This is a genomic window from Aeromonas veronii bv. veronii, from assembly GCF_000820225.1.
Classification (GTDB): domain Bacteria; phylum Pseudomonadota; class Gammaproteobacteria; order Enterobacterales; family Aeromonadaceae; genus Aeromonas; species Aeromonas veronii.
Genome location: NZ_CDDK01000004.1, coordinates 33,824 through 91,339 on the forward strand (window position 1 = coordinate 33,824; position 57,516 = coordinate 91,339).

Sequence of the window (57,516 nt, forward strand, 5' to 3'; positions counted from 1 at the left end):
TTGGTTGGTTGGTTGGTTGGGACGTTAGGGGCTGTACTACCGCAATCGGCTGGAGAGAGGATCGCTGTGATAAGTGGCAGATAAAAAAAGCCCGCGCAGTGCGCGGGCTTGTTATCTCAGGACTGGTTATCAGGCCTTGGATTTCTTCTTGCCTTCAACCTTGGCTTCAACCGGGGCAGCAGTTACCGGAGCGGCTTCGGTGAACGGACGACCGTAGTAGGAGTCCAGCAGAACCTGCTTCAGCTCGCTGATCAGCGGGTAGCGTGGGTTGGCGCCGGTGCACTGGTCATCGAAAGCTTCGATAGCCAGCTGGTCAACCTTGGCCAGGAAGTCAGCTTCAGTCACGCCAGCTTCGCGGATAGAGGCCGGGATACCCAGGGTAGCCTTCAGCTCGTCCAGCCAGGTCAGCAGCTTCTCGATCTTGGCTGCGGTGCGGTCACCGGCAGCAGTCAGACCCAGGTGGTCAGCAACTTCGGCGTAACGACGACGAGCCTGCGGGCGGTCGTACTGGGAGAACGCAGTCTGCTTGGTCGGGTTGTCGTTCGCGTTGTAGCGGATGACGTTGCTGATCAGCAGGGCGTTAGCCAGACCGTGCGGAATGTGGAACTCGGCACCCAGTTTGTGAGCCATGGAGTGGCACACACCCAGGAAGGCGTTGGCGAACGCGATACCGGCGATGGTGGCAGCATTGTGCACCTTCTCACGAGCGATCGGGTCGTTGGCACCGTTCTGGTAGCTGGATGGCAGGTACTCTTTCAGCATTTTCAGGGCTTGCAGCGCCTGGCCGTCGGAGTACTCGTTAGCCAGTACGGAAACATAGGCTTCCATGGCGTGAGTCACGGCATCGATACCACCGAAGGCACACAGGGACTTCGGCATGCCCATGACCAGGTTGGCATCAACGATGGCCATGTTCGGGGTCAGCTCGTAGTCAGCCAGCGGATACTTCTGACCAGACACTTCATCGGTTACTACCGCAAACGGAGTGACTTCAGAGCCGGTACCGGAAGTGGTGGTGATACAGACCAGTTCGGCCTTCACGCCCATTTTCGGGAACTTGTAGATACGCTTGCGGATGTCCATGAAGCGCATGGCCAGATCTTCGAACGCAGTGTTCGGGTGCTCGTACATCACCCACATGATCTTGGCCGCATCCATCGGTGAACCACCGCCCAGCGCCAGGATAACGTCCGGTTTGAAGGAGTTGGCCATCTCGGCACCCTTGCGAACCACAGCCAGGGTCGGGTCAGCTTCTACTTCGTAGAACACTTCCACTTCCATATTCTGTGCTTTCAGCAGGCTGACCAGTTCATCGGCGTAGCCGTTGTTGAACAGGAAGCGGTCAGTTACGACCATGGCACGCTTTTTACCTTCCAGGTCGCTCAGAGCGATCGGCAGGGAACCACGACGGAAGTAGATGGATTTCGGAAGTTTGTGCCACAGCATGTTTTCTGCCCGTTTTGCGACTGTCTTCTTGTTGATCAGGTGCTTCGGACCCACGTTTTCGGAGATGGAGTTACCGCTCCAGGAGCCGCAACCCAGGGTCAGGGACGGTGCCATTGCGAAGTTGTACAGGTCACCGATACCGCCTTGGGTAGACGGAGTGTTGATCAGGATACGCGCGGTCTTCATCTTGTCGCCGAAGTACTTGATGCGGTCAGCGTTGCGGTCCTGGTCGGTGTACAGACCGGAGGTGTGGCCGATACCACCGATGTTGACCATGTCACAGGCCATATCAACGGCGTTTTCGAAGCTGCTAGCACGGAACATACCGAGCAGCGGGGACAATTTTTCGTGAGCAAACTCATCTTCTGCACACAGCTTGACGCCTTCACCGATCAGGATCTTGGTATCAGCCGGTACAGTCACGCCTGCCATCTCGGCAATCTTGGTGGCTGGCTGACCAACGATGTTGGCGTTCAGGGCACCGTTGATCAGGATGACTTTACGTACCTTGTCAGCATCTTCTTTGGAGAGCACGTGGCCCTTGTGGGATGCAAAGCGCTCTTTAACCTGGTCGTAGATGGCATCAACAACGATGACTGCCTGCTCGGAAGCACAGACCACGCCGTTATCGAAAGTTTTGGACATCAGGATGGAGGCAACGGCACGCTTCACGTCGGCGGTTTCGTCGATAACGATAGGTACGTTACCGGCACCCACACCGATAGCAGGCTTACCGGAGGAGTAGGCTGCTTTCACCATGCCCGGGCCACCGGTGGCCAGGATCAGGTTGATGTCTTCGTGCTTCATCAGGGCGTTGGAGAGCTCAACAGACGGTTGGTCGATCCAGCCGATGATGTCTTTCGGCGCACCAGCGGCAACAGCTGCATCCAGTACCAGCTTGGCTGCGGTATTGGTGGAGTTCTTGGCACGGGGGTGCGGGGAGAAGATGATGGCGTTGCGGGTCTTGAGCGCGATCATGGATTTGAAGATCGCAGTAGAAGTCGGGTTGGTGGTCGGAACGATACCACAGATGATACCTACCGGCTCGGCGATGGTGATGGTGCCCATCTGAGTGTCTTCACTCAGAATGCCGCAGGTCTTCTCTTCTTTGTACTTGTTGTAGATGTATTCGGAGGCGAAGTGGTTCTTAATAACCTTGTCTTCGATGATACCCATACCGGATTCTTCCACGGCCATCTGGGCCAGGGGGATACGGGCGTTGTTGGCGGCCAGGGCGGCGGCACGGAAGATCTTGTCTACCTGCTCTTGAGAGAAGCTGGCGAATTCACGCTGGGCTTCCTTAACGCGGGCGACCAGTGCATCCAGTTCAGCCAAATTGGTTACTGCCATGTTTATCTCCTGATTATTTGAAAACTGTTTAGTAAGACGTTGGCAATGCCCGGCAATTATAGTCGCCCTGTCAAGGCGGTATCGTTGCAACAGCTTTTTCACATGCCTTACTAAATCGCTTTCTGAGTCGATTATAGAGCGGGGCTGACTCAGAAAAACTTGATCTGGATCATGTGTAACAAAAGAACAAAAGAAATTTTATTTCACAATCCTTGTTTGACTGATGTTATCGGAATGTGCATCAAAGGGAAAGGCGAGAGAGTTGTTAATGCGGAGTAATAAACCACATTTATCAAGTGGTTAATTGCAATCTAACATAGAATTGCAGAGCTATTTTGGCGGCATAGGTTAGCAAATATGAGTGAATCGGTTTCAAAACCACCGACAAACGCGCTTTATTCCAGCGTTTGTTGCGAAAATGATTGTTGTTTTAATCCATGACTAATCCGCTTTATTCCCCGAGGGGGCCATTTCTGCCCGCTTTCTCGGTTTTTGCATTGTGGCTCTATTACCGAGTCAATGAAGTGATGTCTGGTCTGAAATAGTGGGAAGGCAAAGCTTGAATCCTCTCGAGTCGCTTGGTCATTCGGTCAGTCATCGTCGGGCTCTCTGGTCATGATTAAGCAGGCTTGCGTTCACTTTTCTGGCGCGTGTCGGGCGGTCGAAAGGGCTTTTGGCATCGGTTTATGCCAGTTAGCGCGGATGCATTAGATGAACTAACTAAAAAACCCTCGAAATGGTGAGATTATTTGATTGGTGCCCGCTCTGGCTATGATGTAAATTTACGCACGAAATTAATGGACTGGCCCGCTGGGCCCGAAACTCTATTGGAAGGCGCCTATGGCAGCAATTGACGTCTCGTTGTATCTGAAGTTTTTTGTCGGTTTGTTCGCAATTATCAACCCGCTTGGTTTGTTGCCGGTGTTTGTCAGTCTGACCAGCCACCATACCCAGGCCGAGCGGATGAAAACCAATACCACCGCCAATATCGCGGTGATGGTGATCCTGCTGGTCTCCATGTATATGGGGCAGCTGATCCTGGATGGGTTTGGCATCTCGCTGGCGTCGTTCCGGATCGCCGGTGGGTCGCTGATTACCCTGATTGCCTGGTCGATGCTGCAGGGCAAGCTGGGCGAGGTGAAGCACAACAAACAGGAGAAGGGCGAACTGGCGGTGCGTGAGTCTATCGCCGTGGTGCCGCTGGCGCTGCCGCTGATGGCGGGTCCCGGTGCCATCTCCTCGGTGATTGTCTATGCCAGCCAGAGCCACTGGCAGCAGCTGCTCGGCATGTCAGTGGTTGTCGTGGTCTTCTCCTTCTGCTCCTGGCTCATCTTCCGCGCCGCGCCGCTGCTGTTCAAGATCATGGGCAACACCGGCATCAACGTGGTGACCCGTATCATGGGTCTTATCATGATGTCGCTGGGTATCGAGATCATGGTGGCCGGCATCAAGGGGGTTTTCCCCAGCCTGATGTGAGCCAGCTCCGCTTTATGAAAGCCGGTCCTCGTGACCGGCTTTTTATTGGTTGCTTTTTGCCCGGTCTTTTCTAGAATCGGTCGTTTGTGTGAAAAATGAGCGCTTTGCTGGTGTTTTAATACTGAAAAAGCGCATGATGGCTGATTTTTTGACCAGAAAATGACGATTACCCTGACAATATCTGTTGCATTATCGGAATTGGCAGGGAATTATGCTGGGAGCGGGTTTTAACCCCGTCACTTTAAAAAATGCATGGAATGTTCTTGTTGGAGTAGGGAAATGACTCATAAAAAAACAATGATTAACACATTGCTGGTGGCTGCACTGTTTGGTGGCGTCAATGTGGCTCAGGCTGCCGATGTTCCGGCGGGAACCAAGCTGGCTGAAGTCCAGCAACTGGTAAAAGGCAACGGCTCCGAGCCTGCGACCCTTGACCCGCACAAGACCGAAGGAACGGTCGAATCCAATATCCTGCGCGACCTGTTCGAGGGTCTCGTTGCTTCCGGCCCGAAAGGGGAAATTCTCCCGGCTGTGGCTGAATCCTGGGAAACCAAGGATAACAAGCACTACGTCTTCCACCTGCGCAAAGATGCCAAGTGGTCCAACGGTGACCCGGTCACTGCCCACGATTTCGTTTTTGCTTTCCAGCGTGCCGTTGATCCGAAAACCGCCTCTCCTTACTCCTGGTATCTGGAGATGCCGACTATCGCCAACGCCACCGATATTATCGCTGGCAAGAAACCCGCTGATACGCTGGGTGTGAAGGCTGCTGATGACTACACCTTCGAAGTGCAGCTTGAGAAAGCGATCCCTTACTTCGTCAGCATGCTCTCCCACACCACCACCTATCCGGTACCGAAAAAGGTAGTCGAGCAGTTTGGTGACAAGTGGACCCAGCCGGAGAACATGGTATCCAATGGTGCCTATGTGCTGAAGAAATGGGTGGTCAACGAGCGGATAGAGCTTGAGCGCAACAAGAATTACTGGGACGACGGCAAGACAGTGATCAATACAGTGGTCTATTTGCCGATCCAGTCTACCAACGCCGATCTGAGCCGCTATCTGGCGGGTGAGGTGGATCTGACTTACACCACTCCTATCGAACGTTTCAAGCAGCTCAAGAAGGATTACCCGAATGAGCTGAAGGTGACCGGCTTGGTGTCCACTTACTATTACCAATTCAACTTCAAGCACAAACCGTTTGACGATGTGCGTGTCCGTACTGCGCTCTCCTACGCCATCGATCGTGATGTGATCGCCGACAAGGTAATGGGTCAGGGCCAGACTCCGGCTTACGGTCTGACCCCAGACTATGTGGATGGTTTCAAGCCAGTGGTCGCCGATTGGTCGAAGATGACCCAGGCCGAGCGTGATACCAAAGCGAAAGCCATGTTGAAAGAAGCCGGTTTCGATGCCAGCAAGCCGCTCAAGCTCGAACTGCTCTACAACACCGACGACAACCACAAGAAAGTGGCCGTGGCCGTGGCCTCCATGTGGAAGAAGCTGGGTGTGCAGGTGAGCCTGGTCAACCAGGAGTGGAAAACTTACCTGGAAACCAAGAAACAGGGGCAGTTTGAAGTAGCTCGTGCCGGCTGGAACGCTGACTACAACGAAGCCTCCTCCATGCTGGATCTGATGCAGACCACCCACGGCACCAACGACGGCAAGTACTCTAATCTGGAGTATGACAAGCTGATGGATGAGTCTCGCGATCAGGTTGACGATGTGGCCCGCAACAAGATCTATGCCCAGGCTGAGGCCATCCTTGCCAAGGACATGCCGATCGCCCCTATCTATCAATACGTTACTCCGCGCATGGTGAAATCCTATGTGGGTGGCTACCCAGCCAACCCGCTGGATAACCTCTACAGCAAAGATATGTACATCATTGCTCACTGATTTAAAGCAACAAGTCGCATAACAAGCAGGGCCCGCCGGACGGCGGGCCTTTATTACAACCGCGACCATTTGGAAGCAGTACAGGACAGGAAATGTCTATGTTGAAATTCATTTTTAAACGGCTATTGGAAGCGATCCCGACTCTGCTGGTCTTGATCACCGTCTCTTTCTTCATGATGCGTTTCGCCCCGGGTAACCCCTTTACCAGCGAGCGTTCACTGCCCCCCGAAGTCATCGCCAATATTGAGGCCAAATACGGGCTCGACAAACCCATTGGCATGCAATATCTCACTTACCTGGGCAACCTGGTGCAGGGTGATTTGGGCCCCTCTTTTAAATACAAGGATTTCACCGTCAATGATCTGGTGAGCCAGGCGCTGCCTGTTTCCGCCAAGATCGGGACCACGGCCTTCTTCTTCGCCGTGTTGCTGGGGGTCACCTTCGGCACCATAGCGGCACTGAAACAGAACACCATCATCGATTATCTGCTGATGTCGTCGGCCATGGCCGGGGTGGTGATCCCGGGCTTTGTGCTGGCGCCCTTGCTGGTGCTGTTCTTCAGTATTCATCTTGGCTGGTTCCCTGCCGGTGGATGGCAGGGCGGTGGCATCCAGTTTATGGTGCTGCCGGTGTTCGGCATGATGATGTACTACATCTCTGCCATCTCGCGGATCATGCGGGGCAGCATGATCGAGACCATGAACTCCAACTTCATCCGTACCGCCCGTGCCAAGGGCTTGCCGCTGCGCCACATCATCCTGAAACACGCGCTGCGTCCGGCCATGCTGCCGGTGGTCTCCTATCTGGGCCCGGCCTTTGTCGGCATCATCACAGGTTCCGTGGTGATCGAGACCATCTTCGGCCTGCCGGGGATCGGTCAGCTGTTCGTCAACGGTGCCCTTAACCGTGATTACTCCATGGTGCTCGGTCTGACCATTCTGGTCGGCGCCCTCACCATCACCTTTAACGCTGTGGTCGATATTCTCTACGCCTTTATCGATCCCAAGATCCGTTACTAATTCGGGAGTTCATCATGGTTGTTTCAACTGAAAAACGCGATGCCGTCGAGGCGTTCGCGCAAAAAGTGGAAGTGGTGGAGGGACGCTCCCTGTGGAAGGATGCCCGTCGCCGTTTCCTGCGCAACAAGGCGGCCCTGACCAGCCTGATCATTCTGACCATCATCGGTCTGGCGGTCATCTTTGGCCCCCATTTGTCCCAATACACCTTTGACGATCCGGACTGGGGCGCCATGCAGTCGCCGCCGGATATGGAAGCGGGTCACTACTTCGGAACCGACAGTCTGGGGCGCGATCTGTTCGTGCGCACCCTGCTGGGCGGTCGCATCTCCCTGATGGTCGGCATCATGGGCGCTATGGTGGCGGTCATCATCGGTACTTTGTATGGCGCTGCCTCCGGTTTTATTGGCGGGCGGGTCGACAGCCTGATGATGCGGGTACTGGAGATCCTCAACGCCTTCCCCTTCATGTTCTTCGTCATCATGCTGGTCACCTTCTTTGGCCGCAATCTGGCGCTCATCTTTATCGCCATCGGGGCGGTGAGCTGGCTCGACATGGCGCGGATCGTGCGCGGCCAGACTCTCAGCCTCAAGAGCAAGGAGTTTATCGAGGCGGCCCACGTCTGTGGCGTCTCCAAGTGGAAGATCATCACCCGTCACATCGTACCGAACGTACTCGGTATCGTGGCCGTCTACGCCACCTTGCTGGTGCCGGGCATGATCATGTTTGAATCCTTCCTGAGTTTCCTGGGCCTTGGTGTTCAGGAACCGATGACCAGCTGGGGTGCCCTGCTGGATGAAGGCTCCAAGTCGATGGAAGTGGCCATCTGGCAACTGCTGTTCCCCGCCTGCTTTATGGTGGTGACCCTGTTTTGCTTCAACTTCCTCGGGGATGGTCTGCGTGACGCCCTCGATCCGAAAGATCGTTAATCGAGCATCGGATCGACAGGAAAGCATCACGAAAGATCGATAAGGAGTTTTTATATGAAGTTACTGGATGTGAAAGATCTGCGGGTCGAGTTCAAGACCCCGGACGGCAATGTGGTGGCGGTCAACGACCTCAACTTTTCTCTCTCTGCGGGTGAAACCCTGGGGATCGTCGGCGAGTCCGGCTCTGGCAAATCCCAGACGGCCTTTGCCATCATGGGGCTGCTGGCCAAAAACGGCATAATTACCGGTTCCGCCAAGTTTCAGGGTGAGGAGATCCTCAACCTGCCGGAGTCCAAGCTCAACAAGATCCGCTCCGAGAAGATCGCCATGATCTTCCAGGACCCCATGACCTCGCTCAACCCCTACATGAAGGTGCAGGATCAGCTGATGGAAGTGCTGATGTTGCATAAGGGCGTCAGCAAGGCGGAAGCGTTCGAAGAGTCGGTACGGATGCTCGATGCGGTCAAAATTCCCGAAGCACGCAAGCGGATGGGGATGTATCCCCACGAGTTTTCCGGCGGCATGCGCCAGCGGGTGATGATCGCCATGGCACTGCTCTGCCGGCCGCAACTGCTGATCGCTGACGAACCGACTACCGCACTCGACGTGACCGTACAGGCCCAGATCATGACTCTGATGAACGAGCTCAAGCGCGAGTTCAACACTGCCATCATCATGATCACCCATGACCTTGGCGTGGTAGCCGGTATCTGCAACAAGGTGCTGGTGATGTATGCCGGTCGTACCATGGAGTACGGCAAGGTAGACGATATCTTCTATCGCCCGAGCCACCCCTACACCGAAGGCCTGCTGCGCGCCATTCCTCGTCTCGATACCGAAGGGGAAGTGCTGCCCACCATCCCGGGCAATCCGCCCAACCTGCTGCGTCTGCCGACCGGCTGCCCCTTCCAGGAGCGTTGCCACCGGGTCAGCGAGATTTGCGGCCAGCAGTCACCGATCCTGACCCCGTTCAACGACGGTCGGGAGCGTGCTTGCCACTGGGTTTCGGATGCCATCAACAAGGGGGCCAACTAAATGGGTGCCGACAAAAAATTGCTGTTGGAAGTGTCTGACCTCAAGGTCCACTTCAGTATCAAGAGTGGCAAGGCGTGGCCCTGGGCCAAACCGTCCGACCTCAAGGCGGTCGATGGCGTGACCTTGCGTCTCTATGAGGGGGAAACCCTCGGTGTGGTGGGGGAGTCCGGCTGCGGCAAATCGACCTTTGCCCGCGCCATCATCGGTCTGGTACCGGCCACCGATGGCAAGGTGGTGTGGCTGGGTGACGATCTCACCAAGCTCGATCAGAATGCCCTGCGCGAGAAGCGCAAAGAGATCCAGATGATCTTCCAGGACCCGCTGGCTTCTCTGAACCCGCGCATGACCATCGGCGACATCATCGCCGAGCCGCTCATCACCTTCTATCCCAACCTGCCACGGGAAGAGGTGAAGGAGAAGGTGCGCGCCATGATGAGTAAGGTGGGGCTCTTGCCCAACCTGGTCAACCGCTATCCGCACGAGTTCTCTGGTGGCCAGTGCCAGCGGATCGGGATTGCCCGGGCGCTGATCCTCGAGCCCAAGATGATCATCTGTGACGAGCCGGTCTCGGCACTTGACGTCTCCATTCAGGCGCAGGTGGTCAACCTGCTCAAATCCCTGCAAAAGGAGATGGGGCTGTCGCTTATCTTCATCGCCCACGATCTGTCGGTGGTCAAGCACATCTCCGACCGGGTACTGGTGATGTATCTGGGCAACGCCGTCGAGCTGGGGACTCGCAAGGAGATCTTCGCCAACCCCTTGCACCCCTACACCAAGGCGCTGATGTCAGCGGTGCCGATCCCGGACCCTGAGCTGGAGCGCAACAAGGTGATCCAGATCCTGGAGGGGGACTTGCCCTCACCGATGAACCCGCCGTCCGGTTGCGTGTTCCGCACCCGCTGCCCGGTGGCTGGCCCCGAGTGCGCCAAGACCCGCCCTGTGCTGGAGGGGAACTTCGATCACGCGGTCTCCTGCCTCAAGGTCGACCCGCTCTGATGGGGATGTGTTGAACCTGCTTGCGGGGCTCCTTGATGGGGCCCCGATTTATTTTTGACGGCAGTGAAGATGCCTCTTGGCGTTATCTTTTACCGCTGCTACTATCCGCGCAACAAGGGGAGTAACTTCTCGCCGGTTTGTCGTCATTACGGTGCACCCATTTCCTGCAGTGCACCCGGCAGCCGGGCAGTCGATGCAAATCAGCTGTAAGTGAGACCTTGCCGAGAGGCAAGGTGTATCTGCTCCAAACGCAAACCCACGCCTCTCGGTCGTGGGTTTTGTCGTTTTTGGGAGAAGTGAACATGGGTGAATGGTGGATGTGGACCGGTTTCTTCAGCATAGTGCTGGTCCTGTTATGGATAGACATACGCTTTGTCGGTGGCGGCAAGTCACACAAGGTATCTCTCAAAGAGGCGGGCGTCTGGTCCCTCATCTGGATCAGTGTTGCCCTGCTCTTCAACCTGGCTATCTGGCTCTGGCTCGATCACAGCGCGGGCCGTGAAATCGCCAACCAGAAGGGGTTGGAGTTCCTCACCGGCTACCTCATCGAGAAAGCGCTGGCAGTGGACAACGTCTTCGTCTGGCTGATGCTGTTCGGCTACTTTGCCATTCCAGCCGAGCTGCAGCGCCGGGTGCTGCTGTACGGGGTACTGGGTGCCATCGTGATGCGGGCTGGTATGGTGTTCGCGGGCAGCTGGCTCATCGAGCAGTTCCACTGGATCCTCTATCTGTTTGGCGCTTTCCTGCTGCTGACCGGTGCCAAGATGCTGTGGGCGGCCGACAAGGAGCCTGATCTCGCCAACAACCCGCTGCTGGGCTGGATGCGCCGTCGCTTCAAGGTGACCGAGACCCTGGAAGGGGAGAAGTTCTTCGTCTGGCGTGACGGTGTGCGCTATGCCACCCCGCTGCTGCTCATTCTGGTGTTGGTGGAGGTGAGCGATCTCATCTTCGCGGTGGACAGTATCCCGGCCATCTTCGCGGTGACCACGGATCCCTTCATCGTGCTGACCTCCAACATCTTCGCCATCATGGGTCTGCGAGCCATGTACTTCCTGCTGGCGGGTGTGGCTGATCGCTTCGCCCTGCTCAAATACGGTCTGGCGCTGATCCTGATGTTTATCGGGGTCAAGATGCTGCTGCTGGATATCTTCAAGATCCCGACCGGCATTGCGCTTGGTGTAGTCGCGTTGATCCTGCTGGCATCCATGGGCCTGAGTCTGTTTGTGACCCGTAAAAAGGCCGCTTAAACGCAACATCATTTAATACCAAACAACAAGGGCTCCCGCGGGAGCCCTTTTTCATATCGCGTGATCAGCGTTTGATCTTTTTGGGGTTGGTGTAGCCCCAGATGGTGTACATGTCCGCCAGCAGGGCGCCGTTGTACTCCTCCAGATCCGCCTGTTTCACTTCGGCGTCACCCTGACGGCCAAACAGCACCACCTCGTCGCCGGGTTTCACCCCTTTCAGATCAGTCACATCCACCATGATGGTGTTCATGGAGGTCTTGCCGACCACCGGCACCTTCTGACCCTGGATCAGCACATAGGCCTTGTTGCTCAGGGAGCGGCGATAACCATCGGAGTAGCCCAGCGGCAGGTTGGCGAGCCAGGAGTCACGCTTGAGAGTAAAGGTGCGGTCATAACCGACGGTGTTACCCGCTGCATAGTGGTTGACCGAGGCGACCTGGGTCTTGAATGCCATCACCCGCTTGTATTCGGTGTGGGAGGGGATGGAGTCACCGTAGAGCAGGCCGCCCGGGCGCACCATGTCGAAGTAGGCGTCCGGCACGGCCAGGGTGGCGAAGGAGTTGGCGGCGTGGATGGTGATCTTGCTGCGATCCAGCTTGCCCGCTTCCAGCAGCCACTGGGAGTCCAGTTTGAACTGTGCCAGTCCCATCTTGACGTCCTCTTTCTCCTCCACCGGGAAGTGGGTCATGATGCCGACCGGGGTGATCCCCTTGAGCTTGAGCATGGCCAGCGCATCCTGTTTGGCATCGGCCAGACGCAGGTCGATGCCGTTGCGGCTCATGCCGGCGGAGTTGAGCGCGATATGCACCGGAATGGTGGTGTGGTGGCGCTGGGCGATATCGGCGATACCCTGGGCACTCACCAGACTGCCGATCAGCTCCTCCATCTTGTAGGGCAGGGCCTGCTCTACTTCATCCGGGGTGGCAGCACGCACCCGCATCAGACGGCCGGTAAAGCCCTTCTCGCGGGCGACGCGCGCCTCTTCGTTGCTGGCGATGCCGATGCAGGGGATATTGGCCTTGACCACGGAGGGGACCAGCAGGTCGATGCCATGACCATAAGCGTCGGCCTTCATGATGGCGCAGATCTGCGGGCCCTTGTCGCCGAGGCGATCCTTGAGGGTCTGGATATTGTGTTCAAAGGCGCCCAGATCCACTTCCAACCAGGCGTTGCTGGCGGTTTGCTCCTGGCCGCTGCGATGATCCGTCGCAAGGGGCAGATAGGGAGCCGCAACGGCTTGGCCCGCGAGCAGGCCGAAGATCAGGGTAGCCAGCAGAGTTTTCTTGTGCATGGTGATTCCTTTTTGTTGTTCGCGTTGGATAGTTTGGACGGGGTCGGCCACATTGGTGGTGGTTTAACCACAACTTGTTGTTATTATTATGATCTTTGTCACTCTCAACAGGCGCTGACTGGTTGGGAGTCTACCGCAACACGGGTTCGGCCGACACTCGTCAGGGGAAGAAAATGGTCAATCTTGAGTTACGTTTGCCACCACCGCTGATCTTCCTGCTCTGTGCCGGGGCCATGTGGTGGCTAAGAGGGGAGAGCCAGCCCGGTATCTGGGCAATGACGCTGATGGCTGTGCTGGTCGTGGCGGGGGCCATCATGGGCTTTGGTGCCCTGCAGCGGTTTCGTCACCACCAGACCACTGTCAGCCCCACCAAACCGCAGCACACCAGTCGTCTGGTGACCTGTGGCGTCTATCGTGTCAGTCGCAATCCCATGTATCTGGGGCTGCTCTGCTGGCTGGTCGCCTGGGGCTGCTATCTGGGGGGAAGTTGGGTCTGGGTTGGGCCAATCGTGCTGGTGGCCTTGCTGACCCGCTTTCAGATCATGCCGGAGGAGCGGCTGCTGCGCGCCCGTTTCGGCGACGAGTATGTGGCGTATTGCCAGCGCGTTCGCCGTTGGTGCTGACTGGCTGTGAGCTGCGTGAGCTGCGTGAGCTGCGGGAGCTGAGGGATAAGTCGGGTCAGCCGTGCGGGATAAAGAGAACCCCGGGCTGGCCCGGGGTTCTCGAGGGGCAGGTTAGAAAAAATCGCCCTTCTCGTCCTTGGTGGGTTCGAGGCTCCAGCCGGTGGCATCGCTGCTGCTGGCAATCTGCCCCTTCTCCTTCCACAGCTTGATCTTGAGGCGCAGGTTGTTGGCCGAGTCGGCGTTCTTCACCGCCTCTTCTTCCTCAATTACCCCTTCCACCACCAGATCAAACAGGGCACTGTCGAAGGTGACCATGCCGAGGGCTTTGGATTTCTCCATCACCTCCTTGAGGCCGCCAAATTCACCGCGCTTGATCATGTCGCGGATGGTGTGGGTGCCGAGCATGATCTCCACTGCGGCCCGGCGGCCACCATCGGTGGTTTTCACCAGCCGCTGGGAGACAAAAGCCTTGAGGTTGTTGCCCAGATCGTTGAGCAGCTGGGGGCGGCGCTCCTCGGGGAAGAAGTTGATGATGCGATCCAGCGCCTGGTTGGCGTTGTTGGCGTGCAGGGTGGAGATGGCAAGGTGGCCGGTTTCGGAGAAGGCCAGCGCATGTTCCATGGTCTCGCGATCGCGAATTTCGCCGATAAGAATGACATCCGGCGCCTGACGTAGGGTGTTTTTCAGGGCAGCGTGGAAGCTACGGGTATCCACGCCAACCTCCCGCTGGTTGATGATGCTCTTGCGGTGGCGATGAACGAACTCCACCGGATCCTCGATGGTGATGATGTGGCCACCGCTGTTGCGGTTGCGATGGTCGATAAGCGCTGCCAGCGAAGTGGATTTACCCGAGCCGGTACCGCCGACAAACAGCACCAGACCGCGTTTCTCCATGATGGTGTCGAGCAACACAGGCGGGAGTTTGAGATCTTCAAAGCGGGGGATTTCGGTCTTGATGTTGCGGGCCACCAGAGAGACTTCGTTGCGCTGCTTGAAGATGTTGACCCGAAAGCGGCCGATCTGGGGCAGGGAGATGGCGAGGTTCATCTCCAGATCCTTCTCGAACTGCTGCTTCTGCTCGCCATCCATGATCTCGGCGGCGATCCGCGCCACTTCACCCGGCTCCAGCGGCGTTTCGTTGAGGGGGCGCAGGCCGCCGTTAAATTTGGCGCAGGGGGGCGCGCCGGTCGACAGATAGAGGTCTGAGCCATCCTGCTTGGCCAGGATCTGTAACATGTCTCGCAATTCCATTTTTTTGCCTCGTCGATCAATGAGATGCCATGAGCGGGATGATATTGAGTGTACAGCCTCAGGCGCCGGTCAGTTTCTCGCGAAAGACAAAAAAGACCGCACCGAGAATGCAGAGCCCTGCCCAGAGATAGTCCCATTTCAGATCTTCCTTGAGATAGAAGATAGAGAAGGGGACGAATACGGTGAGTGTGATCACTTCTTGCAAGATTTTCAGCTGGCCCACGCTCATCACCGTATGGCCAATGCGGTTGGCGGGCACTTGCAGCAGGTATTCGAACAGGGCGATACCCCAGCTCACCAGGGCGGCAATGATCCAGGGTTTATGGTTCATGCTCTTGAGGTGAGCGTACCAGGCGAAGGTCATAAAGACGTTGCTGCAGAGCAGTAGACCGATACTGGCGAAAATCGGGTTCATAGGGTTCTCCTTGAAAATCCGGCGCATTTTATCCCTGAACCACGGGTTTTCATACGTGGTGCGGGAGGGTATTTTTAACCAACAGGATAAGCCGTGCGAGGTATGCGACGGGATGGGCAAGTTATGCGGGATAGTGTTGTTACTGTTATTTGCCATGCCGGTGCGAGCGACCCCGACGCTGACGGTGGCCACCGATCTGTGGCCGCCATTTCGCATCCTGCAAGCGGATGGCCGGTTGCAGGGGCTCGACATGGACATCCTGCGCCGGTTGCAACAGGCGAGCGGCATTGAGTTGCAGGTACGGCGGATGCCGTGGGGCAGGGCGCTCAAGCAGATGCAGACCGGCCAGGTCGATCTGATGATTGGCCTCGCCTATACCGCCGAGCGGGCGCAGTTCATCGACTATCTGCAGCCTGCCTACTATCAGTGCTGGCCCGCGTTTTATGGTCAGCCGGTCAATGTGGCCCGGATCCACCAATACCGCGATCTGCAGGGGGTGAAGGTCGGCTATGTGCTCAACTCCGCCTACTTTGAGCCCTTCAACAGTGACAGTCGCCTCGACAAGCACGGAGTACCCACCGAAGATCAGCTGCTGCGCATGGTGCAGCGCGGTCACCTGCCGCTGATGATTGGCACCGACTGTCAGGTGGACTATGCCTTGAGTCAGGGAAATGCCAGCCGGATAGGCAAGGCGGACTACCGCCCCGCCACGCCGGTGACCCTCTATCTGGGGATGAGCAAGCACTCACCTCACCAGTCGCTGCGCCAGCCCTTGCTGGTGGCGCTGCAAAATCTGGTGGCCAGCGGCGAGATAAGCGTGATGGCCAAGCGTTACCAGCCTTGACCTTGGGTGGCAAGCCACTGTTATCATGCCCTTTTCCTGCTTCTCCCCCGGCGCTGCGACAGGGCCGGGGGGAAGCCTTGTTATTCGGGGATCCTCCTTGTACCTCTCCCTTATCGCCCGCCAGCAGCGCTGGCAGCGGCGCTGGCTCTGTGGCCTGACGCTGCTGACCTTGCTGCTGTTTTTCTTCTCCCTCGTCTGGGGCGAGTTTGTGCTGCTGCCCTGGCAGCCCCTTGGCGATCTCGAACAGCGCATCCTGCTGGAGCTGCGCCTGCCCCGCGCCTTGCTGGCCCTCTTGGCTGGCGCCGCGCTCGCTTGTGGCGGCGCCGTATTGCAGGTGATGCTGCACAACCCGGTGGCCGAACCCGGGCTGCTTGGCGTTTCAAGCGGAGCAGGACTGGCTGCCATGGTGGCGATGGCGGTGGCCAAGTCCCTCGGCCTCTATCTGCCTGGCTGGGGGCTGTCGCTGGCGGCCTTCGGTGGCGCCCTGCTGGTAACCATGCTGCTCATTCGGCTGGCTCGTCGGGCGCGTCTCGGTCATGCCCGCTTGCTGTTGTTTGGCGTCGCCATCGGCATTCTCACCAATGCCGCCATGACCTGGTTGATGTACTTTGCCGATGATGGCTCCTTGCGTGAATTCATGTTCTGGATGATGGGGAGCCTCTCTTACGGCAGCCAGCAGTTTGCCTGGTGGTGGCTGGTGCTGCCGCTCACCCTGGGCTGGCTCTGCTGGCAGGGCAAGGCGCTGCAACAGTTGTTGTTGGGGGAGACCCAGGCCCGCCTGATGGGGATGGATGTCGACAAGATGCGGGTGCGGCTGGTGCTGGCGGTCTGTCTGCTGACCGGTGTGGCGGTGTCGTTGTGTGGTGTCATCGGTTTTGTTGGGTTGGTGGTGCCCCATCTGCTGCGGCTCTGCGGTGGCAGCGATCAGCGCTTTCTGCTGCCTGCTTCGGCGCTTGGCGGCGGGGCCCTGCTGCTGGCGGCCGATCTGGTTGCTCGATCCACCCTGAGCGCGGGGGAGTTGCCTATCGGCGTCATCACCGCCTCGGTGGGGGCGCCGCTCTTTATCTACCTGCTATTGAGGCAAACTGCCGATGGTGCTGCATGAATATCTGCATGATTTGGTCGGGGCGCGCAGTCTCCTTATTTACCCGTTGTTGAGGCAAGATGCCGATGTCACCCGCTGATCCCATGCTGGTTTCTTCTCGTGCTGCTGCACCGCTGCTGGAGGCGCGCGCACTCGCCATTGCCGGACGGCTCTCTCCCCTGGATATCCGCTGGCATGGCGGCCAGTTGGTGGCGCTGTTTGGCCCCAATGGCAGCGGCAAGTCGACCCTGCTCGGGGCGTTGGCGGGGATTTTACCCGCCGATGGCACAGTGCTGCTGGGGGGGGAAGTGCTTACTGACCTGAGTTGGCCCGAGCTTGCCAAACGGCGCGCCATGCTGCCCCAGCGTCAGCCCCAGCTGTTTCATATTCCGGTGTTTCAGGTGTTGAGCCTGGGGCTCGATGAGATGGTTGCACCTGCCAGACAGAACGAGGCGATAAATGCATTGTGCGAGGCATTGGAGCTGGAAGCTTTGCTGGCTCGTGACTTCAGCCGGTTGTCGGGGGGCGAGCAGCAGCGGGTGCTGATTGCCCGCACCCTGCTGCAGGTTTGGCCGAGCCTCAATCCGACCGGCAAGGTGCTGCTGCTGGACGAGCCGCTGGCGGGGCTCGACCTGCATCACCAGCTGGCGCTATTGCGGTTGCTGAAAACCCTGGCCGCTCAGGGTTTGCTGGTGGTGCTCGCCATCCACGATATCAATCTGGCCATCGACTGGGCCAACCGCATTCTCTGCCTGCAAGGGGGCGCGGTGGTGCGCGAAGGGGGTGTCGAGCTGGTGGATGAGGCGCTGCTGGCGCAGGTATTCCAGATCCGCACCGACCGTATCGAAGCTGCGGGGCGCGTGTGGTTTATGCCCAGTTTGTGAGAAACAAGCAAGGCCCTTGGCGTCAGCCGAGGGCCTTTTTGAAGAATACGACTCGCTCCGTTTCGGCAAAGCCGAGTTGTTGGTGCATCTGCTGCGAGTCAAGATTGTCGATGGCGGCATCGGAGGCCAGTTCCCGGCAACCCAGCTCGCGGCCCCACTGCGCCACCTGAGCGATCAAGGCTTGGGCCACCCCACGCTGGCGCGAGGCCTGTTGCACATAGACCCCTTCCAGATAGATCACAGGGCTGCTGTTGCAGCCATTCACGTAATCGTGGCGCAGGGCTGCATCGGCAAAGCCTACCGCCTGACTCTGCTCATCCAGCGCCAGAAAGGGGTTGAGATGTGCATTGGCCAACATCTCAACCCCTTCCTGCAGGTGGGCCGAAAGTGCGTGGTGCGGCCACAGCTGCTGGCGCAGGGTTGCCCACTGCGCCAGCAGCGTCTCGTCGAGGGGGACTATCTGCCAGCCGATATTTGTCATCGGGGCTCAGGCTTGCCGCTTGGCAAGGCGTACCAGTGCAGCCTCTGCCAGCATCGCCAGTAGGGTTTCGGTGTCGCTCCATGATAGGCAGGCATCTGTGATGCTCTGGCCAAAGGTGGCGGCGCAGCCGTTCTCCACATCCTGACGCCCTTCCACCAGGAAGCTTTCGGCCATGATGCCGGCGATGCCGGTACGGCCGCGGCGCAGCTGATCGCAGATATCTTGCGCCACCAGCAGCTGACGGCGGTGATCCTTCATGCTGTTGCCGTGGCTGAAATCGACCACCAGACGCTCCGGCAGGCCCACATCGGCCAACGCTTCACAGGCTTCATCGACACTGGCGGTGTCGTAGTTGGGTCGGTGGCCGCCACGCAGGATCACATGACCAAAGGGGTTACCGGCGGTGCGGTAGATGGTCATCTTGCCGTCTTTGTCCGGCGAATAGAAGATGTGGCTGTGGCGGGCGGCGCGTACCGCATCGATGGCGATGCGGGTATTGCCGTCGGTGCCGTTCTTGAAGCCGACCGGGCAGGAGAGGGCCGAAGCCATCTCGCGGTGTACCTGGGATTCGGTGGTGCGAGCGCCGATAGCGCCCCAGGTGATGAGGTCGGCAATATACTGGCCGGTCACCATATCGAGGAATTCGGTGGCGGTGGGCATGCCGATCTCGTTGATGTCGACCAGCAGTTTGCGCGCCAGTTTCAGCCCTTCGTTGACATCGAAACTGCCATCAAGGCGCGGGTCATTGATCAGCCCTTTCCAGCCGACGATGGTGCGCGGCTTCTCGAAGTAGGTGCGCATCACGATGCAGAGGCTCTCTTTATACTGCTCGCGCAGGGCGTTGAGGCGCTGGGCATACTCGCGAGCAGCAGCGGGATCATGGATAGAGCAGGGGCCGACAATGACCAGCAGGCGCTGATCGTCTCCGGCCAGAATGGCTTCCACTTCGCGACGGGCATCCAGCAGATTCTGGGCAATGGTATCGGTAATCGGAAACGCGTGTGCAAGCTCGCTCGGAGTGATCAGTGACTCCAGGCGACGGGTGCGCAATTCATCTGTGTGAATGGACATACAACTCAAGTCTCGAGTGGGTGGTGTCAGCCGCAAGGGGCGAAAAAGCAAAGAGATAAAATAAAGCAAAAGTCCCCTGATTGAAACCTTGGGGGGCTCTGATAGGATGTGAGGCCAAAATCGATTCCAAATGAGGTAGATAGCGTGGCAAAGCCAGGGGCAACCGGGGTCACCCGCATCATCAACGCAACCGGTTACAGCATGAAGGGGCTCAAGTCAGCCTGGATTAACGAGGCGGCTTTTCGGCAGGAGCTGATGCTGATCCTGTTGCTGATGCCACTTGCCTTCTGGCTGGGGGATTCTCTCAACCAGATCCTGCTGCTTATCGTCATCAGCTGGCTGGTGGTGATCGTCGAGATCCTCAACTCCGCCATCGAAGCTGTGGTAGACAGGGTTGGCTCCGAGCATCATGAGCTCTCCGGTCGTGCCAAGGATTTGGGCTCTGCCGCCGTCTTTATCGCGTTGGCCCTCAATGCCCTGGTGTGGGGCGCGCTGGTAGGCCGCAACCTGTTGGGGTGGTGGTAAGCCATCACGCTGCTTTGAGGTTCTGCTTCATACAAAAGCCCGTCATCACGACGGGCTTTTTGCTGCGCAGATAAGGGGCTATCAGTGGAGGATGCGGGCACGGATGGTGCCGTTGATCTCCTTGAGCTTGGCGAGCGCCTTCTCGCTGTGCTCGGTCTCCACGTCGATCACCACGTAACCGATATGGCTGCTGGTCTGCAGGTATTGACCGGCGATGTTGATCCCCTCTTCGGCGAAGATCTGGTTGATCTGGTTCATCACGCCCGGCTGGTTGCGGTGAATGTGCAGCAGGCGGCTGGAGCCCTTGTGGCCCGGCAGCGACACTTCCGGGAAGTTGACGGCGGAGAGGGTGGAGCCGTTGTCGGAGTATTTGACCAGCTTGTTGGCTACTTCCAGCCCGATGTTCTCCTGCGCCTCATGGGTGGTGCCACCGATGTGCGGGGTCAGGATGACGTTCTCCAGCCCACGCAGCGGGCTTTGGAACTCCTCGTCATTGGACTTGGGCTCGACCGGGAAGACGTCGATGGCGGCGCCGGCAATATGGCCGCTTTTGATGACGTCAGCCAGCGCATCGATATCCACCACGGTACCGCGGGCGGCGTTGATGAAGATGGCGCCCGGTTTCATCATCCGCAGCTGCTCGGCTCCGATCATGTTCTTGGTGGAGGCGGTCTCCGGTACGTGCAGGCTGATGACGTCAGACATATTCAGCAGCTCGACCATGCTTGGCACCTGGATGGCGTTGCCCAGCGAGAGCTTGTTCTCGATATCGTAGTAATAAACCTTCATGCCGATGCTTTCGGCGATGATGCCAAGCTGGGTACCGATGTGGCCGTAGCCGATGATGCCGAGCTTCTTGCCGCGCGCTTCCACCGAGCGGTTGGCCAGTTTTTCCCACACGCCGCGATGGCACTTGGCGTTTTTCTCGGGGATGCCGCGCAGCAGCAGCAGGATCTCGCCCAGTACCAGCTCGGCGACCGAACGGGTGTTGGAGAAGGGTGCGTTGAAGACCGGAATACCGCGGACCTGGGCCGCTTCCAGCTCGACCTGGTTGGTACCGATGCAGAAGCAGCCGATGGCGACCAGCTTGTTGGCGGCGTCGAGGACTTTCTCGGTGATCTGGGTGCGGGAGCGCAGCCCGATGAAATGGACGTCGCGGATCTGCTCGATCAGCTCCTCTTCGGAGAGCGAGGTCTTGAGATACTCCACACTGGTGTAACCTGCGGCACGAAAGGTCTCTACGGTGTTGGGGTGAACCCCCTCCAGCAGCAGAACCTTGATTTTATCCTTGTCCAACGAAAACTTGGCAGTCATGACGATCCCTCTGTATGTGCAAACGTAAGTGCAGATTTGGTGTGCGAAGAAAACCGTAAAGTAGCAAAAACGTTTGGGAGAGGGAATATTTGTGACGAAAGTCAAATTCTTTGAAGTTATCAACGAATGTTGTAAACATCCGTATGCAACTTGTTGAGGGATAAATAAAAACGGCGCCATCAGGCGCCGTCATTCATTCACAGTGCAATGTTTGGGTCATATCCCATCCCGGGGCTCAATCAACGCCGCTGCTGCGTCAGAGGTGGCAGAGTGGCGCTGGCGTGCGAGGGAGGATTGTGCTGCCGGTGTCGGGATTACTGGGTAATCACGCCGTCCGGCGTACCGATCAGGACCACATCGGCGCCGCGCGCGGCGAAAAGGCCGTTGGTGACCACGCCAACAATGGCGTTCAATCGCACTTCCAACGCCTTGGCGTCGGTAATGGCCATGCCTTTCACATCCAGAATGTGGTTGCCGTTGTCGGTGACGACCCCTTCACGCCACACCGGGTTGCCACCCAGTTTGCGGATTTCGCGGGCCACGTATTCGCGGGCCATCGGGATCACTTCCACCGGCAGCGGGAACTGGCCCAGCACGTCGACGGTCTTGGTGTTGTCGATGATGCAGATGAACTTGTCAGCGACGGCGGCAACGATCTTCTCGCGGGTCAGGGCTGCGCCACCGCCCTTGATCATGTCGCGGGTTGCGTTGATCTCGTCGGCGCCATCCACATAGACGGAGAGGGCGTCGATCTCGTTGAGATCATATACGGTGATGCCGAAGCCCTTGAGGCGCTCGGTAGAGGCCACGGAGCTGGATACCGCCCCCTTGATCTCGTCCTTCATGGTCGCCAGCGCGTCGATAAAGTGGTTGACGGTAGAGCCGGTGCCCACCCCGACGATGGTGCCGGGAACCACATACTTGAGCGCAGCCCAACCGGCCGCCTTCTTCATTTCATCTTGAGTCATGATCGTTCCTTAAGAAAAAAGCGGGCGCATTATATCCAACCCGGTACCCCGTCGCGACCTTGTTGCTCACGTTCCGGGGCAAAAAGAGGGACTTTGTAAATCGTTTGCCTGTTTATTCTGCGTTTGCGCGCACAAAGCAGGGGCTGCCTGCCAAAAACAGCTTATTCAAAGCGCCAGCAGTGGCTCGGGGTGATGATCTGGGGCAGCGGCACATCCCACTCCTCTTGCGGGACCGCATCCACCTGCTGGCAGTCGTGGGCAATGCCGAGCGGCTTGGGGCCCAGCTTGTGCTCATGCCAGATGGCGAGAGTGCGATCGTAGTAGCCGCCCCCCATGCCAAGACGATTGCCCTGGGCATCGAAGGCGACCAGCGGGGTGCAGATAAGATCGAGCGTGCTGTGGGGCACCACCTGCAGGATATCCAGCTCCGGCTCTTCGATGCCGTAGCGGTTTCGCACCATGGGGCTGGTGGCTGTGTAGCGCAAAAAGAGCAGGTGACCCGGGGTAAAGGGGTGGAGCACCGGCAGGTAGACCTCTTTGTGCTGGGCCCACAGCCAATGGATGGTGGGCAAGGGATTGATCTCCCCATCATTGGCCAGATAGAGGGCAATGCGTTTGGCGGCGAGGATCTCGGGGTGTTGCTTGAACTGGGCCAGCAGCTGTTGGGCCGCCGCCTGCTGCTCGGCCGGACTCAGATTTTTGCGGCGTTGACGAACCAGTTGGCGCAGGGATTGACGTTCGGGTTGGGACTCATGCATGGGGAACCTCTGGTATAGCTGCGCATCGATGGCTTGAACGCGCTCTACCTTAGCACATTCACTCTTGACGTTAAGGGGGGCAGGGAAACCCCGTCCCGGACGGCTGATGCCCGGAACGGTGGGATAAATGCTGGCTGATCCGTTAGTGAGTCAACAAGGGCCAGGGTGTGGCCCCTGTTGATGGCATGTCGGCGCGCCAGCCTCTGGTCTGTTACTTGTCAGCTTTGCCGCGCATCTGGTGCTTCACGAACACGGCAATCAGCGCCGCCACCGCGAGGCTAATCCTGTGTAGAAACGCATGGACGTTATCCTGTTACTTGTCAGCCTTGCCGCGCATCTGGTGCTTCACAAACACTGCAATGAGTGCCGCTACAGCGAGTGCCATCGGGTAGAAACTCATGCTCACTACCGCCAACGGCGACAGGGCGAAGATGGATCCCAGCAGCAGCGCCTGTGCTCCCCAGGGGATCAGACCCTGTACCACGCAGGAGAAGATATCGAGCATGGAGGCGGCGCGGCGCGGGGTGACACCGTGGTGTTCGGCCAGATCCCTGGCTACCTTGCTGGCGACGATAATGGCCACCGTGTTGTTGGCGGTGCAGAGGTTGGTGAGGCTCACTACCCCGGCGATGCCGAGCTCGGCCGCTTTCTCGTTCTGTTCACCATTGTGCTCGCGAGTGAAACGGGCAATCAGGGCGCTGATGCGCTCGCTGATCCATGCCAGTCCACCCTGACGTTCCATCAGGGCGCCGAGGCCGCCGATCAGCATGGAGAGCAGGAAGATCTCCTGCATGCCGGTAAAGCCCTGATAGATATCCTTGCTGAACTGACCGATGGCGTAGCCGTTGATCATGCCTACCACTCCAGCGGCCAGAATGCCGATCCCCAGCACCACAAACACATTCACTCCGGCGAGCGCCAGCCCCAGGATCAGCAGATAAGGCATCACCTTGAACAGCTCGATAGCGCTGCCGTTGGCAGGGGATTCACCCACTGAGCCCAGGGTCAGATAGAGCAGGATCACCGCGATGGCAGCTGGGGCCGCAATCTTGAAGTTTTCGCGGAACTTATCCTTCATCTCGCACCCCTGACTGCGGGTGGCTGCTATGGTGGTGTCGGAGATGATGGAGAGGTTATCGCCAAACATGGCGCCGGAGAGAATGGTGCCTGCCATCAGTACCGGATCGATACCGGCCGCCTGCGCCACGCCCAGCGCGACCGGCGCCACGGCACCTATGGTGCCCATGGAGGTGCCCATAGCGGTAGCAATAAAGGCAGAGATGAGGAACAGCCCGGGCAACAGCGCCCAGCCGGGGATGAGCGACAGACCCAGCGCCACGGTGGCATCAACGCCGCCGGTGGCCTTGGCCACGCTGGCAAAGGCGCCCGCCAGCAGATAGATAAGGCACATCGCCATGATATTGCTGTGGCCAACCCCCTTGAAGAAGGTCTCCAGATTGCTGTTGAAGCTCTCTTTGCCAAGCAGCAGGGCCAGCATCACGGCAGGCAGGGCTGCAACCGGAGCGGGCAGCTGATAGAAGGCGAATTCGACCCCCTGCAGGGTCAGCCAGGTACCGGTACCGATAAAGAGTGCGAGAAAAACCAGAAGTGGCAACAAGGCCCTGGCACTGGGTTGGATCTGGATCATGTGTTCCTCTGAAATTGAACAATGACCTCCTGTCATAAACTGCTTTGTACCTGTATCGGATAGGGATAGGGGGAAAACAGGGCGGGCATCCTGCCGCATTGGGGTGCCCACAGTAGTGAGTCAACATCGCCTGGTCAAGATAGACGTCCAGATGGATAGGTGTTTTTGTTTGATGATTCTGGTGTTATTGAGATATCCAAAGAATATTCGGAAAAAGCAGTTAGTGCTGTTTATTGTTCATTACTGTTCTGGCGCAGTCAGCGGGTATCTGGGGGTATCGCGTGCCTTTAATAAGGAGAGAGGTAAACGATAAGATCTCTGCATGCCATCTTGGGGCTCTCTCCCGCTGCCAAACGTCAGCCGCACCTCTCTCTATCTCTACGTGAGCATGGTACGGATATTTCCAGAACGCGTGGACACAAGACCTGGGCTGTGTGGTTACTGTGTCAGTTTCTCCACCGCCTGAACGGCTGTCGCGAGAGCATCCTGTTCCAGCGTCAGGGGAATGTGGCCAATTCCGGGCAGCAGGGTGACAGGCCAGGAGATGCCGAGACGTCTTAACTCAGGTTCAAGTTGATCTGTTTGGAAAGCTTCGTCATTTGCGCCCGCGATCACGGCGCAGGGGCGTTGCACATTGCGTATGTTCTGCTGGTGGTCACGCTCCGGCTGAAAGTTCGAAGCAAGGTTGAAGGAGTAGGAGGGGGTCAGCAGGGATTTCGCCTCATCTTTGAGGGCAAAGTTCAGCACGGTCAGATGGTTGAGTGCGGAAATATGGAAACCGTTGAGGATGCTCAGGGCGATGAGGCGAGGCAAGCCGACACGCACCCAGCCACCGCTGTTGGGCCGGTAGTTGGCGGCGGTGGGGCCGAGATAGGGGGAGAGCAGCAGATAGCTCTCGAACAGGGTTTGTCGCGCACTGCCAGCAACGCGCAGCACAAAGCCACCCCCTGACGAGAAGCCGACGAGTGTTGCAGGCTTGCCGGGGGCCACCGACTTGATGAAATCTTCCAGATCGTCTTCAAGCTGGCCGATGTAGGCAATGGTGCCTTTGTCGCCCGATGCGCCATGGCCACGAATATCGAGGGCGTAGGCGTCGTATCCCGCTTGCGAAAAGGCGCTCGCCATCTTGTGCATGCTCTGACTGCTGGCAGAAGAGCCGTGAACCAGTACCACGCTGCCCTTGACCTTGTTGTTCTTCGTATTGCCCTCTGCGCCATAGTGCCGATAGGCCAACTGTGTGCCGTCACGCGCCGGGTATCTTGAGAGGGGTGGCATGTTGCTCCAGTCACTCCCCTTGAAAGGGTCGTTGATGCTGGCCATCGCCGGTGCCGGGTTCGGCCCGCCAAACAGCAGAGCCGCGGCCAGTATGACCAGGGTCAGTGATATCAACCCCACAGCAAACAGCAATCCTGCGTTCATCCTTGCTCCTCGTTTGATATCGACACGGGCGTTGCCCTGATTTTGCTTATGCTGGCATTTCACTCGTTCGAACCTATCAGATGGCACCCGGTCTGCCAAATGATGGAGTGAGACGATGAAAAACGGCCTGTGACCAAAAGGAAGTTCTTGGCCAGCCAGTGGGCGCTGCCGTTGGCGAGTGCAGCAAGGAGTGGTGGCATCATGGCTTTTCAAACCCGGCGCGGGCTGGTAAAACGGTCTCTTTCCATAATTAAAAGAGATGAGAGGGTGGAGATGGACAATCCGATCCGTGTGGCCGTGATGGGCTGTAATGGTCGTATGGGCAAGGTGCTGCTGGAGGCCATCACCAACACCGATGGAGTGGTGGTTGGTGCCGCGCTGGAGCGGCCGGGTTCGGCGGTGATCGGTCTTGATGCCGGTGAGCTCAATGGGCTGGGCCATCTGGGTGTGGCCATCAGCGACAGTCTGGACAAGGTGCGTGACGAGTTTGATCTCATCATCGACTTTACCCGCCCCGAGGTGACCCTTGCCAATCTGGCCTTTGCGCTGGCCCACCACAAGCAGATGGTGATCGGCACCACCGGTTTTGACGATGCAGGCAAGGCCGCCCTGAAAGAGGCTGGCAAGCAGATCGGTATCGTGTTCGCCTCCAACTACTCGGTCGGGGTCAACCTGGTGTTCAAGCTGCTGGAGCAGGCCGCCAAGGTGATGGGGGATTACACCGACATCGAGATCATCGAGGGCCACCATCGCCACAAGGTGGATGCGCCATCCGGTACCGCGCTCTCCATGGGGGAAGTGGTCGCCAAAACCCTGGGTCGGGATCTCAAGGAGTGCGCCGTCTATGGTCGCGAGGGGATCACTGGCGAGCGGGATCGCAACACTATCGGCTTTGCCACCATTCGCGCCGGCGATCTGGTGGGGGAGCATACCGTCATGTTTGCCGATATAGGCGAGCGGGTGGAGATCAGCCACAAGGCCTCCAGCCGCCTGACCTTCGCCAACGGTGCTGTGCGGGCGGGCAAGTGGCTTGGTCAGCAGGGTGCCGGTCTTTATGACATGCAGGATGTGCTCAATCTCAAGTGATGCCTCTGTGCGGCACTTTCGTACTACAGCTACCCAGTGAAAAACCCCGGCTTGCCGGGGTTTTTGCTGTCAGTCAGCCAGAGTTTGTGTAAAAAGACACGCTATCGGCAATTTTTATCTGAATGCCTTATAAATCACACAATTGCGTTATCCACCAGATTTTCCCTTCCTGAATGTCATCACCAGGTAACAGGTTTGAGCATCTTTATGGCTGATAAAGCCATTTTTTTACACCGATCGGAAAAGACTAAAAATTCAAACGTAGAAAAACGTTTTCCATTTTTCATGTTCACTCTTGTCATCTTAAAAGCGTTAAATTTGTCATTAATGTTTTTTGTGTAAAAATAAATACCATTGTTTTAATTGGTTTTTTTGTTTGTTTTTGTCGTTATTGCTGGCTTGGTGGCATCTTTTGATGGTGGTTTTTCCTTTTCTTTCGCGGGAGGGGGTTGCAAAGCGATTAAGTGCATAGATAATGGGTAATGTTGCTTTTTTATTGAATTTAGATGCATTTCATCTGAGAAAAGACGTTGAAATGCCACTTTTTTTAAGTAGAATGCGCCCAATTTGCCAGAAATCTGCCGGGTTCGAGTCCTGTTCAAGACCGGAACCGAGCCCGCAACACCCAGGTAAATTGCTGAATTTAAAGCTAAATAACTGGAGGTTGTCTTGAATCACACTGCATTGCTAGTGCTGGAAGATGGAACTGTGTTCAAAGGCGTGTCGATAGGCGCCGAGGGATGTTCCGTTGGTGAAGTGGTTTTCAATACGTCGATGACGGGCTATCAGGAAATCCTCACCGATCCCTCTTATTCCCGTCAGATAGTCACCCTCACTTACCCCCATATAGGCAACACCGGCACCAACAGCGAAGATGAAGAGTCCAGTCAAATCCATGCTCAGGGATTGATCATCCGGGACCTTCCGATACTTGCCTCCAATTTCCGCAATCAGCAATCCCTCTCCGAATACCTCAAGTCTCACAACATCGTTGGCATCGCCGACATCGACACCCGTAAACTGACCCGCATCCTGCGCGAGAAAGGCGCTCAGGCTGGCTGCATTCTGGCCGGGAAACAGGTCGATGAAGCCTATGCCCTCGAACAGGCCCGCGCCTTCCCCGGTCTGAAGGGGATGGATCTGGCCAAAGAGGTGACGGTTGGTGAGGCGTACAACTGGACGACCGGGAGCTGGCAGCTTGGCAAGGGGCACGTCACCCCGGATGCCGACCAGCTGAAATACCACGTGGTAGCCTATGACTTTGGCGTCAAGCGCAACATCCTGCGGATGCTGGTTGACCGTGGCTGCCGCCTGACTGTGGTGCCTGCCAAGACCCCGGCCGCCGAGGTACTGGCGATGAACCCGGATGGCATCTTCCTCTCCAACGGCCCCGGCGACCCCGAGCCGTGCGACTACGCCATCGAGGCCATCAAGGCTTTCCTTAATACCAACACGCCGGTGTTCGGCATCTGTCTGGGTCACCAGCTGCTGGGTCTGGCCTCCGGTGCCAAGACCGTCAAGATGAAGTTTGGCCACCACGGCGCCAACCATCCGGTGAAGAGCCTCGATGACAACACTGTGATGATCACCGCTCAGAACCACGGCTTTGCGGTAGACGAGAACAGCCTGCCGGATTGCCTGCGCGCCACCCACGTCTCCCTGTTCGATGGTTCCCTGCAAGGTATCCATCGCACCGACCGTCCGGCCTTCAGCTTCCAGGGGCACCCCGAAGCGAGCCCGGGCCCGCACGACTGTGCCGGTCTTTTTGACCACTTTATTGAATTGATTAAGCAGTATCGCGCCTAAGAAATAGAGGAAAGAGTTTCATGCCAAAACGTAATGACCTTCAGAGCATCCTGATCCTCGGCGCCGGCCCCATCGTCATCGGCCAAGCCTGCGAATTTGACTACTCCGGCGCCCAGGCGTGCAAAGCCCTGCGCGAGGAGGGTTACCGCGTCGTTCTGGTCAACTCCAACCCGGCCACCATCATGACCGACCCGGAGATGGCTGACGCCACCTACATCGAGCCCATCACCTGGGAAGTGGTGCGCGAAATCATCAAGAAAGAGCGCCCGGACGCCATCCTGCCCACCATGGGCGGCCAGACTGCGCTCAACTGCGCACTGGCGCTGGAGAAGCATGGCGTGCTGGCCGAGTTCGGTGTCGAGATGATCGGTGCCACCGCCGACGCCATCGACAAGGCCGAAGACCGCTCCCGCTTTGACAAGGCGATGCGCAGCATCGGCCTCGAGTGCCCGCGTGCCGGCATCGCCCACAACATGGAAGAGGCATGGGGCGTGCAGCAGATGGTCGGCTTCCCCTGCATCATCCGTCCCTCCTTTACCATGGGCGGCTCGGGTGGCGGCATCGCCTACAACACCGAAGAGTTCGTCGAGATCTGCGAGCGTGGTCTGGATCTCTCCCCGACCAAAGAGCTGCTCATCGACGAGTCGCTGATCGGCTGGAAAGAGTACGAGATGGAAGTGGTGCGGGATCGCAACGACAACTGCATCATCGTCTGCGCCATCGAGAACTTCGACCCCATGGGTATCCACACCGGTGACTCCATCACGGTCGCGCCAGCCCAGACGCTGACCGACAAGGAGTACCAGCTGATGCGCAACGCCTCCATGGCGGTGCTGCGCGAAATCGGCGTCGAGACCGGCGGCTCCAACGTCCAGTTCGGTATCAACCCGAAAGATGGCCGCATGGTCATCATCGAGATGAACCCGCGGGTGTCGCGCTCCTCCGCGCTGGCCTCCAAGGCGACCGGTTTCCCCATCGCCAAGATCGCCGCCAAGCTCGCCATCGGTTACACCCTCGACGAGCTGATGAACGATATCACCGGCGGTCGCACTCCGGCCTCCTTCGAGCCGGCCATCGACTACGTGGTCACCAAGGTACCACGCTTCAACTTCGAAAAATTCGCCGGTGCCAACGACCGTCTGACTACCCAGATGAAGTCGGTCGGCGAAGTGATGGCCATCGGCCGCAACTTCCAGGAGTCTCTGCACAAGGCGCTGCGCAGCCTCGAAACTGGCAAAACCGGCTTCGACCCCATGGTTGACCTCAATGCCCCGGACTCCCTGACCCGCATCCGTCACGAGCTGCAGGACGCCGGTAGCGACCGTATCTTCTACATCGCCGATGCATTCCGCGCCGGTCTCTCCATGGATGGCATCTTCAAGCTGACCAAGATTGACCCCTGGTTCCTGGTGCAGATTGAAGATCTGGTGAAGCTGGAAGAAGAGGTGAAAGAGCGCGGCATGGCCGGTCTCGATGCCGACTTCCTGCGTGCCCTCAAGCGCAAAGGCTTTGCCGATGCCCGTCTGGCCAAGATCCTCGGTGTGGCAGAAGGCGAAGTGCGCAAACTGCGTGCCCGCCACAACATCTTCCCGGTCTACAAGCGGGTCGATACCTGCGCCGCCGAGTTCGCCACCAACACCGCCTACATGTACTCCAGCTATGACGAGGAGTGCGAAGCGGCCCCGAGCAACCGCGACAAGATCATGATCATCGGCGGCGGCCCGAACCGTATCGGTCAGGGTATCGAGTTCGACTACTGCTGCGTGCACGCGGCGCTGGCCCTGCGCGAAGACGGTTACGAGACCATCATGGTCAACTGCAACCCGGAGACCGTCTCCACCGATTACGACACTTCCGACCGTCTCTACTTCGAACCTGTCACCCTGGAAGATGTGCTGGAAATCGTGCGCATCGAAAAACCCAAGGGCGTGATTGTCCAGTACGGTGGCCAGACCCCGCTGAAGCTTGCACGGGCGTTGGAAGCCAACGGTGTGCCGATTATCGGTACCAGCCCGGATGCCATCGATCGCGCCGAAGACCGCGAGCGCTTCCAGTCTGCTGTCGAGCGCCTCGGCCTCAAGCAGCCGGAAAACGGCACCGTCACCGCGCTGGAGCAGGCCGTGCTGCTGGCCGAGCGTATCACCTACCCGCTGGTGGTTCGCCCCTCCTACGTGCTGGGTGGCCGCGCCATGGAAATCGTCTATGACGAGCAGGATCTGCGTCGCTACTTCGCCGAGGCGGTAAGCGTCTCCAACGAATCGCCGGTACTGCTGGACCGCTTCCTGGACGATGCGACCGAGCTGGACGTGGATGCCATCTGCGACGGCACCGATGTGGTTATCGGCGGTATCATGGAGCACATCGAGCAGGCCGGTATCCACTCCGGTGACTCCGGTTGCTCCCTGCCTCCCTATACCTTGTCCAAGAAGATTCAGGACGAGATCCGCGAGCAGGTGCGCAAGCTGGCGCTGGAGCTCGGCGTTATCGGCCTGATGAACGTGCAGTTCGCGGTCAAGGGTGATGACATCTACCTCATCGAAGTGAACCCGCGTGCCGCCCGTACCGTGCCGTTCGTCTCCAAGGCGACCGGTGCCCCGCTGGCCAAGATTGCCGCTCGTGTGATGGCCGGTCAGTCGCTGCAAGAACAGGGCTTCACCAAAGAGATCATCCCGCCCTACTACTCGGTGAAAGAGGTGGTGCTGCCGTTTGCCAAGTTCCCGGGGGTTGACCCGCTGCTGGGGCCAGAGATGCGCTCTACCGGTGAGGTTATGGGGGTGGGCAGCAGCTTTGCCGAGGCCTATGCCAAGGCGCAGTTGGGTGCCAACCACGCCGTACCAAAAGAGGGGCGTGCCCTCTTGTCAGTGCGTCACAGCGACAAGGCTCAGGTGGTCGATTTGGCCGCCAAGCTGCTGGAGCTGGGTTACGAGCTGGATGCCACTCACGGCACCGCGGTCGCGCTGGGTGAAGCGAGCATCAACCCGCGCCTGGTCAACAAGGTGCACGAAGGTCGCCCGCACATTCTCGACCGCATCAAGAATGGCGAGTACACCTACATCGTCAACACCGCCGAAGGGCGGGTGGCGATCCAGGACTCCAAGCAGCTGCGTCGCGCCGCCTTGCAAAACAAAGTGGCGTATACCACCACCATGAATGAGGCGTTTGCCACCTGCATGGCCATCAGCGTGGATGCCACCGCCAATGTCAACTCGGTGCAGGAGCTGCACCAGAAGGTGAAAAACCGCTAAGCGTTTGCAGCGGGCATCAGCCCGACTTGCCAGACGACCAACCCCCGCCAGCGATGGCGGGGGTTTCTTTTTATCTGTCGCTCACCGTACGGTTCTGGCCGAGTGAGCCATTGAGGAAGGTCATGAGTTCCGCATCGCAGACAACGGATGGCGCGTGGGTGGCAAAAGCTGGCAAGGGGAGGGGATGCTGCGAGCGCGGGTTTCAACTGCGGCAGGCAATCCTCTACAATGGCCCCACTTTGCTTGTCAGTGCAGTGCCAGCGGCGCTGCCTGTCGGGCCAACAAAAAATGGACATGCTTATGACCGCTTTGCCTTCCTGTCGTCTTCTTGCCTTCTGCTCTGCCTTGTTGCTGGCCGGTTGTGCCAGTGATCCCGCCTCCGCGCCTGCCAAAGAGGCGAGCGTGAGCAACCCCAAAACGCCGCCTGCCATGCAGCCGCGCAAACCGGCGGATATGAAGAGCCGCATCGTGCGCTTCTTGCCCCGTCAGGTGCCTGACAAACAGGGGTGGGCCAGCGACGTGGTGACGGCGCTCACCACCCAGGGGGTGACGGTCAATGATCACAACGTCTGTAGCGTGCTGGCGGTGGCGGAGCAGGAAGCCACTTATCAGGCCGACCCTGTAGTGCCGGGCCTTGGCAAGATCGCCTGGAAAGAGATCAACTCACGGGCAGCCAAGCTGCTGATCCCCGAATTTATGGTGCGGGCCGCGCTCTCCATCAACTCGCCTACCGGCAAGAGCTACGCCGAGCGGATCGACAAGTTGCGTACGGAGCGGGAGATGAGTGAAATCTTCGAAGATATGATCAGCATGCTGCCGATGGGCAAGACGCTGTTTGGCAACCTCAACCCGGTGCATACTGGTGGCCCGATGCAGGTGAGCATCGCCTTTGCCGAGGCCAACGCCCGTGGCTACCCCTATCCAATCAAGGATTCCATCCGCCACGAAGTCTTTACCCGTCGCGGCGGCATCTGGTTTGGCACCAAGCATATCTTCGGTTATCCCGCCGACTACCCGGATACCCTCTACCGCTTTGCCGATTTCAACGCCGGCTGGTACGCCAGTCGCAATGCCGCCTTTCAGGCCGCTGTCAGCCGTTTGAGTGGCAAAACTCTGGCGCTGGACGGGGATCTGATCCGCTATGACTCGGATCTGCCGGGTAACACCGAGCTTGCCGTCTACACCCTCGCCAACCGGGTCAATATGAGCAAACAGGCGATCCACCAGAGCCTGCGTAAAGGGGATACCGCCGCATTTGCCGAGACCGATCTCTACCATCGCATCTTTACCCTGGCCGACAAGCAAGCGGGCAAGCGATTGCCCCGCGCCATCCTGCCCGGCATTCAGCTAAAGAGCCCGAAAATTACCCGCAACCTCACCACCGCCTGGTTTGCCAAGCGGGTGGATGACAGAGAGCAGCGATGTGTGCGGCAGATGGCGACGATTAGGTAGGACTGGGTTTGCTTCGAGACTAGTTGCAAAGCGGGTTGCCATTGTTAATGACAACCCGCACGCTTCATCGCCCCTTCCAATGGAGATCTTTGGCTCGCATCCAGTCATGAACGGTGGCGGCTTCTTCCGAGTGGCATGAGTTGTTACTACTTTTGCAGGATCAGCCGTGTTGGCGGCGGTCGTTGGCCTGGGCCAGTAGCATGCGGCTTTCACGCAGGAACTGGTCGGCATGCTCGCCGAAGAAACCGGAGACTTGCGAGAAGGCCGCGATGAAACCGTCCCTGTCTCCACGCTCCAGCAGACCCAGCGCCTCGCCGAAGTTTTGGTAGTAGCGACGGATCATCGCCAGATTCTGCGGTGACGACAAAATGATGTCGGCATAGAGGTGGGGATCCTGAGCAAACAGCCGCCCCACCATGGCGAGCTCCAGCCGGTAGATGGGGGAGCTCAAACTCAGCAGGCGATCCAGATTGGCCTGCTCCCGGGAGAGGTGCCAGCCATAGGCAAAGGTGGCGAAGTGACGCAGTGCCTGAATGAGGGTCATCGCCTCATCGTGGGCCTTGGCTTCCACCTGTTGCAAGCGGGCGCCCCAGATGGTCATCTGATCCAGCAGCCATTGGCTGGCGGCGGGGTCACGACCCTGGCAGCAGACGATCACCTGCTTGGCGAGACTCGCCACATCCGGCCCGAACATGGGGTGCAGTCCCAGTACCGGCCCTTGGTGCACCGCCAGCATATGTTCGAGCGGTGCCGCTTTCACGCTGGTGACATCCACCAGCAGGCAGTGGGCGGGCAGGTTGCCGAGCCGGTCGATGATCTGGCAGGTGATATCGATGGGCACCGCCACCATCACCAGACCGGCTCCGGCGAGGATCTCGTCAGCGCGCGGCCAGTCGGCTTGTTCCAGCGTCTCGACCCGATAGCCTGAGAGGCTGAACATATGACCGAACAGCCGACCAAGCTGGCCCTGACCGCCTATGATGACCACCTTGCCAAGATCCGGCTTTATGCATTTGAAGCCTGTATCTTTCTCGCTGGCATAAGATTCGCGCATCACCCGGCGCAGCACGTCTTCGATGAGATCGCCGGGCACCCCCAACTGCTCAGCCTCGGCGCGGCGGCGGGCCAGCATGCTCGCTTCCCTGTCCGGTGCATAGATGGGCAGGCCGTGGCGGCTCTTTACTTCACCCACTTCTCCCACCAGGGCCAGACGGGCGGCCAGCAGATCGATCAGCTGCTTGTCCACCGCATCTATCTTGTCCCTGAGTACATTCAACTCTTCAGCCATATCCAGTCCCTGCTGGCGCCGCAGCGGCGACGCCCTGAAAATCAAGATGCAACAAGGTATCACGGCGTGAGCGGCTTGATGCCACCAGCGGTGATACCTCGATTGTTCAATAGGTTACGACAAGATACCACGGCTTACCGTGCAGTTCTGCTCTTGAGAGGGTCAGCCAGCTGGTTGTGGCAGCGGGCCAGCAGGGTGGCGGTGGTGTCCCAGTCGATGCAGGCATCAGTGATGGAGACCCCATAGTGCATCTGCTGCTTGGGCTGCTCGCTGGACTGGTTTCCCTCGAACAGGTTGGATTCGAGCATCACCCCGATGATGGAGCGGTTGCCCTCCTGGATCTGGTGGATGACGTTGTCGGCCACCTTGGGCTGCAAACGGTGATCCTTGCTGGAGTTGCCGTGGCTGCAATCCACCACAAGGCTCGGCAGCAGGCCCGCTTTCTCCAGCGCCTCTTCCGCCAGCGACACGTTGACCGAGTCATAGTTGGGATGTTTGCCGCCGCGCAGGATCACGTGGCCATCCGGGTTGCCCTGGGTCTGCAGCAGCGCAACCTGGCCCTGCTGGTTGATCCCCATAAAGGCGTGAGGGGAGGAGGCCGCCTGCAACGCATTGATGGCAGTCCCCAGGTTGCCGTCGGTGCCGTTCTTGAAGCCGACCGGCATGGAGAGGCCGGAGGCCATCTCCCTGTGGGTCTGGGATTCGGTGGTGCGGGCGCCGATGGCTGACCAAGAGAAGAGCTCGGCCAGGTATTGCGGGCTGATGGGGTCGAGCGCTTCGGTGGCCAGCGGCAACTCCAGCTCCGCCAGCCAGCAGAGCAGCTCGCGGGCACGGTGCAGCCCCAGCTCCACATCGAAGGTGCCATCCAGATTGGGGTCGTTGATAAAGCCTTTCCAGCCGACCGTGGTGCGCGGCTTCTCAAAGTAGACCCGCATGACAATGTAGAGAGAGTCCTGATAGGCATCATGCAGCGCTTTGAGTCTGGTTGCGTACTCTTTGGCGGCGTCCATGTCGTGGATGGAGCAGGGACCACAGATCACCAGCAAGCGGTGATCGCGGCGGTGAATGATATCGGCGATGGTATTGCGGGCCCCTTGCACGAATGCCAGCGCCTTGTCAGAGATGGGTAACTTCTCCTTGAGCTGGGCAGGCGTGATCATCACTTGTTCGGACTGGATATGGATGTTGTTCAGGGGGTCTCTTTGCATGACTTCATTCTCTCTACTGTATTAAGCTAAAAGCGATTGTACCGATATGTTTACGTTGGTACCTGCTTTGTTACGCAACCGCCCTCACCTTACCAAGGAAAAACAAACAATCAAGTGAAACTAGCGGATTTACCGCTAAAAAGTCAGATAAATGAGCTGCTATATAGCGTAAAGAGGAATAACACAGAGGGTTTTTCGGAGTGGCAATGGTTTTTGTGTAACCTAATGTTTACGGTCTGAGGGGGGCTGCGTTGCCCAGCTGTTTACCCACAGTAAATGGTATCTCTGGGAGACTGCAACGCGATGGCAATGATGGTGTGAGGTGGCTATCTGGTCAGCCATAGAAAGAGGGAGCCATAGTGGCTCCCTTTGCGGTAGGAAGGGGGATCCCGTCTGGCTGCGGATCAGCGCTTTTGTTTTCCCTGCAGCTCTTTGTTCAGGCGAGTGAGCATCCCCTGGGTGACCAGCACTATGCCCTGCTCGGAGCGGTGGAAGCGACGTGCATCTTCATCGGCGTTTTCACCGATCACCGTGCCTTCCGGCAGTTTGCATCCCTTGTCGATCACCACCCGGCGCAGTCGGCAACCGGCACCTATCTCCACACCCGGGAAGATAACGGCCTGATCCAGGGTGCAGAAGGAGTCGACCCGCACATTGGTAAAGAGCACCGAACTCAGGATGAAAGAGCCACTGACGATGGTGCCCCCGGCAAACATGGAGTTGATGGTCATGCCGTGCTGGCCGTTTCGATCCTGCACGAACTTGGCGGGAGGAGTCATGTTCTGACTGGTCCAGATGGGCCAGTCCTGATCGTAGATATCCAGCTCAGGCGTGACGGAAGCGAGATCCATATTGGCCTCCCAGAAGGAGTCCACGGTGCCCACATCGCGCCAGTAGGGGCGGCGATCCGGACAGCAGCCGACACAGGACATGCCAAACGGGTGAGCGAATGCGGTGCCCTCTTTCACCACGCGGGGGATCACGTCCATGCCGAAATCGTGATGGGACTGCTCGTTGGCAATGTCCTCTTCCAGCAGCTGATAGAGATACTCCGCATCGAAGACATAGACGCCCATTGAGGCCAGCGCGGTGTCGGCCTTGCCCGGCATGGCGGGCGGGTTGGCAGGCTTTTCGACGAAGGCGTTGATCTTGCGATCATCATCCACCGCCATTACCCCGAAGGCGCTTGCTTCACTGCGTGGCACCTCGATGCAGGCAACGGTCACCTTGGCGCCCATATTGACGTGGTCGAGCAGCATGGCAGCGTAATCCATCTTGTAGATGTGATCGCCTGCCAGCACCACCACATATTTGGGGGCGTGATCGCGGATGATATCCAGATTCTGGTAGACCGCATCGGCGGTACCCCGATACCAGTTCACCTCATCCACCCGCTGCTGGGCAGGGAGCAGATCGATAAACTCGTTCATCTGGTAGCGCAGGAAAGACCAGCCGGATTGGAGATGGCGCAACAGGCTGTGGGATTTGTACTGGGTCACGACACCGACCCGACGAATGCCGGAGTTGATGCAGTTGGAGAGCACGAAATCGATGATGCGGAATTTGCCGCCGAAATGAACGGCAGGTTTTGCACGGTTGTCGGTTAACTGTTTGAGGCGACTACCCCGCCCTCCTGCGAGTACCAAAGCCATGGTCTCGTTCAGCAACTGTCTGGATTTTGCTGTATTGGCAGGTTGTAACAACATCTCATATCCCTTTGTAGATAAATCACTACAATGTTGCCTCCTTTGAGCCCTCAAGAAAGTGCTTTCAGTCACATTTTATGGTTTCTGACGTAATAAAATGACCTTTTTGTTATTAAAAGTGACGGGTTGATCCGTCATTGCTTTCAATATGGTCAGTTGTCAATTGAGGCGAGCCGAACGACAAAATGGGCGGCGAGAGAGGAGGGATGGAAAAAGCCCCTGCCAATGGTTGGCAGGGGTCCGGTTCGTTGAGACCCGGTGAGCCGGGCCTGATTAACAAGGTTCAGGCTGCGTTGGCCAGTGGCTCCTCGCTCTTCTTCTGGTAGGCCTGCGGGGTGAGGCCCAGCAGCTCCTGCACGGTCGAGGCGACGGTGATGGAAGAGACGGTGCCCACCAGGATCCCGGCAAACAGGGTGAAGGAGAAGCCGTAGAGGGCGTCACCACCAAACAGCAACAGAGCTCCCACGGTAAACAGGGTGGTGCCCGAGGTGATCATGGTGCGACTGAAGGTCGCCTTGATGGCCACATCGGAGCACTCGTGGATGCCCATCTGGGTACGCGAGCTCAGCAGATCCCGCAGCCTGTCCGAGATGACGATGCTGTCGTTGAGGGAGTAGCCGATCACCGCCATCAAACCGGCGATGATGTTCAGATCGAATTCGATCTGAAAGAGTGACAGTAGCCCCAGCGCCACGATGGCGTCATGGACCACCGAGAGCAGGATGCCGATGGCCTGACGCCACTCGAAGCGAAACGCCAGATAGGCAGACATCGCCAGCGAAGCGACCAGCACCGCCAGCATCCCCTGCTGGAACAGCTCGGCACCCACCTGAGGGCCGACGATGGTGGTGCGCAGCAACTCGACCGGCATCCCCAGCTGTTGGGTCAGCATGGTGGCGAGATCCGCCGCGGGCCAGGGCAGTTCGTGGGGGGGCAGCTTGATCAGCCACTCGCCGGGAATACCGGCTGAGCTCAGCTCAACGGCTCCCGCCAGCGGGGAAACCAGCATGGCATTGAGCTCATGGGCCTCTTTCAGGGTCTGGATATGAAACTCCAGCAGGATCCCACCGGTAAAATCGAGCCCCAATGTCAGGCCGTTCACCAGCAAGATAGCGACGCTGGCCACGGTCAGCAGGATGGAAGCCCACAGGCCGATATAGCGCCAACGGGTCAGCCCCATGGCAACGATCATTCTCAACATAATTCTCTCCTTGGCCAGCCAGCATCAGGCTGTTGGCCCATCACGACGTGTTGCGACACGCCGGGAAAATAGTGTTCTACTTTGGCCGCTCCGGCCATATCCATGGCCGATGGCGCAGTCAAAGCCGCTCATCAGAGGGACTGCTGTCCCGTTACACCTTTAGCGTGCGCTCGCTGCTGCGTCCCCACAGGGGGTTGATGATGGCGCGCGTCCCCCAGATCCCGGTGATCATGCTGGAGAGCAGACCCAGAATGAGGGTGATGGAGAAGCCCTGCAGCGGCCCGGAGCCGATGGAATAGAGCACCACGGCGCAGATGAGGGTGGTGATGTTGGCATCGAAAATGGTGTGGAAGGCGGAGCGATAGCCAAAGTCGATGGCGTTGGCCAGTGAGCCCCCTTCTCGCAGACGGTCCCTGATCCGCTCGAAGATCAGCACATGGGTATCTACCGCCATGCCCACCGTCAGCACCAGACCGGCGATCCCTGGCAGGGTCAGCACGGCGCCCGGCAGCACCGCCAGCATGCCGACCTGCATCAACAGGTTGGCGACCAGCGCCGTGATGGCAACCCAGCCGAATTTGCGGTACCAGGCCATCATGAACAGCATCATGCCTGCCATGCCGAAGGCCAGCGCGGTGAAGCCCGCCTCGATATTCTGCATCCCCAGCGTCGGGCCAATACTGCGTTCTTCCAGGATCTTGAGAGGGGCGGTGAGGGCGCCGGCGCGCAGCAGCATGGCCAGCTCTTGCGCTTCCGGCAGACTGCCAATGCCGGTGATGCGGAACTGGTTGCCAAGGGCGGTCTGGATGGTGGCGACGTTGATCACCTCGCTCTGGGCGCGCAGTTTGCCCTGGGCGTTGGTTTTGTACTCGGTGAAGACGGTTGCCATCGGCTTGCCCACATGCTGGCGGCTGAACTGGTTCATCTTGCTGCCACCCAGGGTGTCGAGCACGATATTGACCTGGGGCTGGCCCATTTCGCCCATATTGGCGCGGGCATCGACGATGTGCTCGCCGGTGAGGACCGGCTTGCGCGCCATGCCGACGGCCTGACCGTTGCGATCGGCGATGTAGAAGTGGCTGTCGGCTTTGGCCTCGTAGAAGGCCAGCGAGGCGGTGGCCCCGATCACCTCTTTCGCCTGCTTGGGGTTGTGTACCCCAGGCAGTTCGATACGGATGCCATCCTGCCCCTGACGCACCACCGAGGCTTCGACGATGCCGAGCTCGTTGATCCGTTTTTTCAGGATCGACAGGTTCTGGGTCACGGCGTTGTTGACCAGCAGGGTACGCTCCGCCTCGCTCAGCACCAGTTTCAGATCATTGCCGGAGCGGGTCAGCTTCCACTGATCCTGACGGGTACCGGCACTCTCCTTGATGATAGAGAGCCAGCTCTCCTGTTCGGCGACCTCCGGCAGGGTGACGGCTACGGCGCCCTGTGCGCTGCGCGTGACGCTGGCGCCGCGCAGATTGGCTTCACGGAAACGGGTGCGCAGGGTATCCACCAGATTCTTGGTCTGATTGTCGATGACAAAGTCCACGTCCACCCCGATAAGCAGCTGGGAGCCGCCACGCAGGTCGAGCCCCAGCTTGATGGGGTCGGCGCCGAGGCGGGTGATCCAGGCCGGCGCATTGGAGTGAAACTCCAGGGTCAGGGCGGCACTGTCGACCCCTTGCTGCTCCAGCAACTGCTTGGCGCGCTGCTGCTCACCCTGGCTGGCAAAGACCAGCTCGACCCGCTCAGGTTGCTCGATCACCTTGACCGGTGTCAGGTGTTTGTCGCTCAGTAACATCTGCTGCTGGGTGGTCAGGCGCTGCTGTCCGTGCAGGCCGAGGGAGGGCTGCTCACCGAAAAAGGTAGGCAGGGAGTAAAAGGTAAAGGTCAACAGCATCAACAGCAGCAGTGCGTACTGCCACTTGCTCATGCGGTTGAGAACGGTGCGATTGCTCTTTCTCATGGCAAACAAGCCTCTGTCAGGAGAATGGTGCCCGGGCCGATAGCAACAAGGCTCGGCAAGGCGCAAAAAATGGGATGCATCAGATGCGGATCAGGCAGTTGCCGGATCCGTCAGGAAGAGGAGATGAGCAAACAGTGGATGTGCCAGCCCCTCCGGGGTCAGGCGCTCAGATAGCTCTGGGTGAAGCGATATTGCAGATGTTGGCGCTGTAGATGGCGCCGGTGGATCGCACCGAAGCGATCGCGAAAACTCTGTTTGTGATAGAGCTCGGGTGCCAGCATCAGCCAGCCGAGCAGCAACAGCAGGATGGCCTGGGCAGACCAGCTCTGGATCAGCTCGTAGACCACACTCTTGGGCTGGTTGTCACTGCGCAGGGATTGTTCGAGACGCAGCAGGTGATTCTGATGGCTGCCAACAAACTTGATGATGCCATCGTCGCTGTCGCTAAGCTGATTGAACACCTGAGTCTGCTGCTGTTCACTCTGGGGAGATGCGGGTAGCAGCGGGCCTTCCATTCGGGCGATGGAACAAAGCAGGGTGAGGGCGATAACCAGAGTTACCAGCACCAGTTTTACTTTGTCGATAAGGCGCAAAAGTTAATTCCCGATAAATAGAAAGGGCAAACTACCATAAGCGCCCGGTTTGAACAAGGTTGCCCTGGGCGCATGGCACCATTCGGTGCTGGCTGTCAGCTGCCGCTCATCTGCTTGAAGTCGCGGGCATAACCCTTGAGCAGGGAGTAGAGATGAGCCCGCTGGGAGATATCCAGCGACTGGCTCATGGCGCTCAGCCAGTTGACGGTACGCTGGCGCGACTGTTCGGTATAGCCGGTAAAGCGGCCATCCATCAGCCCATCCCCCTCGGCCAGCAGGTCAGTCAGCTCGCGGGTAAAGTCGGGACTCTGGCGCTGCTTCATCAGCCTGTCCAGCTCCTGGGTCCAGGACTCCTGAAACTCGAGCCAGGGGGGCATCAGCTCGTATTGCCATTCGGCCCACTGGGCCACCAGTGGCGCCTGTGCCGGTTTCACCTCGCCAATCCAGAACTCGAGCCGCTTGTTCATCTTGTCGCGAAACTCCGCCAGCATCTGCTCTTTGGGCTCAGTGGCAAAGTCCTTTTGCCGCTCCTGTTGCCGCTTGACCCGATCGGTCATAAAGCGGGCCACCTGCTCGTCGGTCAGGGTGCGCGCCAGCCTGACCGCACGGGGGATAGTGTTTTCCAGCGTGCGGGTCAGGCTCTGCTGCACCGCATCGAGATTGGTCGAGATCTGCTCCGGCGTCATGGGGCTGGCCACCGCCTTGGCCAGTGCATCGAGATCCTTGGCGTAGCGCGGCAGCTCGTGTTGGCGATGCCAGGCCATCAGCCCCTTCACTTCGCGGCTGAGCAGATCCTTCTGCGAATAGGAGAGGGCAAAGTAGTCATCCAGCTGCCAGATGATGGCGGTATCGAGCCAGTAGTAGATCACCCGGGTGGAGCAGCCGGTCAGCAGCAGGCCGATCAGCAGCAGACCCCAGGTTTTCGGCTTGTGCCAGCGCACCTTGTTTATCATCTGTTACTCCAGTCGTTGCCGGTTGATGGCGATCAGGGTGTCATAGTCGAGTGAGGGCTGTTGTTCTGCCATCAGCAGGGCCCAGAGCAGGCCGATATAGTCGACCCAGGGTAGAAATGCCTCGCTCTGAAAATCGGGCCACTGGTGGCGCGGCAGGGCCTGCAGATAGTGCGCTTCCAGCTCGTCGCGCCGCTCGGCGGGCCACTCATGGGTGCGCTGGATGCTGGCGAGCTCAAAGCCGGGGTGACCTGCCGCGCCATACTCCCAGTCGATGACCCAGGGTTTGCTTCCCAACAAGTTAGCCGGATTGAGATCATGGTGGCAAGGGCGCCAGCAATCATTTGGCTCACTGCTGGCGAGCAAGCTCCGCTCCAGGGCGGGCAGCCAGAAGGGAATGTGGGCCAGTCGGGCGCGATAGCCCGTGGCGTGGGCTCGCACCGCCATCACCACCGCAGGCAGCGGCAAGCGATGGAGCTTGCGCAGCACCTCAGCCAGCAGACTGGGCTGATCGACTGCCGGTGGCGCCGCATGTACCCAGTTTGGCTCATCGCACCATTCGAGCAGCATCAGACCGCTGGCGGCATCGCCATAGTGGCAAGGCAGCGCTAGTCCTTCGGCTATCGCCCCCTGATAAAGCTGCCACTCGGTGGAGCGGTCGATACCAAGACGCAGCGGATCGGGGTGCCCCTGACGCAAAAAGTAACTGCGCCCCGAGGGGAGGCGCAGTCGATAGTTGCAGTTGGTCAGACCTAACCCGAGTGGTTCCAGCTGCCCCTCCCGCCAGGGAGCGGGCAGGCTGGCCAGCAGCGGATCACAGTTGTCTGTCTGCGGGAGCCTGTTACCAGCCAAAAGTGGATTTCTTCGCCTGTTTGCGGATCTCTTTCTGATCGGCCCACAGCAGTTCGCCGTTTTGCAGATCCATCAGGTTCATGGTCATCTGGTAGTAGACATCCTTCACCTTGCCATTGTCTTTGACGATGCTGGCGAGGTTGCCATAGACCATGTAGCGAGCACCGGTCTGCTTGCCCAGACGTACCATGGAGGCAGGATCCACCATGCCGCTGCTCTGCTGGTATTCGAGCTGCTGCTTGACGGCGGCCACCTTGCTCATGTCGACGAAGCGGAATTTGCCGGCCCGCAGCAACTTGGTGCGGATGGTGTCGGTGATGGCTTCGGTATCGATGTGCTCGGAGGTCTTGTTGCGGATAGAGTCCATAAACATCACCGGACGACCGCCAGCGGTGATCTCGCTGGTGGCAGGGGAGGCGAGCATGGAGTCCGCCATCTTGTCGGCGATGGCCTGCAGGTCGCTTGAGCCGTAATCGACGGTGACGGTTTCGGTTTCAGTGGGATCGCCATAGCTGACGGTGGTGCTGGAGCAGCCGCCCAAGAGCAATGCAGAGGTCAATATCAGCAGGGCATGATTCATTTTCATCAGTAGGATTCCTCAATCACTTCGCGTACGTAAATCCGGTAACCCTGCGCCGCCGGGCTGGGCGCCAGGGCCGACAGGGTGCGGGTCTGATAGCCATGCAGCTTGATGGGGGTCCAGCCGCGGCCATCGCTGGCGACCTCCTGACCGGCCTCATCATACCAATAGAAGATATATTGCAGCTTGTTATCGCCGCGCTGGGTGCTGGCGGCGGCCACATTGACCTGCAGCAGGCCGTTTTGCTGGCGGCGGCTGAGCTCAGTCAGAGTGACATTGACATTCTGGTGCTGCTCCAGCGTGGGTGCGCCGCCCGCCGGGCCATAGAGCGCAATGCCGGAGGTATTGGTGGCGCAGCCGCTGAGCAGTAGCGCGAGCCCGAAGGCCAACCCGTATGCTTTCATCTTGCTCTCCTTAAATCGGGGTGAGTGGGGTAGCGCTTGAGCCTGCCCGTTAATCGTCTCGTTTATCTGCATTGGCCGTGTGTTCAAAGGGGCATCACCCGGGTGGTCAGACCGGCGCCGAGGCGCTGTACCCAGACCAGGGTGGTGCGGCCCTTGTGGATGGTGAGCGGCAATTGCCGCTGGGCTGCCCCCGCGCCCAGGGTGAGATTGATGTCACCTGCCGGCACCATCCCCTGCCAGCTCGATGCCTGAGCTGGCAGCGTCAGCCAACTGCGGGTATCGGCCCGCTCCGAGAGGGTGTTGAAGATCCCCACCAGAATATTGCCCACATCCCCTCCCTCTTTGGCGGCGGTGCGGCGCATCTGCTCCTTGGCCACCAGTCGCAGCGCCTGGCGGGTCAGCATGCCGGGCAGCCGCTCCTGCAGATCTTTGGCGGCCAGCGCTTCCAGCCTGACCAGCTCGCTGGTCTGCTCGACCCGCTTGCCGACTTCCACCGTCAGCGGGCCGGTGTCGCTGGCCCGATTATCGTAATAGGGGATGGCGACGGTAAAGGTGCGAAAATCGCCGCGGGAGGTGGAGATGGGGAGCGGCAGGAACAGTTCGCGCCGTGCCGGGATCAAACCATCTTCAAACAGTACCACCAGTTGGCCTTGATCTTTTGCAAGCGGCGGCGCTTTGCGGCCTATCTTTTTCTCGGTCTCGCGGATCTCGTCCGGTGAGCCACGCAGCCGCGCCAGACGCAGCAAGGCATCTTGCAGGCTGCGGTTGTCCGGCGCTATCTGGTAGCCGCGCTGATAGTCGACCCAGGCATCGTTGAGATCCCCGGCCGCCTCATAGAGCACGGCGGAAAAATAGAAGGTGTAGGCGTTCTGAAAACCGTTTTTGACCTTGCCGATCAACCGGTCGAGATCCGGTGCGCCGCGCGACATCAGCTGGCGCATCTCGCCTTCTGCTTCGGCCTCTTCGCTCTCATCCTTCGCCTTGCGCACCTCATCGGCTCGCCGTTTCAGGGCCTGCTCCTGCACCTGATTGGCCCGACGCACCTCCACCAGGGCGCCATCGGCATCACCCCGTTGCAGATAGTTGAGGGCCAGATAGTGATGCAGCATGGTGCGTTCGTAATCGGGAGTACGATAGGCCATCGACTGATCGTTGGTGAGCAGACTGCCCACCTGATCCAGACCGTGGCTCAGCCGGTATTCGGCCTGATTGTCCTCCCACTGAAGGCGGCTGTCGGCGGCAGCGAACGCCTGCTTGCTGCCCGCATCCTGACCGGCGAGCCAGGCAATGCGCCCCTGTTCGAGCCGATCCAGCACAAAGGTGTCATCCCCAAGGGTGGAGTCGCGCACCTCGGGCAGCGCCTCGGCGGCATGGCCCAGCAGCAGCTGGTTGCGCAGGGGCACCATCTGATCGGAGTAGGAGACGAACATATCCTGCCAGCGGGAGGCACAGCCTCCCAGCAACAGCAGGGCGCCGCAGAGCAACAGGGCGCTGCGGCAGGTAGAGGCGTTGCGATTCATTACAGGCTGAGCAGCGGTCCCAGCGGCTGGCCACCGACCAGATGCATGTGGATGTGGTAGACCTCCTGCCCGCCGTGGCGGTTGCAGTTCATGATGAGGCGGTAGCCATCTTCGGCGATGCCAGCCTCGGCGGCCAGTTTGCGGGCCACGGTGAACATCCGGCCAAGGGCCAGTTCATGTTCGGCTTCCACGTCATTGACGGTGGGGATCAGCACATTGGGGATGATCAGAATATGGGTTTTGGCCTTGGGCTGGATATCCCGGAATGCGGTGACCAGATCGTCTTGATAAAGGATGTCGGCGGGGATCTCTTTACGGATGATTTTGCTGAAAATGGTTTCTTGCGCCATGGCTAACTCCCTTATATGAAACAGAAAATTGAACTAGAACCCCAAGCGGCTCCCGAAAGGGGGGCGAGCAGCACGCCAAGTGTGACACAAGCCGACATTTGACACAGCTGATGTCCCATTCCCTTCAGTTATTGTTAAAAATACCGATAGCCAGAGGGACGTCATCTGCAGCGCCTGTTCAGGGTGGTCTGCAGGGTATCAAAAGGACGGGGTACTCAGGCAAGGGACTTTTGCATATACAGCGGGACAATAATGAAACAAACAATGTCGGATCTCTCCATCTTGCAGCGAGTCTACCTTGGCTTCGCGATCCTGGTGGCCGTGATGGTGGCCAGTTCACTGCTCACATTTCGTAGTCAGGAGACCCTGGGGAACGCACTGGAGCAGGTTACCCAGCAGTCCATGCCGCTGGTGATTGCCAGCAGTCAGACCCAGATCACCCTGCTCAGCGCCAACAAGTGGCTGGGGGATGTGCTCACCGAGCAGGATCCCAAACAGCTGCCGGCAGAAGTGGCCGAACTGAAACAGGCCAAGGCTGCGGTGGGCAAGAGCCTTGACGTCTTGCGCCAGCAGGTGGCCCACCATCCCGAACTGCAAGGGGAGATGAGCAGCCTCAGCCAGCAGGTCGACAGCTACCTGCAACTGACCGATACCCTGCCCGGCGAACACGAGGCGCTGCTCACCCGACTGCACAAGGTCAATCTGGCCAAGGGGCAGTTTCAGGTCAGTCTGCCCCAGTTCAAGAAGAGTCTGGGTGACATGATGGTCACCATCGACGACAGCTTTATCAAGATGCTATCCGAGACCCTGACCACCAAGCTCTCCGCCATCGAACTCTCCACCATGGACGCCCTCAACCAGACCATTCCGGCCCCCATCGAAGGGGCGTTCAAGCGCAACAAGATGCAGATCGAGGGGTTCAACAGCACCATCAAGGATCTGCAGGGGGAGCTGAAGAACTTCGAGAACGACATGGGCCACTATGTTCACGGCTTTGTGCGCGACACCACCGCAAGCGAAGGCGTGCTCTCCCAGTATCTGGCGCTGATGAAGCAGCAGGAGCAGATGCGGGAGAAGAGCAAGCAGGCGAGCGCTCTCATCGTCGAGATCCAGAACCAGCTTGAGCGGATCACCGGCCAGAGTCAGCAGCTGATGAGTCAAAGTATTCAGCACGCCAAAGTCACACAGAGCCAGAGCACCCTGACCCAAGGAACCAGCATCGTAGTCGCCATCCTGATTGCCATGCTGGTGGCTTATACCCTGGGCAAGGCCATTCGCCGTCCGCTCAGGGAGTTGCTGCGGGTGCTGACCGAAGTGACCCAGGGCGACATGACCCAGCGCATCGGTTTTCAGAGCAAGAACGAATTTGGTCAGCTGGGCAGCCAGATTAACCTGCTGATTGCCCAGATGGGGGAGGTGCTGGCGCAGCTTTCACAAGCGTCTGCCCAGCTTAACGATGCCGCCCACGGCAATCGCTACACCACCGAATCGGTGCGGGCTGATCTGGAGAAACAGCGCCAGGAGACCGCCTCGGTCGCCGCCGCCATGACCCAGATGGAGGCCTCGGTGCGGGAAGTGGCGCAGGCCGCCAACCAGACCCTGGAGCGGGTGCAGGATGTGGAGAAGGCCTCCGAGATGGGGCGCAAGGTGATGGCAGGCAATATCACCACCACTCATCAACTGGCGGGCAAACTGCAACAGACCGGCAAGGTGATTGGCGATGTGAGCGCCATGAGCAGCCAGATCGGCAACATCCTCGATGTCATTCGCGGCATTGCCGAGCAGACCAACCTGCTGGCCCTCAACGCCGCCATCGAAGCGGCGCGGGCCGGCGAGCAGGGGCGCGGATTTGCGGTGGTGGCGGATGAGGTACGCAGTCTGGCGGGCCGCACCGCACAATCCACCAGCGAGATCCAGACCATGATCGAAAACCTGCAGCAGGGAGTCGCCAAGGCGGTGACCGTGATGCAGGAGTGCTCTCGCGAGATGGACAGTTGCGTAGATCAGAGCTCTCACGCCAACAACGCCATGGAGGAGGTGCAGGGAATTGTGGTGCTGATCAGCGACATGTCGAGCCAGATCGCCTCTGCCGCCGAGCAGCAGCAGGCCACCAGCGCCGATATCGCCACCAACCTCAACCGCATTTCCGATATCTCGGATCTCAACTATCAGGGGATCGAGCGGGTAGCCGAGACCAGCCAGCAGCTGGACTCCCTTGCCGAGCAGCAGGAGAGCCTGGTCAAGCGCTTCCGCCTCAGTGCCTGATGGTTGCATGTTGAAAGAGAGAAGGCCCCGCAGATGCGGGGCCTTCTCTTTATTGCGGCAGCGACAAGGGGATCAGGTGTAGGCAATCGCGCCCTTGCCGACCCCTTCATAGGCGACAATCTTGACGAACTTGTCGCCCACCATCTTCTTCACTTCACGGGCGATGTAGCAGGCCAGCAGCTCGACCGTGGTGTCGGTGTCGATCATCTCCACCTCAGCGCTGGGAATGGCCAGCTGGAACAGCCCTTGCGGCGCCACATATTTGAAGCCGCAGTGATGCTTGCCAAGCTGGGCATTGGCGCGGGGGCTCAAAGCGAGCTCGGTCAGCGCCACCTTGTCCTCCTCGGTGCCGAGGTAGATATCGCCCCAGCGTTCGGCCCAGTTGAGCTCAAGCTCCTGGTCGCGTTCGCCATCGACGTGGATCTCGATGGGAGAGCGGTGGCCGTGGGCGATGCGCTGGCAGTTGCCATCGTGCTTTTTCAGGCCGTGGCTGTAGTGGTAGAAGGCGCCGGTGATCGCCTCCTGACGCAGGGTCAGGGAGAGATCCTTGATATTGCCCGGTAGCCGTTTGGCCAGTACCGCCAGCAGGTAGCGGGTCACCGACTCTTTATCAACTTGCGGGGCCGGGATAAAGGCAAAGCCCTGGGATGGGCAGCGCAGATGGATGGAGCGACCCGGGCGCAGCAGATCCACTGTGCTTTCGTCACCATCCAGAGCCTCAACGTGGATCAGCGGGCACTCGGTCGGCACCAGCAGCTTGTGGTCCACCTCTTCATCAATGATCGACTTGATCAGCTTCTTTACCCGGCCAAAGTCCAGCAGCATGCTCATTTCGTTGAGCTCACCGCTCATTTCGATATCTACCAGCCAGCTCTCGCCCACCATGCCGCGGCGTTCGCACAGGTAGCTGGAGTCGATCACGGTCAAATCTCTTACAAATAACTTCATCAGTCAGGCCTTGCTACAGAGAAAGGGCAGTTTTGCGCTATTATGACCCGCGATTATCGGCAAAGGAACTGGAACCCCCCATGAACAAACTGCTTATCAAGAATGCCACCCTGGTCAACGAAGGCCGTATCTATGCCTCCGATGTGTTGATCGAGGGGGAACGGATTGCCCGCATCGCCCCGGATATCGAGGCGCCCGATGCGCTGGTGATCGATGCCGCAGGTCGCCATCTCATCCCCGGAATGATCGATGATCAGGTCCACTTCCGGGAGCCGGGATTGACCCACAAGGGGACTATCGCCAGCGAATCCCGCGCCGCCGTCGCCGGTGGCACCACCAGTTTCATGGAAATGCCCAACGTCAATCCCCAGACCACCACCCTCGACGCCCTCGAAGCCAAATACCAGATCGCCGCCAACTCCTCCGTCGCCAACTACAGCTTCTATCTCGGCGCCACCAACGACAACCTTGAAGAGATCAAGCGTCTCGACCCCAAGCAGTCCTGCGGGGTCAAGGTGTTTATGGGCTCCTCGACCGGCAACATGCTGGTGGACAATCAGGAGACCCTGGCGGCCATCTTCCGCGAAAGTCCGGTGATGATCGTGACCCACTGCGAAGACACTCCGACCATCGCCAAGGCCGAAGAGGCGGCGCGGGCCAAGTGGGGCGAGAATGTGCCGATGGGCGAGCACGGCCGCATTCGCAGTGACGAGGCGTGCTACAAATCCTCCAGCATGGCGGTGGCGCTGGCCAAGCAGTACGGTGCCAAGCTGCACGTGCTGCATCTGACCTCGGCCAAGGAGCTGTCGCTCTTTACCGCCAGCCACGACCTGAGCGAGCTGAAGGACAAGAACATCACCGCGGAGGTGTGCGTTCACCACCTCTTCTTCAATGAAGCCGATTACGAGACCCAGGGCAGCCTGATCAAGTGCAACCCTGCGGTGAAGAGTGCCGCCGACCAGCAGGCACTGCTGGATGCGGTACGTAACGACGTGCTCGACATCATCGCCACCGACCACGCGCCCCACACCTGGGAAGAGAAGCAGAACAGCTACTTTAAGGCACCGTCCGGTGTGCCGCTGGTGCAGCACTCTTTGCAGGCGCTGCTGGAGCTCTACCACAACGGCGTGTTTACCCTGGAGACTATCGTCAAGAAGACCTCCCATGCGGTGGCCGAGCGCTTCCAGGTGCAGGATCGCGGTTATATCCGCGAGGGCTACTTCGCCGATCTGGTGCTGTTGGATCTGGGCAAGCCCTATGTGGTCAACGATGACAACATCCTCTACCACTGTGGCTGGTCGCCCTTCAACGGCTACCGCTTCCACAGCACGGTGGAGATGACGCTGGTGAATGGCCAGATCGCCTGGCAAAACGGGCAGGTGACTGACCAGATCCTGGGCAAGCGGCTGACCTTTAACCGCTGATTGTTCGCAAAGCAGGCGAACGCACCGTGGCTTAGGAATTGGCGGCGTTTCCCTGTTGACAGGGCAGGGTCATCTCCATAAACTCTGCCCCCGTCAGCCGAGCTGACTCCGTCGGTGTGTAGCGCAGCCAGGTAGCGCATCTGCATGGGGTGTAGAGGGTCGGAGGTTCGAATCCTCTCACACCGACCAAATTCCCCGGTAAAGGCCTTGTCAAACGACAAGGCCTTTTCTTTTGCCTGCGATTTGCCGCACAGGCGCGAAGCCAGTGGTGATGCACGCTGGTCGCTGTTGGCGCGAGCGGATTGTGCAGCTACCGCGCTTTATGGTGTAGTAACGATTCTGTTGCTCATTTGCCTGGCGGGGCCTCTCGTGTCTGCATCCGTATCTAAACCCTGTTGTCTGCTGATGCTCACCCTGCTGCTGGTGGGCTGCGCCACCCCTTACGAGAGTGAAAAGTCATTCTGGAACGGCCAGACCGGTTTTTCCCAGACCCGGCTTGGCCCGGACAAGTGGCAACTGGAGTTTGTCGGCAACGATCTGGTGGACAGGGAGACCGCCCGCAAATATGTGCTCAAGCGGGCAGGGGAGCTGGCACTGGCAGAGGGTTACTCCTGGCTCAAGGTCGATGAGCTGACCATTAACCGCGATGCCGTCAGGGTGTCCCCATCACGGCCGATCTTCGGCTTTGACGAGGATGAACCGGATCTCTTTATGGCCCAGATGCAGGTGCAGCATACCATCTCGGCGCTGCTCACTTTTCGCCTGTTGCCACGGGCACTCGATGAGCGAACTCTGAATGCGAAATATCTCGCCGAAATCAAAATAAACAGTGATTAATATTGGTGGTTTGCAAGATCCATATCACATACACCTAATGGCAGGATAAAATTCTGGAGAAAGCCTCTAGATTTACCCCCTGCTTTTAGGCATTCTCCCAGCATACCAGCCGCCAGGAATCAACGGCTCGGATCACAAAAACGGACTGTAGTGGCTCCCACGCCACTGTTTACGGCTTGCACCAATCAAAACCGGGACTCCCCCATGAAAATGAATAAACTGACGGTCGCCATCCTCATCTCCATGATGTTTGGCATCCTCACCGGCCAGGGCTATCGGATGTTTGCCGCAGATCAGGCTGCGGATTTCGCCAATAACATCACGATCCTGACCGATATCTTCCTGCGCCTGATCAAGATGATCATCGCTCCCCTGGTCTTCACTACCCTGGTGGTCGGTATCGCCAAGATGGGCGACACCCGCACCGTGGGGCGTATCGGTGCCAAGACCCTCGGCTGGTTCATGCTGGCCTCCCTGATGTCCCTGAGCCTGGGTCTGGTGATGGTGACCCTGATGCAGCCGGGAGTGGGTCTCTCGCTCTCCCTGCCCAATGACACCGCCAGCTCGGGCATTGCTGCCGGTGCCATTACCCTGAAAGATTTTGTGACCCACGCCATCCCCAAGAGCGTGGTCGAGGCGATGGCCACCAACGAGATCCTGCAGATCGTGGTCTTCTCCCTCTTCTTCGGTCTGGCTGCCGCCGCGCTCGGCGATCTGGCCAAGCCGGTAGTGGTGCTGATGGCCAGCGCCGCCGAGATCATGCTGAAAGTGACCGGTTATGTGATGAACTTTGCGCCATTCGCGGTGTTTGGCGCCATCGCCGCCATGGTGGCCAAAGAGGGTCTGGGTATTTTGGTTACCTACGGCAGCTTTATGGCCCAGTTCTATATCGCGCTGGCCTGCCTCTGGCTGCTGCTGATCGCCATGGGCAGCGTCTTCCTGCGTGGCCGTGTCATCAAGCTGCTGGCGATGATCCGCGAACCCATCCTGCTCGCCTTCTCGACCGCCAGCTCTGAAGCCGCCTATCCGAAGACCCTGGATCGTCTGGAGAAGTTCGGTTGTGACAAGCGCATCGCCAGCTTCGTGCTGCCGATGGGGTACTCCTTCAACCTCGACGGCTCCATGATGTACTGCACCTTCGCGGTGATGTTCATCGCCCAGGCGTATGGCATCGAGCTCTCCATGGCCCAGCAGATCACCATGCTGCTGTTGCTGATGGTCACCTCCAAGGGGATGGCCGGGGTACCGCGCGCCTCTCTGGTGGTGATTGCCGCCACCCTGAACCAGTTCCATATTCCTGAAGCGGGCATTCTGCTGCTGCTGGGGATCGACCACTTCCTCGACATGGGCCGCTCTGCCACCAACGTGCTGGGCAACGCCATCGCCGCCAGCGTGGTGGCCAAGACCGAAGACAGTCTGGGTGAAACCGTCGCGCTGGGCGAGAGTGAGCCAGCCAAAGCCTGATCACAACGCCATGAAAAATAAACAACAACGGCCCGCCAATGCGGGCCGTTGTTGTTTATGGCTCGTCTACACTGCTAGATAGTTTTCATCTGGAGTGTACGGTTATGAACATTGCTCGTCGGCTTCAACTGATAGCGCTGCTTGTTATGCTGGCGCTTGTTTTCCTCAGCTGGTTCAGTATCAACCGCCTTGGGGCTGGCAATCGAGACTTGAGCTATGTGACGGACAATACGGTGCCCAGTATTGCGCTGATCAAGGAGGTGCAGGCTGCGTTCTATGAGCTGCACTCCCGTGTTCAAAGCCATATCCTCAACACCGACAATGACAAGATGCAGCAGATAGAAGCGGATATTGCCGAGCATCGCAAACAGATCAATTCGCAACTGGAGAAATATAAAGCAGAGATGCTCTCCAATGACGAAGACCGACGCCTGACCGACGATGATCAACGCATTATCGCGCAATATTATCAGGAGATAGACAAGGTTCTGCAGCTCTCCCACCAAAACAAAAACGACGAAGCGCGAGATATGCTGGCAGGAGAAGCCTCCAGACTGTTCCATCAGTTTGCCAAGGCAATCGAGCTTCACGTCAACTTCAATATGGATTTGGGACTGGCGCTCAAGAAGCAGGGCCAGGAGAACTACGACAGCAGCCTGCAAACCCTGTTGTTTATCGCCGGTGGTGCCACCGTACTGACGATGGGGCTGTTTGTCTGGTTGTTCAATCAGGTGGCCAATCCCCTTCGCACCGCCATGGACACTCTGACCCGGATCCAGCGCGACCTCAACTTTACCCTCAGAGCAGACGTGAAACAGCAGGATGAGATTGGCCTGACCCTCAATGCGGTCAACCGGCTGCTCGATACGCTGCAACAGACATTTACCGAATTTTCCGTCGGCAGCTTGCAGATCAAGAGCACCGCCGAATCCCTCTCTCAGGCAGCGCAACACCTGGCTAGCTCGGCTAATCAGGCCAATGATGCCACCAGTCTGATCGCCGCTGGTGTGGAAGAGATGACGGTCAGCATCACAGATATCTCCCAGCGTACTCAGGAGACGAGCCGCATCACCAACGAATCGGGGCAGCTGGCGACCGAGGGGGGCCGGACCATCGAGCGCACCGTTCATGCCATCAACGAGATAGCCGACTCGATCCGGCAGGCCTCGGCCGAAGTCATTGCGCTGGGTGAGGGTATTTCGCGCATTGGCGGTGTGGTCAACGTGATCCGTGATGTGGCGGGGCAGACCAACTTGCTGGCCTTGAACGCGGCCATTGAAGCGGCGAGGGCCGGGGAGTCCGGCCGTGGCTTTGCGGTAGTGGCGGATGAGGTGCGCAAACTGGCGGAGCGCACAGCCCAATCCACTCAGGAGATATCTGCCACTGTAGAGGCGATCCAGCAGGAGTCGAACAATACGGTCTCCCGCATGCATCTGGTGGAGGAGAAGGTGAGTCAGGGGGTCACCATGGCGACCGAGAGTGGCGCCATTATTGCCGAGATCCGCAGTGCGTCGCACCGGGTGATGGAGCAGGTGGGCGAGATCACCAATGCCATCCGCGAGCAGAGCTCGGCAGCCGAGTCGATTGCCCATCAGGTGGAGCAGATTGCTCAGGTCGTGCAGCAAACCAGCAGCACAGCGGAGGAGACCTCAGCCGCCGCCGAGGAGCTCAATGTCACCACCGAGAGCATCCACCAGCAGATATCTCGCTATCGCATTCAGTAACGCCGATGGTTGTTATCCATCTGCTATCCCCGCCAGCTGGCGGGGATTTTTTATATGGCTTGCTTAGAAGCCTGAGCCCGGTTGCTGCAAAAATGCCGCCTCTTCCGGTGTGCTGGTGCGACCCAGAATGTCGTTGCGGTGGGGGAAGCGGCCAAAGCGTTCGATGATCACCTGATGGCGGCGGGCAAAGTCGGTAAATCCTGCGAAGGTCGCTTGTGCCGGTGTGCCAGCCTGCTCGGCAGCCAGTGCCTCGAACAGGGCCACACTTCTGGCTTGTTGTTCGCGGGATTCGGCATGCTCCAGCGGCAGATAGAAGAAGACCCGTTCCAGTGGCGAGAGGGATTTGTCAGCCCCGATGGACAGCCCTTTCAGGCAGAGATCTCTGGCCAGCGGATCCTGGGCAAAAGCCGCAGGCGTGTTGCGATGGATATTGCGGGGCAGCTGGTCGAGCAGCAGGATCAGCGCCAGCCGACCGCTGGGAGTATCGGCCCAGTGGGCGAGGCTGCCCTTGGCTGCGGCCTCTGCCAGCTCGCCAAAGCGGCTGGCCAGCAGGGCATCCGTTTCGCTGCTTTTCCCCCACCAGAGCGGGGCTTGCCGTGTGGCCCGCAGGACATCATCGGCTTCGTCGCCAAACCAGAGATCGAGCAGAGGTTGCCAGGGTTGCATGGGAACTCCTTGAGGTGATTCAGAGGGAACCAGGAACAAATGGCTCAGGGGTGCTGCCGAAACGGCGGCTTCTCGTTACACTGTGCCATCTTTTGCCCGAAAGGCGTAACCCCGCCGATGGCGAGCGCCGGATTTTTGGCTCGGCCGATGATGGCCTGCGATCGCCATGAGGTGGTCCTGTTGACCCTGGTGGTTATCGGGACGTACACCTCTCTCCCGGGGTTGTTCTCACTGATATAAGGAAGCTTTGATATGGCCGGAACCAGTTTGTTGGCCCTGCTCGATGATATCGCCAGCGTGCTTGATGACGTGGCGCTGATGACCAAGGTCGTGGTGAACAAGCGCGAGACATTTTTCGGGAAGACGTTTCTCACTGATATAAGGAATCTCTGATATGGCCGGAACCAGTTTGTTGGCCCTGCTCGATGATATCGCCAGCGTGCTTGATGACGTGGCGCTGATGACCAAGATGGCGGCGAAGAAGACTGCCGGGGTGTTGGGGGATGATCTGGCCCTCAACGCGGAGCAGGTTTCCGGGGTGCGTGCCGAGCGGGAGCTGCCGGTGGTGTGGGCGGTGGCCAAGGGGTCATTTCGCAACAAGCTGATTCTGGTGCCCGCCGCCATCGCCATCAGTGCGCTGGTGCCCTGGCTTATCACGCCACTCTTGATGCTGGGAGGTGCCTACCTCTGCTTTGAGGGGGCCGAGAAGCTGGCCCACAAGTTCCTGCCTCATGAGGCGAGTGAGGGGGAGGCACACACTGCTCCTATTCCCGATGATTTGGCCGCGTTTGAGCAGCAGAAGGTAAAGGGAGCGATCCGCACCGATTTTATTCTCTCTGCCGAGATCATCGTCATCGCCCTTGGCACGGTACAGGGAGCAAGCCTCGCGCTGCAGCTCTCGGTAGTGGCGGGCATCGCCCTGCTGATGACCATCGGGGTCTACGGGTTGGTGGGGCTGATCGTCAAGCTCGATGACATCGGTCTGCATCTGCTGCAAAAGCACGATGGCAGCGCCCTGCGCCGCGCGGTGGGGCAGGGACTGTTGGTGACGGCTCCTCGTCTGATGCACCTGCTGGCACTGGTCGGCACCATCGCCATGTTTATGGTGGGCGGCGGCATTCTGGTGCATGGCTGGCCCTTTGCCCATCACCTGATTGAAGGCGCAGCCGCAGTTGTCGCCACTCTGCCCACAGTAGGGGCCGTACTGGCGGCGGTGACGCCGACTCTGCTCAACGCCGTGGCCGGTGTGGTGGCGGGTCTGCTGCTGGTTGTCTTGATGACGCTGGTGAGCCGTCTTGCCCCGGCAAAGGGATAAGCGAGCTTGCGGGCCATTTTCTCTTTTTTCCTCTCTTCATTTTTTGGCCAGCGGGACGCTCGGTCTCTGGCTTGCAGCCCGCAGGTCTGCTGCGTCTCCCGATAAAGGCCTTTGCGAGAAGTTATGTATCAACAACAGTGGAATAACGACCATATCTACCCGGGCCTCGACAGCCCAGAGCTGGAAGCGGACATGAACGCTGCCCGCCACGCGCTGGAAGAGCTGACCAGCTATATGGCAGGTCTGGACGGGGTGCGCGACGCTGACGTAGCGCTGCTGGATTTTTTGCGGGAAGTGCGGCTGCGCGCCCGCGATATTCGCCATGTCGGCTGGAACGTCGCCATTCTGGCCGCCTGCCGTGGCAGTCAGGATGCGCGGGATCCGCAGGCCAAACAGCTGGCGTCCCGCGCTCGCGCCCTTAATGCCGATCTGTTCAAGACGCTGGCGCCGGTGGAAGATCTGATGCTGGCGTTGCCGGAAGAGGAATTCGCCGCGCTGATGAGTGATCCGCTGCTCGGTGAAGAGGCGTACCGCCTGCGCCACGAGCGTCGTTTGCAGGATCAGCGCCTGCCGGTGGCGGCGGAGCAGCTGGTGATTGGTCTGGGCACCGATGGCCTGCACGCCTGGGGCAACCTCTACAACGATCTGGTGGGCAAGATCCGGTTAACCATTGATGGCCGCGAGATGGGGCTGGCCGAGGCGAGCAAT

Annotated in this window: 49 protein-coding genes and 1 tRNA gene (1 of these 50 running past the window's edge); 25 read left to right on the plus strand and 25 right to left on the minus strand. The window is 58.8% G+C overall.

Features of this window, described 5'->3' with window-relative positions; all coding sequences use genetic code 11:
- Positions 1-129 precede the first annotated feature (129 nt).
- Positions 130-2,796, minus strand: coding sequence for a bifunctional acetaldehyde-CoA/alcohol dehydrogenase (gene adhE / locus BN1139_RS01370; protein WP_005353146.1), 2,667 nt, complete (start codon positions 2,794-2,796; stop codon positions 130-132).
- An 840-nt stretch (positions 2,797-3,636) separates the two neighbouring features.
- Here adhE and BN1139_RS01375 point away from each other — a divergent pair.
- The 7 genes from BN1139_RS01375 to BN1139_RS01405 all read left to right on the plus strand — a co-directional run bounded on the left by BN1139_RS01375 (position 3,637) and on the right by BN1139_RS01405 (position 11,394).
- The gene (locus BN1139_RS01375; RefSeq protein WP_005337678.1) at positions 3,637-4,272 is read left to right on the plus strand and encodes a YchE family NAAT transporter; all 636 of its coding nucleotides are present in this window, start codon (positions 3,637-3,639) and stop codon (positions 4,270-4,272) included.
- Positions 4,273-4,551: 279 nt separating this feature from the next.
- Positions 4,552-6,171: an ABC transporter substrate-binding protein gene (locus BN1139_RS01380; protein ID WP_005353143.1), complete on the plus strand. Its 1,620-nt coding sequence runs from the start codon at positions 4,552-4,554 to the stop codon at positions 6,169-6,171.
- A gap of 98 nt (positions 6,172-6,269) precedes the next feature.
- Positions 6,270-7,190, plus strand: a complete 921-nt coding sequence (gene oppB / locus BN1139_RS01385) for an oligopeptide ABC transporter permease OppB (protein WP_005337672.1) — start codon at positions 6,270-6,272, stop codon at positions 7,188-7,190.
- 14 nt (positions 7,191-7,204) lie between these two features.
- The gene (gene oppC, locus BN1139_RS01390; RefSeq protein WP_005337670.1) at positions 7,205-8,116 is read left to right on the plus strand and encodes an oligopeptide ABC transporter permease OppC; all 912 of its coding nucleotides are present in this window, start codon (positions 7,205-7,207) and stop codon (positions 8,114-8,116) included.
- A gap of 54 nt (positions 8,117-8,170) precedes the next feature.
- Entirely contained in the window at positions 8,171-9,151 is a 981-nt protein-coding gene (gene oppD / locus BN1139_RS01395; protein WP_005353139.1) for an ABC transporter ATP-binding protein, read from the plus strand.
- Positions 9,152-10,147 carry a murein tripeptide/oligopeptide ABC transporter ATP binding protein OppF gene (oppF, locus tag BN1139_RS01400; RefSeq protein ID WP_005337666.1) on the plus strand — a complete coding sequence of 332 codons (996 nt, stop codon included), beginning with the start codon at positions 9,152-9,154 and terminating at the stop codon, positions 10,145-10,147.
- 302 nt (positions 10,148-10,449) lie between these two features.
- Entirely contained in the window at positions 10,450-11,394 is a 945-nt protein-coding gene (locus BN1139_RS01405) for a TerC family protein (RefSeq protein ID WP_005353134.1), read from the plus strand.
- A gap of 64 nt (positions 11,395-11,458) precedes the next feature.
- Here BN1139_RS01405 and alr read toward each other — a convergent pair whose 3' ends face one another.
- Entirely contained in the window at positions 11,459-12,685 is a 1,227-nt protein-coding gene (gene alr, locus BN1139_RS01410) for an alanine racemase (protein WP_005353131.1), read from the minus strand.
- A 173-nt stretch (positions 12,686-12,858) separates the two neighbouring features.
- Between alr and BN1139_RS01415 the strand changes: the two genes are divergently transcribed.
- Complete coding sequence (locus BN1139_RS01415; RefSeq protein ID WP_005353127.1) at positions 12,859-13,308, plus strand: methyltransferase family protein; 450 nt, start codon at positions 12,859-12,861, stop codon at positions 13,306-13,308.
- Positions 13,309-13,419: 111 nt separating this feature from the next.
- Here BN1139_RS01415 and tapW read toward each other — a convergent pair whose 3' ends face one another.
- Together tapW and BN1139_RS01425 are read right to left on the minus strand one after the other, a co-directional pair.
- A complete protein-coding gene (gene tapW / locus BN1139_RS01420; RefSeq protein ID WP_005353124.1) occupies positions 13,420-14,559 on the minus strand; it encodes a type IVa pilus ATPase TapW in 1,140 nt (379 codons plus the stop codon).
- 58 nt (positions 14,560-14,617) lie between these two features.
- A complete protein-coding gene (locus tag BN1139_RS01425) occupies positions 14,618-14,974 on the minus strand; it encodes a DMT family protein (RefSeq protein WP_005353120.1) in 357 nt (118 codons plus the stop codon).
- Positions 14,975-15,086: 112 nt separating this feature from the next.
- Between BN1139_RS01425 and BN1139_RS01430 the strand changes: the two genes are divergently transcribed.
- The 3 genes from BN1139_RS01430 (at position 15,087) to BN1139_RS01440 (ending at position 17,786) form a co-directional block, all read left to right on the plus strand.
- A complete protein-coding gene (locus BN1139_RS01430) occupies positions 15,087-15,818 on the plus strand; it encodes a substrate-binding periplasmic protein (RefSeq protein WP_013723600.1) in 732 nt (243 codons plus the stop codon).
- Between the two features lie 97 nt (positions 15,819-15,915).
- Positions 15,916-16,923 carry a vitamin B12 ABC transporter permease BtuC gene (btuC, locus tag BN1139_RS01435; protein ID WP_005353116.1) on the plus strand — a complete coding sequence of 336 codons (1,008 nt, stop codon included), beginning with the start codon at positions 15,916-15,918 and terminating at the stop codon, positions 16,921-16,923.
- A 65-nt stretch (positions 16,924-16,988) separates the two neighbouring features.
- Positions 16,989-17,786, plus strand: a complete 798-nt coding sequence (locus BN1139_RS01440; protein ID WP_005353114.1) for an ATP-binding cassette domain-containing protein — start codon at positions 16,989-16,991, stop codon at positions 17,784-17,786.
- A 22-nt stretch (positions 17,787-17,808) separates the two neighbouring features.
- Here the strand turns inward: BN1139_RS01440 and aac(6') are convergent, their stop codons facing one another.
- Both aac(6') and BN1139_RS01450 read right to left on the minus strand, forming a co-directional pair.
- Positions 17,809-18,267: an aminoglycoside 6'-N-acetyltransferase gene (gene aac(6') / locus BN1139_RS01445; RefSeq protein ID WP_005353112.1), complete on the minus strand. Its 459-nt coding sequence runs from the start codon at positions 18,265-18,267 to the stop codon at positions 17,809-17,811.
- Positions 18,268-18,273: 6 nt separating this feature from the next.
- Positions 18,274-19,338 (minus strand): 3-deoxy-7-phosphoheptulonate synthase, encoded by a 1,065-nt coding sequence (locus BN1139_RS01450; RefSeq protein WP_005353109.1) that lies wholly within the window; start codon positions 19,336-19,338, stop codon positions 18,274-18,276.
- A 144-nt stretch (positions 19,339-19,482) separates the two neighbouring features.
- Between BN1139_RS01450 and BN1139_RS01455 the strand changes: the two genes are divergently transcribed.
- A complete protein-coding gene (locus BN1139_RS01455) occupies positions 19,483-19,863 on the plus strand; it encodes a diacylglycerol kinase (RefSeq protein ID WP_005337641.1) in 381 nt (126 codons plus the stop codon).
- 81 nt (positions 19,864-19,944) lie between these two features.
- Here BN1139_RS01455 and serA read toward each other — a convergent pair whose 3' ends face one another.
- The 5 genes from serA to BN1139_RS01480 form a co-directional block, all read right to left on the minus strand.
- The gene (serA, locus tag BN1139_RS01460) at positions 19,945-21,177 is read right to left on the minus strand and encodes a phosphoglycerate dehydrogenase (protein ID WP_005353108.1); all 1,233 of its coding nucleotides are present in this window, start codon (positions 21,175-21,177) and stop codon (positions 19,945-19,947) included.
- Between the two features lie 314 nt (positions 21,178-21,491).
- Positions 21,492-22,145 (minus strand): ribose-5-phosphate isomerase RpiA, encoded by a 654-nt coding sequence (gene rpiA, locus BN1139_RS01465; RefSeq protein WP_005353106.1) that lies wholly within the window; start codon positions 22,143-22,145, stop codon positions 21,492-21,494.
- A gap of 161 nt (positions 22,146-22,306) precedes the next feature.
- Entirely contained in the window at positions 22,307-22,903 is a 597-nt protein-coding gene (locus BN1139_RS01470; RefSeq protein WP_005337635.1) for a 5-formyltetrahydrofolate cyclo-ligase, read from the minus strand.
- Between the two features lie 313 nt (positions 22,904-23,216).
- Positions 23,217-24,551 (minus strand): Na+/H+ antiporter NhaC family protein, encoded by a 1,335-nt coding sequence (locus BN1139_RS01475; RefSeq protein WP_005337634.1) that lies wholly within the window; start codon positions 24,549-24,551, stop codon positions 23,217-23,219.
- A gap of 438 nt (positions 24,552-24,989) precedes the next feature.
- Positions 24,990-25,970, minus strand: coding sequence for an alpha/beta hydrolase (locus BN1139_RS01480; RefSeq protein ID WP_005353103.1), 981 nt, complete (start codon positions 25,968-25,970; stop codon positions 24,990-24,992).
- 273 nt (positions 25,971-26,243) lie between these two features.
- Here BN1139_RS01480 and dapB point away from each other — a divergent pair, with 273 nt between their 5' ends.
- The 4 genes from dapB to BN1139_RS01500 all read left to right on the plus strand — a co-directional run bounded on the left by dapB (position 26,244) and on the right by BN1139_RS01500 (position 33,559).
- Positions 26,244-27,056 carry a 4-hydroxy-tetrahydrodipicolinate reductase gene (gene dapB / locus BN1139_RS01485; protein ID WP_005347132.1) on the plus strand — a complete coding sequence of 271 codons (813 nt, stop codon included), beginning with the start codon at positions 26,244-26,246 and terminating at the stop codon, positions 27,054-27,056.
- 669 nt (positions 27,057-27,725) lie between these two features.
- Positions 27,726-28,862, plus strand: a complete 1,137-nt coding sequence (gene carA / locus BN1139_RS01490; RefSeq protein ID WP_005361585.1) for a glutamine-hydrolyzing carbamoyl-phosphate synthase small subunit — start codon at positions 27,726-27,728, stop codon at positions 28,860-28,862.
- 20 nt (positions 28,863-28,882) lie between these two features.
- Positions 28,883-32,107 carry a carbamoyl-phosphate synthase large subunit gene (carB, locus tag BN1139_RS01495; protein WP_005353099.1) on the plus strand — a complete coding sequence of 1,075 codons (3,225 nt, stop codon included), beginning with the start codon at positions 28,883-28,885 and terminating at the stop codon, positions 32,105-32,107.
- A gap of 300 nt (positions 32,108-32,407) precedes the next feature.
- The gene (locus BN1139_RS01500) at positions 32,408-33,559 is read left to right on the plus strand and encodes a DUF1615 domain-containing protein (protein ID WP_005353097.1); all 1,152 of its coding nucleotides are present in this window, start codon (positions 32,408-32,410) and stop codon (positions 33,557-33,559) included.
- 160 nt (positions 33,560-33,719) lie between these two features.
- Here the strand turns inward: BN1139_RS01500 and tyrA are convergent, their stop codons facing one another.
- The 12 genes from tyrA to hinT all read right to left on the minus strand — a co-directional run bounded on the left by tyrA (position 33,720) and on the right by hinT (position 46,165).
- A complete protein-coding gene (gene tyrA / locus BN1139_RS01505; protein ID WP_005353093.1) occupies positions 33,720-34,847 on the minus strand; it encodes a bifunctional chorismate mutase/prephenate dehydrogenase in 1,128 nt (375 codons plus the stop codon).
- Between the two features lie 134 nt (positions 34,848-34,981).
- Positions 34,982-36,055 carry a 3-deoxy-7-phosphoheptulonate synthase gene (locus BN1139_RS01510; protein ID WP_005353090.1) on the minus strand — a complete coding sequence of 358 codons (1,074 nt, stop codon included), beginning with the start codon at positions 36,053-36,055 and terminating at the stop codon, positions 34,982-34,984.
- Between the two features lie 404 nt (positions 36,056-36,459).
- Positions 36,460-37,761 (minus strand): glucose-1-phosphate adenylyltransferase, encoded by a 1,302-nt coding sequence (gene glgC, locus BN1139_RS01515; RefSeq protein WP_005353087.1) that lies wholly within the window; start codon positions 37,759-37,761, stop codon positions 36,460-36,462.
- A gap of 283 nt (positions 37,762-38,044) precedes the next feature.
- Positions 38,045-38,962, minus strand: coding sequence for a protein translocase subunit SecF (secF, locus tag BN1139_RS01520; RefSeq protein ID WP_005334046.1), 918 nt, complete (start codon positions 38,960-38,962; stop codon positions 38,045-38,047).
- 151 nt (positions 38,963-39,113) lie between these two features.
- A complete protein-coding gene (secD, locus tag BN1139_RS01525) occupies positions 39,114-40,916 on the minus strand; it encodes a protein translocase subunit SecD (protein ID WP_005353082.1) in 1,803 nt (600 codons plus the stop codon).
- 158 nt (positions 40,917-41,074) lie between these two features.
- The gene (locus BN1139_RS01530) at positions 41,075-41,509 is read right to left on the minus strand and encodes a hypothetical protein (RefSeq protein WP_005334044.1); all 435 of its coding nucleotides are present in this window, start codon (positions 41,507-41,509) and stop codon (positions 41,075-41,077) included.
- Positions 41,510-41,604: 95 nt separating this feature from the next.
- On the minus strand, positions 41,605-42,462 hold the full coding sequence (locus BN1139_RS01535) for a DUF6279 family lipoprotein (RefSeq protein ID WP_005353080.1): 858 nt from the start codon (positions 42,460-42,462) through the stop codon (positions 41,605-41,607).
- A gap of 3 nt (positions 42,463-42,465) precedes the next feature.
- Entirely contained in the window at positions 42,466-43,311 is an 846-nt protein-coding gene (locus BN1139_RS01540) for a phosphotransferase (RefSeq protein ID WP_005353078.1), read from the minus strand.
- Positions 43,301-43,897 (minus strand): penicillin-binding protein activator LpoB, encoded by a 597-nt coding sequence (gene lpoB, locus BN1139_RS01545; protein ID WP_005334041.1) that lies wholly within the window; start codon positions 43,895-43,897, stop codon positions 43,301-43,303. The genes BN1139_RS01540 and lpoB overlap by 11 nt, the downstream gene beginning before the upstream one ends.
- Positions 43,897-44,295 carry a YcfL family putative periplasmic lipoprotein gene (locus BN1139_RS01550; protein ID WP_005353075.1) on the minus strand — a complete coding sequence of 133 codons (399 nt, stop codon included), beginning with the start codon at positions 44,293-44,295 and terminating at the stop codon, positions 43,897-43,899. Before BN1139_RS01550 ends, lpoB begins: the two co-directional genes overlap by 1 nt.
- Positions 44,296-44,378: 83 nt before the next feature.
- The gene (locus BN1139_RS01555; RefSeq protein ID WP_005353073.1) at positions 44,379-45,815 is read right to left on the minus strand and encodes a COG3014 family protein; all 1,437 of its coding nucleotides are present in this window, start codon (positions 45,813-45,815) and stop codon (positions 44,379-44,381) included.
- Positions 45,815-46,165, minus strand: a complete 351-nt coding sequence (gene hinT / locus BN1139_RS01560) for a purine nucleoside phosphoramidase (protein WP_005334033.1) — start codon at positions 46,163-46,165, stop codon at positions 45,815-45,817. Before hinT ends, BN1139_RS01555 begins: the two co-directional genes overlap by 1 nt.
- A gap of 252 nt (positions 46,166-46,417) precedes the next feature.
- Between hinT and BN1139_RS01565 the strand changes: the two genes are divergently transcribed.
- Complete coding sequence (locus BN1139_RS01565) at positions 46,418-48,430, plus strand: methyl-accepting chemotaxis protein (RefSeq protein ID WP_005353071.1); 2,013 nt, start codon at positions 46,418-46,420, stop codon at positions 48,428-48,430.
- Positions 48,431-48,502: 72 nt separating this feature from the next.
- Here the strand turns inward: BN1139_RS01565 and BN1139_RS01570 are convergent, their stop codons facing one another.
- A complete protein-coding gene (locus tag BN1139_RS01570; protein ID WP_005353069.1) occupies positions 48,503-49,378 on the minus strand; it encodes a 6-pyruvoyl trahydropterin synthase family protein in 876 nt (291 codons plus the stop codon).
- Positions 49,379-49,458: 80 nt separating this feature from the next.
- Between BN1139_RS01570 and BN1139_RS01575 the strand changes: the two genes are divergently transcribed.
- The 5 genes from BN1139_RS01575 (at position 49,459) to BN1139_RS01595 (ending at position 54,827) form a co-directional block, all read left to right on the plus strand.
- Entirely contained in the window at positions 49,459-50,802 is a 1,344-nt protein-coding gene (locus BN1139_RS01575) for a dihydroorotase (protein ID WP_005353068.1), read from the plus strand.
- 112 nt (positions 50,803-50,914) lie between these two features.
- Positions 50,915-50,991: transfer RNA gene (locus tag BN1139_RS01580), tRNA-Pro, on the plus strand.
- 216 nt (positions 50,992-51,207) lie between these two features.
- Complete coding sequence (locus BN1139_RS01585; RefSeq protein ID WP_005353063.1) at positions 51,208-51,639, plus strand: CC0125/CC1285 family lipoprotein; 432 nt, start codon at positions 51,208-51,210, stop codon at positions 51,637-51,639.
- Positions 51,640-51,843: 204 nt separating this feature from the next.
- On the plus strand, positions 51,844-53,103 hold the full coding sequence (locus BN1139_RS01590; protein WP_005334018.1) for a dicarboxylate/amino acid:cation symporter: 1,260 nt from the start codon (positions 51,844-51,846) through the stop codon (positions 53,101-53,103).
- A gap of 104 nt (positions 53,104-53,207) precedes the next feature.
- On the plus strand, positions 53,208-54,827 hold the full coding sequence (locus BN1139_RS01595) for a methyl-accepting chemotaxis protein (RefSeq protein WP_005353060.1): 1,620 nt from the start codon (positions 53,208-53,210) through the stop codon (positions 54,825-54,827).
- Positions 54,828-54,890: 63 nt separating this feature from the next.
- On the opposite strand, the gene BN1139_RS01600 is transcribed toward BN1139_RS01595, so the two are convergent.
- Positions 54,891-55,493: a DUF924 family protein gene (locus BN1139_RS01600; protein ID WP_005353058.1), complete on the minus strand. Its 603-nt coding sequence runs from the start codon at positions 55,491-55,493 to the stop codon at positions 54,891-54,893.
- 252 nt (positions 55,494-55,745) lie between these two features.
- On the opposite strand from BN1139_RS01600, the gene BN1139_RS21580 reads away from it, so the two are divergent.
- From BN1139_RS21580 to BN1139_RS01615, 3 genes are all read left to right on the plus strand, one after another.
- Entirely contained in the window at positions 55,746-55,886 is a 141-nt protein-coding gene (locus tag BN1139_RS21580) for a hypothetical protein (protein WP_005353057.1), read from the plus strand.
- Position 55,887: 1 nt separating this feature from the next.
- A complete protein-coding gene (locus BN1139_RS01610) occupies positions 55,888-56,808 on the plus strand; it encodes a DUF808 domain-containing protein (protein ID WP_005353055.1) in 921 nt (306 codons plus the stop codon).
- 123 nt (positions 56,809-56,931) lie between these two features.
- Positions 56,932-57,516, plus strand: partial view of a M3 family oligoendopeptidase gene (locus tag BN1139_RS01615; protein ID WP_005353053.1) — the start only. The gene runs 1,212 nt beyond the window's last position; only the first 585 of its 1,797 coding nucleotides appear in the window; the start codon lies at positions 56,932-56,934; its stop codon lies off the right edge, out of view.

What these genes read in the sequence shown, in the direction of transcription:
- adhE (WP_005353146.1), bottom strand. Translation starts at nt 2,796, where the DNA reads ATGGCAGTAACCAATTTGGCTGAACTGGATGCACTGGTCGCCCGCGTT.
- BN1139_RS01375 (WP_005337678.1), top strand. Translation starts at nt 3,637, where the DNA reads ATGGCAGCAATTGACGTCTCGTTGTATCTGAAGTTTTTTGTCGGTTTG.
- BN1139_RS01380 (WP_005353143.1), top strand. Translation starts at nt 4,552, where the DNA reads ATGACTCATAAAAAAACAATGATTAACACATTGCTGGTGGCTGCACTG.
- oppB (WP_005337672.1), top strand. Translation starts at nt 6,270, where the DNA reads ATGTTGAAATTCATTTTTAAACGGCTATTGGAAGCGATCCCGACTCTG.
- oppC (WP_005337670.1), top strand. Translation starts at nt 7,205, where the DNA reads ATGGTTGTTTCAACTGAAAAACGCGATGCCGTCGAGGCGTTCGCGCAA.
- oppD (WP_005353139.1), top strand. Translation starts at nt 8,171, where the DNA reads ATGAAGTTACTGGATGTGAAAGATCTGCGGGTCGAGTTCAAGACCCCG.
- oppF (WP_005337666.1), top strand. Translation starts at nt 9,152, where the DNA reads ATGGGTGCCGACAAAAAATTGCTGTTGGAAGTGTCTGACCTCAAGGTC.
- BN1139_RS01405 (WP_005353134.1), top strand. Translation starts at nt 10,450, where the DNA reads ATGGGTGAATGGTGGATGTGGACCGGTTTCTTCAGCATAGTGCTGGTC.
- alr (WP_005353131.1), bottom strand. Translation starts at nt 12,685, where the DNA reads ATGCACAAGAAAACTCTGCTGGCTACCCTGATCTTCGGCCTGCTCGCG.
- BN1139_RS01415 (WP_005353127.1), top strand. Translation starts at nt 12,859, where the DNA reads ATGGTCAATCTTGAGTTACGTTTGCCACCACCGCTGATCTTCCTGCTC.
- tapW (WP_005353124.1), bottom strand. Translation starts at nt 14,559, where the DNA reads ATGGAATTGCGAGACATGTTACAGATCCTGGCCAAGCAGGATGGCTCA.
- BN1139_RS01425 (WP_005353120.1), bottom strand. Translation starts at nt 14,974, where the DNA reads ATGAACCCGATTTTCGCCAGTATCGGTCTACTGCTCTGCAGCAACGTC.
- BN1139_RS01430 (WP_013723600.1), top strand. Translation starts at nt 15,087, where the DNA reads ATGGGCAAGTTATGCGGGATAGTGTTGTTACTGTTATTTGCCATGCCG.
- BN1139_RS01440 (WP_005353114.1), top strand. Translation starts at nt 16,989, where the DNA reads ATGTCACCCGCTGATCCCATGCTGGTTTCTTCTCGTGCTGCTGCACCG.
- BN1139_RS01450 (WP_005353109.1), bottom strand. Translation starts at nt 19,338, where the DNA reads ATGTCCATTCACACAGATGAATTGCGCACCCGTCGCCTGGAGTCACTG.
- serA (WP_005353108.1), bottom strand. Translation starts at nt 21,177, where the DNA reads ATGACTGCCAAGTTTTCGTTGGACAAGGATAAAATCAAGGTTCTGCTG.
- rpiA (WP_005353106.1), bottom strand. Translation starts at nt 22,145, where the DNA reads ATGACTCAAGATGAAATGAAGAAGGCGGCCGGTTGGGCTGCGCTCAAG.
- BN1139_RS01470 (WP_005337635.1), bottom strand. Translation starts at nt 22,903, where the DNA reads ATGCATGAGTCCCAACCCGAACGTCAATCCCTGCGCCAACTGGTTCGT.
- BN1139_RS01475 (WP_005337634.1), bottom strand. Translation starts at nt 24,551, where the DNA reads ATGATCCAGATCCAACCCAGTGCCAGGGCCTTGTTGCCACTTCTGGTT.
- BN1139_RS01480 (WP_005353103.1), bottom strand. Translation starts at nt 25,970, where the DNA reads ATGAACGCAGGATTGCTGTTTGCTGTGGGGTTGATATCACTGACCCTG.
- dapB (WP_005347132.1), top strand. Translation starts at nt 26,244, where the DNA reads ATGGACAATCCGATCCGTGTGGCCGTGATGGGCTGTAATGGTCGTATG.
- carB (WP_005353099.1), top strand. Translation starts at nt 28,883, where the DNA reads ATGCCAAAACGTAATGACCTTCAGAGCATCCTGATCCTCGGCGCCGGC.
- BN1139_RS01500 (WP_005353097.1), top strand. Translation starts at nt 32,408, where the DNA reads ATGACCGCTTTGCCTTCCTGTCGTCTTCTTGCCTTCTGCTCTGCCTTG.
- tyrA (WP_005353093.1), bottom strand. Translation starts at nt 34,847, where the DNA reads ATGGCTGAAGAGTTGAATGTACTCAGGGACAAGATAGATGCGGTGGAC.
- BN1139_RS01510 (WP_005353090.1), bottom strand. Translation starts at nt 36,055, where the DNA reads ATGCAAAGAGACCCCCTGAACAACATCCATATCCAGTCCGAACAAGTG.
- glgC (WP_005353087.1), bottom strand. Translation starts at nt 37,761, where the DNA reads ATGTTGTTACAACCTGCCAATACAGCAAAATCCAGACAGTTGCTGAAC.
- secF (WP_005334046.1), bottom strand. Translation starts at nt 38,962, where the DNA reads ATGTTGAGAATGATCGTTGCCATGGGGCTGACCCGTTGGCGCTATATC.
- secD (WP_005353082.1), bottom strand. Translation starts at nt 40,916, where the DNA reads ATGAGAAAGAGCAATCGCACCGTTCTCAACCGCATGAGCAAGTGGCAG.
- BN1139_RS01535 (WP_005353080.1), bottom strand. Translation starts at nt 42,462, where the DNA reads ATGATAAACAAGGTGCGCTGGCACAAGCCGAAAACCTGGGGTCTGCTG.
- lpoB (WP_005334041.1), bottom strand. Translation starts at nt 43,897, where the DNA reads ATGAAAATGAATCATGCCCTGCTGATATTGACCTCTGCATTGCTCTTG.
- BN1139_RS01550 (WP_005353075.1), bottom strand. Translation starts at nt 44,295, where the DNA reads ATGAAAGCATACGGGTTGGCCTTCGGGCTCGCGCTACTGCTCAGCGGC.
- BN1139_RS01555 (WP_005353073.1), bottom strand. Translation starts at nt 45,815, where the DNA reads ATGAATCGCAACGCCTCTACCTGCCGCAGCGCCCTGTTGCTCTGCGGC.
- hinT (WP_005334033.1), bottom strand. Translation starts at nt 46,165, where the DNA reads ATGGCGCAAGAAACCATTTTCAGCAAAATCATCCGTAAAGAGATCCCC.
- BN1139_RS01565 (WP_005353071.1), top strand. Translation starts at nt 46,418, where the DNA reads ATGAAACAAACAATGTCGGATCTCTCCATCTTGCAGCGAGTCTACCTT.
- BN1139_RS01570 (WP_005353069.1), bottom strand. Translation starts at nt 49,378, where the DNA reads ATGAAGTTATTTGTAAGAGATTTGACCGTGATCGACTCCAGCTACCTG.
- BN1139_RS01575 (WP_005353068.1), top strand. Translation starts at nt 49,459, where the DNA reads ATGAACAAACTGCTTATCAAGAATGCCACCCTGGTCAACGAAGGCCGT.
- BN1139_RS01585 (WP_005353063.1), top strand. Translation starts at nt 51,208, where the DNA reads ATGCTCACCCTGCTGCTGGTGGGCTGCGCCACCCCTTACGAGAGTGAA.
- BN1139_RS01590 (WP_005334018.1), top strand. Translation starts at nt 51,844, where the DNA reads ATGAAAATGAATAAACTGACGGTCGCCATCCTCATCTCCATGATGTTT.
- BN1139_RS01595 (WP_005353060.1), top strand. Translation starts at nt 53,208, where the DNA reads ATGAACATTGCTCGTCGGCTTCAACTGATAGCGCTGCTTGTTATGCTG.
- BN1139_RS01600 (WP_005353058.1), bottom strand. Translation starts at nt 55,493, where the DNA reads ATGCAACCCTGGCAACCTCTGCTCGATCTCTGGTTTGGCGACGAAGCC.
- BN1139_RS21580 (WP_005353057.1), top strand. Translation starts at nt 55,746, where the DNA reads ATGGCCGGAACCAGTTTGTTGGCCCTGCTCGATGATATCGCCAGCGTG.
- BN1139_RS01610 (WP_005353055.1), top strand. Translation starts at nt 55,888, where the DNA reads ATGGCCGGAACCAGTTTGTTGGCCCTGCTCGATGATATCGCCAGCGTG.